Genomic DNA, 57341 nt, shown 5'->3' on the forward strand with positions numbered 1-57341 from the left:
CCATTGATCGCCGCGATCACTACCGGGCGCGCGTTCTGCAAGGTTTCGAACGCCGCGCCGAAGCGCGCCGCCGCAGTGCGCGCGACTTCGCGATTGCCGTCGGCGAAGGTGTTCAGATCGGCACCCGCACTGAAAAACCTGGGGCCGTCGCCGGTGATCACGATGGCTCGCACGCGCGCCTCGACGTTCAATCGCTCGACCGTCTGCTGCAATTGCAGCAAGCCCTCGGGCGTAAACGCGTTGGCGGGCGGCCGCTTCAGCGTCAGCAGCGCGACGGCGCCGTCGTGCGCGTAGTCGAGTTCGATCATGACGCGTCCCCGTCCTTGCTGTCGTTGCGATACAACTTGATCACGGCGGAAAAGTCGAGACGTCCCGCGCCTTTCGTGCTCATCGTTTGATAAAGCTGCTGCGCAAGCGCGCCGAGATACACCGGCTGACGCGCGCTTCGGGCGGCGTCGGTGGCGAGGCCCAGATCCTTGAGCATCAGATCGGTGCCGAAACCGCCCGTATAACCGCGCGTGGACGGCGCGGTCTCGATCACACCCGGCATCGGGTTATACGTGTCTGAACTCCAGCAGCGCCCCGTCGACGTATTGATGATGCCGCCCAGCACCTTCGCGTCGATACCGAGCGCTTCGCCGAGCGACATCGCCTCGGCCACGCCCGCCATCGTGATGCCGAGCACCAGGTTGTTGCAGATCTTCGCGACCTGGCCGGTGCCGGTGTCGCCGCAATGCACGATGTTCTTGCCCATGGCCGACAGCACCGGCTTGACCTGCTCATACGCGCTCGCGCTGCCGCCCACCATGAAGGTCAGCGTGCCGGCCGCCGCGCCGCCGGTGCCACCCGACACGGGCGCATCGACGAACCCATTGCCGTGCCGCGCCGCGAGTTCGGCGAAGGCCTTCACGCTGACCGGATCGATCGTGCTCGAATCGATGATCGTCACGCCTTTGGCGATGCCTGCGAACACGCCGTCGGCCGCGGTGAGCACGCTGCGCACATGCGCGGCGGCCGGCAGCATCGTGATCACGCATTCCATGTCGGTCACCGCCGCTTGCGGCGACGCGGCGGCTTTCGCGCCGGCGTCGACCAGCGCCTGCACCGCCTGCGCGTTGAGGTCGAACACATTGACCGCGTGGCCGGCTTTGAGCAGGTTGTGCGCCATCGGCGCGCCCATGTTGCCGAGTCCGATGAAAGCTATTTTCATAATGTCGTCTCCGTGTGTTCGCGTGATCGCTGATTAAACCAGGCGCTCAGCGCAGGCTGATGGTCGTGTTGACGCCGTCGTTGACGGTGTCGTCGTCGAACCAGCGGGCCGTGACGGTCTTGGTCTGCGTGTAGAACTGCACGACCTGTTTGCCGTACGGGCCGAGATCGCCGAGCTTCGAGCCGCGCGAACCGGTAAAGCTGAAGAACGGCACCGGCACCGGAATCGGAATGTTGATGCCGACCTGGCCGATATCGATCTCGCTCTGGAACTTGCGCGCCGCCGCGCCGCTCTGCGTGAACAGGCCGACGCCGTTGCCGAACGGGTTGCGATTGACGAGCGCGATTGCGTCGTCGAGCGTGGCGGCATTCAGAATCACCAGCACCGGTCCGAAGATTTCCTGCGTGTAAATCTGCATCTCGGTTGTGACGTCGGTGAACACCGTCGGGCCGATGAAATTGCCCTGCTCGTAGCCCGGCACCTTCACGTCGCGGCCGTCGAGGGCGAGCGTGGCGCCTTCTTTCACGCCCGCTTCGATCAGGCCGAGAACGCGTTGCTTCGCCGCGCGCGAGACCACCGGGCCGACATCCGTATTCGGCTCGCTGCCCGCGTTGACCTTGAGCGTTTTCGCCTTCGCGACGATCTCCGGCACCCACTGCTGCGCCGCGCCCACCAGCACCACAACCGAGGTCGCCATGCAACGCTGCCCGGCCGCGCCGAAGCCGGCGCCGGCCAGCGCGTTCAGGGTCTGCTCGCGATTCGCGTCGGGCAGCACCACGGCGTGGTTCTTCGCGCCCATCATCGATTGCACGCGTTTGCCGTGTTCGCTGCCCAGGCGATACACGTGCGTGCCGACCGCCGTCGAGCCGACGAACGACACCGCTTTGATCAGCTCATGCGTGCACAGCGCGTCGACTACGTCTTTGCCGCCGTGCACGACGTTCAGCACGCCCTTCGGAATGCCGGCCTGGAGCGCGAGTTCGACCAGTTGCATGGTCGACATCGGGTCCTGTTCGGAGGGCTTCAGCACGAAGGTGTTGCCGCAGACGATCGCCATCGGAAACATCCACAGCGGGATCATGGCGGGGAAATTGAACGGCGTGATACCGGCGCACACGCCGATCGGCTGACGCAGCGTGTACGTATCCACGCCGCCCGCCACGTTTTCCGCAAATTCGCCCTGCTGCAAGGTGCCGATCGAACACGCATGCTCGACCACTTCCAGACCGCGGAAAATATCGCCTTCGGCATCCGGAATCGTCTTGCCCTGTTCGGCACTCAAGGTCTTCGCGATGCGCGGCATGTTCTCGCGGATCAGCGCCTGGTACTTCAGCATGATGCGCATGCGGGCGCCGATCGGCGTGTCCTTCCACGTTTTGAACGCGGCGTGCGCGGAGCTGATCGCCTCGTTCACTTCCGCGGCGGTGGCGAACGGCACGCGCGCCAGCACTTCCTGCGTGGCCGGGTTGACGATATCGCGCCATTCGGTGGTCTTCGATTCGACGAACTCGCCGTTGATCAGCAACTTGACGGTGGCCACTTCGTGCGCCGCCTGGTTCGAAGCAATTGCGTTCATGCTGAAACTCCTGTGCAGTGGCCGCGCGGCGGCCGGGCAGTAACTGGGAATGAAAAGAATCAACGCAGGTCCGGGAAATCCTCTTCCCAGTACTCGTCCGGCAAGCGCGCGGGTTCGGCTTCGCGCTCCATTTCGCGGCGCCGCAACTCGACGCGGCGAATCTTGCCGGAGATGGTTTTCGGCAGCTCGCTGAATTGCAGACGGCGAATCCGCTTGTACGGCGCGAGCTTTTCGCGCGAAAACGCAAACACGGCACGCGCGAGTTCCGGGCCGGCTTCGTAACCTTGACGCACGGTGACGAATGCTTTGGGCACGGACAGACGCAGTGCGTCGGCGCTTGGCACTACCGCCGCCTCGCCGATCGCTTCGTGTTCGATCAGCACGCTTTCGAGTTCGAACGGGCTCAGACGATAGTCAGACGATTTGAAGACGTCGTCGGCACGGCCCACATACACGTAGTAGCCGTCGTCGCGGCGCAATGCGACATCCGACGTGCGGTAGAAACCGTTGCGCATGGCCTGCGCGGTGGCGTCGGCGTTATTGGCGTAGCCGGTCATCAGGCCGAGCGGACGCGCGCCGTTGAGCGGCAACGCGATTTCGCCTTCCGTGACGGGTTGATCGTCGGCATCGACCAGTTCGATCCTGTAGCCGGGCAACGGACGTCCCATCGATCCCGCCACCACCGGTTGTCCCGGCGAGTTGCCGATCTGGCAGGTCGTTTCGGTCTGGCCGAAACCGTCGCGGATCGTGATGCCCCACGCGTGCTTCACGCGCTCGATGATCTCCGGATTCAATGGCTCGCCCGCGCCGACGATCTCGCGCAGCTTGACCGGATAGTCGGTCAGAGGCTCCTGCACCAGCATGCGCCAGACGGTGGGCGGCGCGCACAACGTGGTGACGTTGAAACGCACCAGCACGTTCAGCGTGTCTTTCGGCACGAAGCGCGGGAAGTTGAACACGAACACGCAGGCCTGCGCATTCCACGGCGCGAAGAAGCAGCTCCACGCGTGCTTGGCCCAACCCGGCGAGCTGATGTTCCAGTGGATGTCGTTCGGTTGCAGGCCGATCCAGTACATGGTTGACAGATGCCCGACCGGATAGCTTTGATGCGTATGTTCGACCAGCTTCGGCTTCGACGTCGTGCCCGACGTGAAGTACAGCAGCAGCGGATCGGTGGCGAGCGTGACGCCCTGCGGGGTGAAGTGCGGCGACGCTTCGTAGGCCGCGGCAAGATCGAGCCAGCCGTCGCGCGGTGCGCCGGCCGAGATGCGCGTAAGCGGCACGTCGAGCGTGTCGAATTTGCTCAACTCCGCGCTGTCGACCACCACGAATTTCGCGCCGCCGATCTGCACGCGATCGCGCACGTCGTCGGCTGACAACTGCGTGGTGGCGGGCAGCACGATCGCGCCGAGCTTCATCGCGGCGAGCATCACGTCCCATAGTTCGACGCGGTTCGGCAGCATCAGCAGCAAGCGGTCGCCGCGGCCCACACCGACACTGCGCAGGTAGTTCGCCATGCGCGACGAGCGCTCCGACATCTGCGCGTACGACAGGCGCAGACCGTCGCTGGTGGGGTCGTCGACGATCCACAGCGCCGGGTTGTGATTGTCGCGCGCGATCACGTCGAAGTAGTCCAGCGCCCAGTTGAACTCGCCCAACGCCGGCCACGTGAATTCGCGGTACGCCCGGTCGTAGTCGGTTCGGTGGCGCAGTAGGAAGTCGCGCGCGTCGAAGAAACCTTTCGCTGCCGTCATCGTCGTCTCCTGTGTCGATCCGGGTTGGCGGTGGGCGCCGACTCGGGTCGCATTGGTGGCGCGCTATGCGCTCCATTTTTTTGGCTTTGCTGCGTTGCTGCTTTGGTTCTTTGCCGCTTTACACCCACGCGCCGACTTCCTCGCGCGTCGGCTCCGCGGTCAAACTATTTTGCGCTCAAACGCGGTCTGCCTCGCGTTTAAACATTGCGCGCGATCACCATACGCTGCACTTCGCTGGTTCCTTCGTAAATCTGCGTGATGCGGGCATCGCGATAGTGACGCTCCACGGCATAGTCTTCCAGATAGCCGTAGCCGCCGTGAATCTGGATCGCCTTCGAACAGATCTGCTCGGCCGCTTCCGACGCGAACAGTTTCGCCTGCGACGCCTCCGACAAACACGGCAACCCTTCCGTGCGCAAGCGCGCCGCGTGATGCACCAGCAAGCGCGCGGCGTTCAATTGCGTGGTCATGTCGGCGAGCATGGAGGCGATGGCCTGATGATCCTTGATCGCCTTGCCGAACTGCATGCGTTCGCTCGCATAGAGGCGCGCGGCGTCGAACGCGGCCCGCGCAATGCCAACCGCCTGCGCGGCGATACCGATCCGCCCGCCTTCCAGATTCGACAGCGCGATGCGCAAGCCCTCGCCCGGTGCGCCGAGCAGGTTCTCTTCCGGCACCGCGCAATCGTCGAGCGAGATCGGGCAGGTGTCGGACGCGCGAATGCCGAGCTTGTGCTCCGGCTTGCCGACGTTGAAGCCCGGCGTATCGGTCGGCACGATGAAGGCCGACAACCCACGCTTGCCGAGCTCGGGATCGGTGACGGCGAACACGATCGCGATATCGGCGCGCGAGCCGTTGGTCACGAACTGCTTGCTGCCGTTGAGGATCCACTTGCCGTCCTGCAGCACGGCGCGGGTGCGCAGATTGTTCGCCTCGGAACCCGCCTGCGGCTCGGTCAGACAGAACGCGCCGATCGCGCGGCCGGTCGCGAGGTCTTGCAGATAGCGGTCTTTCTGCGCCTGGGTGCCGAAGTTGAGAATCGGCCCGCAGCCGACCGAGTTATGCACGCTCATCAGCGTGGCGCACGACGCGCAGCCGGCCGCGATCTCTTCGATCGCGAGCGCGTAGGCCACGTAGTCGGTGTACGAGCCGCCCCATTCCGCCGGCACGATCATGCCGAGCAAGCCGAGTTCGCCCATCTGCGTGACGACCTCCGCGGGCAATTGCGCTTCGCGGTCCCATTGCGCCGCGTGCGGTGCGAGTTGTTCGGTGGCGAAGTCACGCGCGGCGTCGCGGATCATTCGTTGGTCTTCGGTGTAGAAGCTGTCCATGGCGCTCGATCCTGTCTGGTCCGTCTGATCACGGTGAAGGCCCTGTCTCCCGGGCGCCCGCGATCTCATAAAAGACAAGTGTAGGCAAGCCGCTGGACAGGTTCGATGCTCAGCCCGATCATTCTGGCTGAGCGCATTTGCCATACTGATACTATGCAAGCCCGATTCGAGCCGCAAGTTCAAGGGCTTGGCGAATCGTCACAAGGAAAATGTTGAGCGCTTTTGCCAGCTTGAGCAGAGTCAGATGAAAAACGACAAGGGCACGATTTCCGTCAGCATGGTCGGGGAAACCCTGGCGCTGGCGCGCGCGAGCGGCTTCGACGCGCTGCCGCTGGCCGAAGCGACCGGCATCGCGGCGGCGCTGCTGGCTTCGCCGAAGAGCCGCGTGTCGGCGGCGCAATACGGCGCGCTGTGGGCCGGCATCGCGCGCGCACTGGACGACGAGTTTTTCGGCCAGGATTCGCATCGCATGAAAAGCGGCAGCTTTATCGCGATGACGCAGACCGCGTTGACCGCGCGCAACGGCGCGCAGGCGCTCGCGCGGGCGGTCGGCTTCATGCGGCTGGTGCTGGACGATCTCGGCGCGCGCGTCGAAACCGATGCGCAGCGCGTGAGGCTGCGTTTCGTCGAGCGCGAGGGCGCGCCGCCGCCGGCCATGTTTGCCTATGCGACGTGGTTCATCCTCGTTTATGGACTGCTGTGCTGGCTGGTCGGGCGGCGTATTCCGTTGTTCGAGGCGCGTTTTCGCTGCGCCGAACCGCCCGCCGCGCGCGAATACCGGCTGATTTTCTGCGACGAGATGCGCTTCGACCAGGCCGAGTCATATGTCGATTTATCGCCGGCGTTTCTCGAACTGCCCATCATTCAGACGACGAAATCGGTCAAGCCGTTTCTACGCGACGCGCCCGGCAGTTTTATCGTCAAGTATCGCAATCCTGGCTCGCTCGCGGCGCGCGTGCGCAAGATGCTGCGCGCGCTGCCGATGTCCGGCTGGCCCGCCGCCGACCGGATGGCCGGGCGGCTGAATGTGGCCGAGGCGACCATGCGGCGGCATCTGAAGCAGGAAGGCTATACGTATCAGTCGATCAAGGACGACCTGCGGCGCGACATCGCGATCGGCGAGTTGCAGGACACCGACCGCACGATTGCGGATATTGCCGCGTCGGTGGGCTTTGCCGAGCCGAGTGCGTTTCATCGCGCGTTTCGGAAGTGGACGGGGATGCGGCCGACTGACTATCGGCCGGTGGGAGGTGGGGTGGGTGCTGGTGCGGCTACGGCTGGTGCGGCTGGTGCGGCTAGTACCGCGAGTACGGGTAGTACGGCGGTAAAGGCGGTGAAGACGCCAGGCAAGGCGCGCGGCGATTTCACGCGGCGCGCGGAATCGGACTAAGCTGTAAGAAGCAGGCCTGCCTTACCAGAGGGTTCGGCCCGCGCCGCTCGCATCCTGTCGACGCGGCGCGGCAGCCGTCAGCGATGAGCACGTATCCGCGTCTCCCGTTCCGGCAGTCTGGCTCGCGCATGCCGCTTATCCGTGGCGGTGCCGTGAGCCGGTTGATGCGCGGCATGACCGCGCTCGGCGTGCTTTTGGCCATTGGATTCGCATCGTGCGAAGCGGTGGCGCCGTTACGGGCCGAAGCGGCGGTAGCGCCCGGCAGCGTGGTGGTGATTCCGGTGGATGGCGCGATCGGTCCGGCCAGCGCCGACTTTATCGTGCGCAGCCTGCAACGCGCCGCCGAGCAGCGCGCGCAACTCGCCGTGCTGCAACTCGATACGCCCGGCGGCCTCGATACGTCGATGCGGCAGATCATCAAGGCGATTCTCGCGTCGCCGGTGCCGGTGGCCACGTTCATTGCGCCGAGCGGCGCGCGGGCCGCGAGTGCCGGGACGTATATCGTCTATGCCAGCCATATCGCGGCGATGGCGCCGGGGACCAACCTCGGCGCGGCGACGCCGATTCAGATGGGCATGGGCGGTGCGGAGCCGCCCGCGGGTGGTGGAATGCCGGGGTTGCCCGGTGCCGGTGCCGGTGCCGGTTCAACGAGTGCCAGTGGCACATCAGGCGCGTCCGCCGCTGCCAAGGCTAGCGCCAACACCCTCCCCCTCGACACCCAATCGACCGAACTCCGCAAGCAGGTTCACGACGCCGCCGCCTACATCCGCGGCCTCGCGCAAATGCGCGGGCGCAACGCCGACTGGGCCGAGCGCGCGGTACGCGAAGCCGTCAGCCTGTCGGCCGCGGAAGCCCTCGCGCAACACGTGGTCGATCTGAACGCGCGCGACCTCCCCGACCTGCTGCGCCAACTCGACGGCCGCAAGGTCACCACCCGCAGCGGCGACGTCACGCTCGACACCGCCCACGCCCCGATCGTCACACTCGAAGCCGACTGGCGCAGCCGCTTCCTCGCCGTCATCACCGATCCCAATGTGGCGCTGGTCCTGCTGATGATCGGCATGTACGGCCTGTTCTTCGAATTCGCCAACCCGGGTTTCGTGCTGCCGGGCGTGGTCGGCGCGATCAGTCTGCTGATCGGCCTGTTCGCGATGCAGATGCTGCCGGTCAATTACGTCGGCCTCGGTCTGATCTTTCTCGGCATCGCGTTCCTGATCGGCGAGGCGTTCCTGCCGACCTTCGGCTCGCTCGGTTTCGGCGGCGTGGTCGCGTTCGTGATCGGCGCGTTGATGCTGATCGATACCGACGTGCCCGGCTACGGCATTCCCCTGCCGATGATCGCCGCCGTCGTCGTGTTCAGCGTGCTGTTCGTGCTCGGGGTATCGCGGCTCGCGTTGCGCGCGCGGCGGCGGCCGGTGGTGACGGGAGCGGAAGCATTGATCGGCAGCGTCGGCGTGGTGCTCGACGGGGGTTTGCTGCCTGAAAACCTAGCTGAAAACCCGGCTGAATACGCTGCTGGAAGCGCTGCGGGAAACGCAGTTGGCAACGCAACCCCAGGCCCCACGAGGAACGCGGTCAGCGCCGCCAACCGCGCCGCCACCCTCCCCGAAACAACCCCCGCCGACGCCCCGCTCGCCGGCTGGGCGCAAGTGCATGGCGAGCGCTGGCGGGTGTCCAGCGCGGCCCCGGTTGCGGCGGGCCACACCGTGCGGGTCATCGCGCGGCGCGGCCTGACGCTCACCGTGGTGCCGACGGAAGGGCGACAACAAGGAGAACGCTCATGATCGGTTTCACATTCGGCTTCACCAGCATTCTGATTCTGCTGGTGGCCGCGCTGATTGCTTCATCGATACGGATTTTTCGCGAGTACGAACGCGGCGTCGTGTTCATGCTCGGGCGCTTCTGGAAGGTCAAGGGGCCGGGCCTCGTGCTGATCATTCCGATCGTGCAGCAGGCGGTGCGCATGGATCTGCGCACGATCGTCTTCGACGTGCCGCCGCAGGACGTGATTACGCGCGACAACGTCTCGGTGAAGGTCAACGCGGTGGTCTATTTCCGCGTCGTCGATCCGGAGAAGGCGGTGATTCAGGTGGCGCGTTACTTCGAGGCGACCAGCCAGTTATCGCAAACCACGCTGCGCGCGGTGCTCGGCAAACATGAACTCGACGAACTGCTCGCCGATCGCGAGCAGCTCAACGCCGACATCCAGAAAGTGCTCGACGCACAAACCGACGCGTGGGGTATCAAGGTGTCGATCGTCGAAATCAAGCACGTGGACATCAATGAAACGATGATTCGCGCGATCGCCCGTCAGGCCGAAGCCGAGCGCGAGCGGCGCGCCAAGGTGATTCACGCGGAAGGCGAATTGCAGGCCTCGCAGCATCTGCTGGAAGCGGCGCAAACGCTGGCGCAGCAACCGCAGGCCATGCAACTGCGCTATCTGCAAACCCTCACCACGATTGCCGCCGACAAGAATTCGACGATTGTGTTTCCGCTGCCGATCGATCTGTTGAGCGCGGTGCTGGATCGCTTCAGCAAACCGTCGGCTTCCTAGTTGGCTTTAACAGCGGCTTCATCAGCGACCGTGTCGTGAGATCCCGATTGAGCCGCGAAGTGAAACGGTGCATTGCCTTCAATCGCCTTACTCGACATAGAGGCCAAAACTAGAATACGGGGATTGTTTTTAACCGCTCCCTGGGAGCTCGTCATGAAAATTGCATCTCTGGTTGGACTCGGCGCGTTGTTGACCGCCGTGAGTATGAGCAGCGCGTTCGCGCAGACTTCGGTTCGCGCCAATGACCCGTCAGCGCCGAAAACGCGTGCCGAGGTCCGGGCCGATCTCGCCGATTGGCGCGCCGCCGGATACGACCCGCTCGACTGGATCGACTATCCGGACAACGCGCAGCGCGCGGGGCGCATCGTCGCGGCACGGCGCGCGCAAGCGGCCGGCGGGACGATGACGCAGTAAGCGGCTTCCGCCGTTACGCGGCATGCCGGGCCGCCCGCGACTGCAACGGTCGTGGGCGCTGTGGGTTAGGCGTGTCTTTCCTGTCCGCTTGGTCCGCTTGCCTGCGTCTACGCTCCACGCTCGCGTTTTCCGCACTTCCCCACAACATCGTAAATCCGCTTGCCGCGCCGCCTCGCTCGCTGGCAAGGTATCATCTCGCCCCTTCGACACACCCCGCAGTGGGAATCCGCACGATGCCAATCTGGGTTGACGCCGACGCCTGTCCGGTCGTGATCAAGGAAATGCTGTACCGCGCCGCGCGCCGCACCGGCATGACGCTGACGCTGGTCGCCAATTCGTTTCTACGCGTACCGCCCTCGCCGCTGATCCGCGCGATCCAGGTGCCGGCCGGTTTCGACGCCGCCGACAATCTGATCGCCGAGCGCGTCGTCGCGGGCGATCTCGTGATTACCGCCGACATTCCGCTTGCCGCCGCCGTGCTGGCCAGACACGCGCAGGCGCTCGACCCGCGCGGCGAGTGGTACACGCCCGGCACGATCGAAGAACGGCTGCGCATGCGGTCAATGCTGGACCAGTTGCGCGGCAGCGGCGTCGACACCGGCGGCCCGGCCGCCTTCAGCCCGCGCGACAGCAAGAGCTTCGCGAGCGAACTGGATCGCTGGCTGGCGCGGCAACCCAAACCCGCCGCGCCAATTGATGCGCCGACGCCACAGTCGCCCGACGAATCGTCCACCGCCTAAGCGTTTGCGCATGACTTCAAGCCCCGACACGCCGTGCCGCCGTCAATCGTGATTACAATCCGGCCGTAGCGCCGCCGTGCTGCTCGGCAGTTGCGGCGCCGACGCAAGAGCCACACAAACAAAGCGACGCCGAGCGCCGCATCGCCCGATTTTCAGCCTCACCGCCTCAACCACAAGAAACGCTTTCTGAACGACGAGAGACCCGCCTCATGGACGCCATAAACCGCTACTTCGGCTTCGACGCCGCCGGCACCAACCTGCGCACCGAAGTGCTCGCAGGACTGACCACCTTCCTGACGATGGCTTACATCATCTTCGTCAACCCGGCGATTCTCGGCGACGCCGGCATGCCGAAAGACGCGGTGTTCGTCGCGACCTGCATCGTGGCCGCGCTGGCCTCGCTGATCATGGGTCTGTACGCGAATTACCCGATCGCGCTCGCGCCCGGCATGGGCCTGAACGCGTACTTCGCGTACACGGTCGTCAAGGGCATGGGCTTCACGTGGCAGGCCGCGCTCGGCGCGGTGTTCATCTCCGGCTGCCTGTTCATGATCGTCACGCTGTTTCGGGTGCGCGAGGTGATCGTCAACGGCATTCCGCACTCCATCCGCATCGCGATCACCGGCGGCATCGGCCTCTTTCTCGCGATCATTTCGCTGAAGACGGCCGGCGTGGTGGTCGGCAATCCGGCCACGCTCGTCACGCTCGGCGATCTGCACAGCCCGCACGTGATTCTCGCGGTGGTCGGCTTCTTCGCGATCGTCACACTCGACTATCTGCGCGTGCGCGGCGCGATTCTGATCGGCATTGTCGGCGTGACCGTGTTGAGCTTTTTCTTCGGCGGCAACCAGTTTCACGGCATCGTCTCCGCGCCGCCGTCGATCACGCCGACGCTGTTCCAGCTCGACATTCGCGGCGCGCTGTCCACCGGCGTGCTGAACGTGATCCTCGTATTCTTCCTCGTCGAACTGTTCGACGCGACCGGCACGCTGATGGGCGTGGCCAATCGCGCGGGGCTGCTGGTGGAAGGCAAGATGCATCGACTGAACCGCGCGCTGCTCGCCGATAGCACGGCGATTCTGGCGGGCTCGATGCTGGGCACGTCGTCGACCACCGCGTATATCGAAAGCGCGTCGGGCGTGCAGGCGGGTGGACGCACCGGCGTCACCGCGATCACCGTCGCCGTGCTGTTTCTCGCGGCGCTGTTCTTCGCGCCGCTGGCGGGCGTGGTGCCCGGCTATGCGACGGCGCCGGCGCTGCTCTACGTGTCGTGTCTGATGCTGCGCGAAATGCTCGACCTGCCGTGGGACGACGCCACCGAAGTCGTGCCGGCCGCGCTGACCGCGCTGCTGATGCCGTTCACCTATTCGATCGCCAACGGCGTCGCGTTCGGCTTCATTTCGTATGCGGGATTGAAACTGCTGACGGGCCAGGCGCGCAAGGTGAAGCTGGTAGTGTGGATCATCGCCGCGATCTTCCTGTTCCGCTACTTCTATCTCGGCAGCGAATAATGGCGACGCCTGATCTGAATATCTGAAAAGTCGGCTGCCGCGCGATGCGGCAACGACATGAGTCGATGCGGCGCAAAGCCGCACGCTCAGACAAGCTCAAGCACGATTGGACTCGTTCAGGCTCGATTACTTGGGACGCCGGTTGGCGCGGTTGCTTCACCCTCCACGCTTCCGGCAGTCAGACCATTGGCGCCTCAGTTGCGCCAGTTCGCTTCGTAGAAGCGCACATAGCCGCTTCGCAACACCAGGCACTGCGCGCGCGTTTCCGACAGCAAACGCCGCGTGGCCGCTTCGATCCGGGTGCGATGCGCGTCGAATGCGCCGACCATGTCTTCCAGCCGCGGCGATGCCGCGCCGTAGTGGTCTTCCAGCGCTTCCGCAGTGATCATGCATTCCACCCTTTGCCCGTCGACCATCGCCGGGAACGCCAAAGTGAGTTCGCGACCTGAATATTCAGGAGTTTCGTTCGGGAATAGGATCTGCATGGGAGTTCACCTGGAAGGTTGGGCGCCGCGCATGATGCCGCCGGGTTATGCGCACGCCGGTTACGTCCGATCGCGCCTGCCGTTGCCTCCTCCTTGTTCGATTGCCGGCGACGCGGGCTCGTCACCCCATGACGACGGCCGCGCAATTCGCGCCCCGCGGAGGTGATTTGATTCACTCTAGACGAGTTCTGGCGCGGCGCAAGTTTTCCTTTTCGTTTGCTTGATTTTGGTGCCTGTTGCGGTTTTTTAGGGCGCGCGGTGGGCGCGAACCCGGTTCTTTCCGGTGCCGCGCACGATGCGCTTCGTCCTGTAATATCGCTGTTGGGCCGCAAACGCATATGTTGCGATGCGGCATCGAGCGACGGGCAACGCACCCGTCGCGTCCGATCACCGGAGACACGCATTGACCCAACGCCCAGCCTCGCCGGCCAGCATCGGTCGGCCTGATGTCATCGCGCAAGCTCACGCCCGTTCGGTCGAGATCGGCCTGCGTGCGTCGGAAACGCCGGATTTTCATCCGCTGCGTCAGCCGGTGTTGCGCGAGCTCGTCGAGCGCAATCAATCGCTTTACACGCATGCGTTGCCGGTCATGGAAACGCTGCACGCGCAGATCGTCGACACGCAAAGCATGGTGCTGCTCACCGATAGCCACGGCGTGATCCTGCATAGTCTCGGCGACAGCGACTTCGTCGAGAAAGCCAATCGCGTCGCGTTGTGTCCGGGCGTGTCGTGGGCCGAAGCGGATCGCGGCACCAATGCGATCGGCACCGCGCTGGTCGACGGACAACCCACCGTCGTGCATGGCGGCGAACATTTTCTGCATGCCAACCGGATTCTCACCTGTTCGTGCGCGCCGATCGCCGATCCGTTCGGACGCACCATCGGTGCGCTCGACGTGAGCGGCGACACGCGCGGCTTTCATAAGCACACGCTCGCGCTCGTCAGAATGTCGGCGCAGATGATCGAAAATCATCTGTTCTCCAACCAGTTCGCCGATGCGATCCGGGTTCACTTTCACGCGCGCGCGGAATTCATCGGCACGCTGTTCGAAGGGCTCGCGGCCTTCGCGCCGGACGGTCGGTTTCTGTCGGCGAATCGCAGCGCGCTGTTTCAATTCGGGCAGCCGCTCACCGATCTGCAACGGCAACCGATCGATGCGTTGTTCGGAATCGCGTTCGCGAAGCTGTTGCAGCAGATCACGCGCGCGCCTGGCGAGAGCATTGAACTGACATTGCCGAGCGGCGTGCGCGTGGTGGCGCGCGGCGAGTACGCGACGCCGCGTTATGTCGCGCCGGCAGAGAGTCGGGCGGGTTCGTCGCGCGAGTTTGGATCCGGGTCGGCGCAGGCGACCTTCACGGCGGCACAGCAGCGAGGCGAGCCCGTCCCGCTCGCGACCCTGGAAACGCTCGACACCGGCGATGCGCACATGGCCACGGTGCTGCGGCGTGTGGCCAAACTGCGTGGCCGCGATATTCCCCTTCTCGTGCTCGGTAAGACCGGCACCGGCAAGGAATGGCTCGCGCGTGCGATCCATCACGATTCGCCGCGACGGAGCGCGCCGTTCGTCGCGTTGAATTGCGCGTCGCTGCCGGACACGCTGATCGAAGCCGAACTCTTCGGCTACGAAGACGGTGCGTTTACCGGCGCGAAAAAGCGCGGCAGCATCGGCAAGATCGTGCAGGCCGACGGCGGCACGCTGTTCCTCGACGAAATCGGCGATATGCCGCTTGCGCAGCAGGTGCGGCTGATGCGGGTGCTGCAAGAACGCACCGTCGTGCCGCTCGGCGGCACGCGCGCGATTCCGGTCGATCTGCGCGTTATCTGCGCAACGCACCGCAATCTGCGTGAAATGATCGAAGCGGGCACCTTCCGCGAAGACCTGTATTACCGGATCAACGGGCTCGTCGTCACGTTGCCGGCGCTACGCGAGCGCAGCGATCTGGCGGCGCTCGTCACGCGCATCCTGGCGTTGCAGCCGGATGGCGAGCGTCTGCCGCGCCGTGTGTCGGCCGCGGTGCTCGAGCGTTTCGCGCAGTGTCGCTGGCCAGGCAATTTGCGGCAGATGGCCAACGTGCTGCGCACCGCGAGCATCATGGCCGAAGGCGCGGAGCAGATCGAGCTCGATGATTTGCCGGAAGACTTTTTGCAGGATTGCGTCGATTTGGTGGGCGGTGAGGTGGTGAGGCCGTTGGCGGCGGTGGTGGCACGCTGCGATGATGGCGACGCTCGCGGCGCGCGTGTTGCGACGCAATCGCCCGCGCGAATGGAGGAGTGGCAGGCCACGTTGATCACGCAGACGCTCGCTCGGCTCGGCGGTAATGTGTCGGCGGCGGCACGCGAACTGGGACTGGCGCGTAATACCGTGTACAGGTATTTGCGGCGCACCGGGACGACGCATTGAGGTGGGGCATTGAGGTGGCTTGTTAACACAGTCAACAGAACCAGCACCGTGTAAAGTGTGACGCAATCCGTCACAGACGCACACGATGTCCGATTCCACCCGCCCGCCGCTGGTTCGCGTCGAACCGCTCGGCCAGAGCTTCGACGCACCCGATTCTCTGACCATTCTCGAAGCCGCCGGGTTCGCGAATCTGCGTTTACCGCGCTCGTGCCGCAATGGCACGTGCCGCACGTGTATGTGCCGGATGACGGCGGGACGCGTGCGCTACACGATCGAATGGCCGGGGCTGAGCCGCGAAGAAAAGACCGAAGGCTATATCCTGCCGTGCGTGGCGATCGCGGAAACCGATGTGGTGCTGGACGTCCCCGATGCGCTCGGGCTGGCGCCACTGAAATGAACGCAGCGCCATCGGCATCTTGAGCACCGATGCGCGCTAACCTGGCTTAGCGCGAGTTGCCCATTGCCCGGGCGATTTTTTTATCCGTGGTGTACTGGCTCAGCGCATACACCGACCAGATCGCGGCCGGAATCCAGCCGATCACTGTGAGTTGCAGCAACAGACAGATGATCCCCGCGAACGGACGGCCGATCGTGAAGAACTGGAACCACGGCAAAACGATGGCAAGCAAGAGACGCATTCGAAATTCCTGTCTGGGTAATGATGATGGCGGCAAGCGTGTTTCGAGTGCGAGCGCAATGACGATGGCTATGGCGATAACAACCGCTACCGCCTTACCACCAAACTGAACGCAAACACAAACACCAACACGAACGTCTAGCTGATCGGCGCGAAGCGCGCCACCTTTACGCCGTCGACCTCGATCAGCTCGAAAAAAACCGAAGCCGGACGCGTCCAGATCGTACCATTGGCCGCTTTGTACACAATCATCGTGACCGTGGGATCGGACTCCAGCATGGCCTCGCAAACCAGTTCATACAGACCGCCTTTGTAGTGCCGGTAACGCACCATTCGAATGCTCCTTCGTTGAATTGAAAACCGCAGCACGTGGGGCCGGTGACGCTCGACGCATCCCCTTCGGAAACATCGTTCCGAGCTCAGCCGCCCTCTTTCATCTGCTTCAGAATCTTGTAGACGGTGGCGCGCCCCATCGTCAGCACGGCCGCCACGTAGTTCGCCGAACTGCGGCCGCGAAATGCGCCTTGCGCATGCAGCGCTTCGACGATTTCACGCTTGTGCTCGCGCGTGAGCGCGTTAACGCCGATCTGCCGCTCGCGCAGCCACGTGTGCAGATACGTATTGATGCGGTCCTGCCAGTCGTCGCGGAACAGGTCCTCCGAGGGCGCGTCCGACAGCGTGCCGCCCTTGATGAACAGATCGAGCGTCGAGCGCACGTCTTCGAACACCGCGATGTTGAAGTTGATGCACAACATGCCGGCCGGCTTGCGCTCGTCGTCGAACAGGATGTTGCTCACGCAGCGCATGCGCCGGCCGTCCCAGTTCAGTTTCTCGTACGGTCCGATGGTCTGGCCGCGCGCCGCATAGTGGACTTCGTCGAGCACCGACGGCCCGCCGACCTCGAGCTTCGACAGATTGTTCACGAGGTAGACGATGGTCTGATCGCGCAGGTCGTGTATCACCACTTCGGCACACGGATAAAACAGCGCCGCTATGCCGTCGGCGATGGGAGCGTAGCGCTCCAGCAGCAGGTCTTTCACAGGAGACACGGTTGTCTTGCGCATTGGAAAATCGCAGTGTTCGAAGGATGCCGCGTGCCCGCCATGCCGGATGGCCTCGCGCGGCAACTCGACATTGTAGCCACCCGGCCCGGCCGCCGCGACCGCCGCACCGATCACGCCCTCAAAAACCGGCAGCGCGCGCAACGTCGCCATCGCACGCGGTGAATTTTGTTCGCTTGGCGAGTGTTTTTTTTTCGTGCGATAAAAGACCATCTATTCCACGGAGCAACAGATGGCCACGCTCGAAGCGTTTCGCGCCGTGCTCGATGACGAAGGCACGCCGGAAATCATCCGCAATCACATCATCGATTCGCTGCAGTACACGCTGCGCAATCACGGACAGATCTTTACGTCGAAGGAAGTCGAATGGCTGGCGGGCTGGGATGACGCGCGCATTCCGCTGGCGGCGTCGCGCGAGTTGCAGAAGCGCGTTGCCGAGACCGCCCGCTGAGGCGGTACGCCGCTCGCCGCGGCCGACATTGGCGCGCTGAACGACGCACTGAAGGTCGCGCCGGCCGCGTGACGGCACGCGACGGCTGTGCGGGCACCCCGCCCGTGTCGGTCGCGATTCGCTCAAAGCCCCGCCAGCCGGGCGGCAGACTCGCGCGTGGAACTTTTCGCTATCCAATCAGCCCCATTTAGTGCATCATATTGGAATAGCTGCATTCCGAATTCGCATTGTCGGGAGCAAAAAGCGGCAGCAACACGTAACACCCAGGCAACACCGGGCAGTCTCAAACCCGCATCTCCGCACCACCCTCGACTGTTCGACCGCCGCCTGTCGGCGATCCCGTCACTCCGGCAATGCGCTGCATGCATGCGCCGTCGCGAGTAGTGCAGCTGAGTGGTTCAGCTTTTACGCGCCCGATGTCCGCGCGACATCAGCGTGTTTCTTCTCCATCGAATCCGCGATTTTGCGCGGCCGCGCTCAAGCCCTTGCCATCGGGCCTGTGCCAACCTTTTTCCATGGCGGCGCGCCCCAGGGTGCTGCGCTGCCCGGCCTGTCGTGCCGCGCGTAACACGCGTGACACGCTGGCCACGTAATACAGGACACGTGCTTCATGAATTCAGTTGTCAAGACGTACAAGGGTTATGAAATTCACCCGCTCGTCTATCCGCGCCGTCCGGCGGACGGTCAAACGAGCCGCAATCCGGACGCGGGCTACGACGCGTCGGTGCGCATCTGCCGCGTGGGCGCCAATCCGGCGGCCGACGGCCGGGTGTTCCGTCTGCAGTATCTGTTTCCGTTCGACGGTACGGGCAAGGCGCGCATCGCGTGCATGGCTCACGCCGAACAACTGATCGACGGCCGTGTAGACGGCCAGTCCGTCGCCGATCTTTGAGCGGTACTATCAGCGCATAGGCTGATGCCGCACGACAGTGGGCCTGAAAGCCAACTGTCAACCGTAATCCCTGCTGTTCACCCGGTCTTGCCGGGACCAGCAACCCGCTATCCCATCGACCAGGAGTTATGCATGGCGAAAGAAGAACTGCTTGAACTTGACGGTATCGTCGACGAAGTACTTCCGGACAGCCGTTACCGCGTGACGCTCGACAACGGCGTCGTGGTTGGCGCTTACGCGTCCGGACGCATGCGCAAGAACCACATCCGTATTCTCGCGGGTGACCGCGTTACGCTGGAACTGTCGGTCTACGACCTGACCAAAGGCCGGATCAATTTCCGTCACAAAGACGAGCGCGCCAGCGGTGGTGGCGGAGCCCGCAACAATTCGCAATTCCGTCGCCGTTAAGACGGACCGCACGCTGAGCGCGTTCCACACGGCGCCGGTGTGATTTATTGCAGTCAGTTGTACGCGAAGCCTTTCGCGCGCCTTCTCCGGCTTGACTCGTTGAATCGAGCCTGAGCGGCGCGCTGCGGCGGCGTTCGTTCACCAGCCTGACCTCGACCTGCCGCTTGCGGCGGCAACGGCGTTTCACACCCTTTCACACCCTCGCGGCCCTGAACGGCGCCAGGCGATTCTGTCTCCGTCTCTATCTTTACCCTCCGAATACCGCACCGAGATCCTCGTCGGCGGCGCTTTGGCGCACCTGCGCGATCACGCGCTCTTCCAACTCCGCCAGATGCTCGCGCATCGCCGCCAACGCGGCTCGCAGGTCGCCTTTGTCGAGCGCCTTGATGATTTGCAGGTGTTCATCCGCGGAACAGGTCGAGCCTTTCGACGGGTCGAACAAGGCCTTGTAGAGCTCGGTCTTCGCGACGAGTTGTCCGACCAGCCCCAACAATTCCGTGCCGCCCGCCAATTCCGTCAATAACACGTGAAACTGGCCCGCGAGACGCACCGACTCGTCGATCGCGCCGCCGCGCGCCGCTTTCTCCTCGCTGCGCACATGCGCGCGCAGACGTCGCTTGTGCGCAGCGCTCAATGCCCCGCATAGCGCCGCGACGATGCCCGCCTCGACGATCTGCCGCGCGCGATAGACCTGGCGAATGTCCTCTTCCGACGGCGACGGCACGAACGCGCCGCGATTCGCCTCCAGCACCAGCTTGCCCTCGAAACCCAGCCGCGCCAGCACCTTGCGCAACGCGCCCCGCGTGCAACCGAACGCGACGGCGAGATCCCGCTCGACCAGTTGCGCGCCCGGCCGCAAGCGGCCTTGCAGCAACGCCGTGGTGATCGACGCGTAGACGCGTTGTTCGACGCTGACAGGATCGTCCTCGGGCACGCTGGGGATGACCGTTGCGGTGTCGGCGGACGGTGAACGACGGGAACGTGTGGCCATGGTTTCGGTGATGGGTGACTGAGCGATAACAAAGCGATGACTAAGCGCGCCGCCGCGCGCTGAAAACCGCGTGCCGGCGCCGGGCATTCTAGCGGCGACGCCAAGCCGGCGCCATCCGCTTACGTCGTGAGCTATACCGGGCATTGCAAAAATGGTTAACCATTCCAGGTTATTATGGTTGACCAAAAATTCGCTTGTGTGGTTTTTTCATCGCACGTCAGTGTCCTTGCCGTCGCTGGCCGCGCCACGTTTTGAACCGGCGCTCGCTCGCGCGATGGCGCCGCTTTTCCGTCTCCAGGTCTATCGTGAATTCGCCCTCCAGCGCCAGCCCGACCCCTCGCCATGCGAACGACGCATCCCAAACGCTTACCTGGCAGGACGCGTTGTGGCTCGGCGCGATCGTCGTTATTGGCGTGAATCTGCGGCCTTTGCTGACGTCGATCAGTCCGCTGATGACCACGATTCGCGCGGCCACCGGTCTGAGCTTTTACGGCGCGTCGTTGCTGACCAGCTTGCCGGTGGTGGCGATGGGCATCGGCGCGTTCGGCGCTAGCGCGTTGACCCGCGTGCTCGGCGAAACGCGCGGCGTCGCGCTGGGCTTGCTGGCGATCGCGCTCGCGTGTGGCGCGCGCTGGGTAACGGCCAGCGGCGCGGCGTTGTTGCTGACGGCCGCGCTCGCCGGGGTCGGCGTCGCCGCCGTGCAGGCGTTGCTGCCGGCCGTGATGAAGCAGCGCTTTCACGCGCGTGTGCCGCTCGCCATGGGCGTGTTCTCGGCGTCGATCATGGGCGGCGGCGGGCTTGGCGCACGCTTGAGTCCGTGGGTGAGCAATGCACTGGGGTCGTGGCATGCGGGTCTCGCGGTGTGGGCGTTGCCGGCGGTGGTTGCGCTGGCCTGCTGGCTGGGATTGAATCGGTGGCGCTCGGGCGTGTCTTCGGGCGTGGGCGTGGGCTCGGGCTCGGGCGTGGGCTCGGGCGCGGCCTCAGCCGTGCCTTCGAACTCCCCCTCAACCGCGCCTTCGCCGCACGGACATTCAAGCGGTTCCTCAACCCGGCATTCGAACCGATCTTCGACGCAGCCCGCGCCAACTCATCCCTACGCCTCCACGACGCAATCCCCACTCTGGCGCAAACGCCGCGCATGGACGCTGGGCTTGTTCTTCGGCATCGTCAACGGCGGTTACACCAGCCTCGTCGCGTGGCTGCCGGCGTTCTATCAACAGCGTGGCGTCAGCGTCACGGATAGCGGTTCGCTGCTTGCCGGCATGACGGTTTTCCAGGCCGCCGCGGCCTTGTTGTTGCCGCTTGCCGCCGCGTCGTTCCGGGATCGGCGGCCGTGGCTGGTGCTCGGCCTGTCCGCCCAACTCGTCGGACTGCTCGGACTGATCGCGTGCCCCGACACGGCCGCTTGGCTGTGGGTCGGCGTCGCCGGTGCGGGGCTCGGCGGCACGTTCTCGCTGACGCTCGTCACCGCGATGGATCATTCCGCCGACCATCGCGTCGCCGGCAAGCTGGTCGCCTTCACGCAAGGAGTCGGCTTCGTGGTGGCCGCGATCGCGCCGATGCTCGCCGGCATGGTGCGCAGTTGGACCGGCAGCTTCGGGGCCGCGTGGGTGATGCTCGCCGCGTGCGTCGTCGCGATGATCGGGCTAAGTCTGCTGTTTTCGCCACGGAGCTATGACCGGTGGAATTGACGAGGCAGGTCGGTCCGTCGTCATTCCGCTAAAACCGCGCACTCGAAACAAGTGGCCGGCAGTTAGCTGACCAACGCCACGCCGGCCGATTCAAAGTCGACTTAAAGCCGACTCAAAGCCGACTCATTTCCGCCCGCCCCCATCCCCCGCCCTCCCGCCGCGCCCACTCCAGACGCGGCTTACGCACGCTCGCCCGGCCCGTCGCGCATGAAGTCCTACGCGCCGGGTAATTCCTCCGACACACAAATAGAAACACCTGATTGCCTAACCTCGTCAGGCTATTTAATCTCCTGTTCGAGCTAATTTTTCAACTGCCCAGAAAAACCGCGATACCTCACCCAGTTCATCGCGGCGAAAAAGGAACTCACAACGGGCGTTAGCAGCATCGATTAGTTAGCCATCCTGACGTAGCCGCATCACGACCACATCAGGCGAGACAGTCATTTTCATTTGTCGTACGAGGTAGAACAAGATGCAAAAAGAGAGACACGAAAGCGGGAGCAAAGCTTCCCGCACAACGATCAAGGCAATGGCCACGCCGCGATCAACCAGCACCGTACGCCGGACGCTAGCCCAAGCCGCCGCGCTATCGCTTTCGCTGACCTTCGCCGCCTGCGGCGGAAGCAACGGCAGCAGCGCAATCGGTTCAGGCGCGAACAGCGAAGCCGCAACACCCGACGCCAAAGCCGACGTCGAAACCTCGGCCGCATTCGCCGCGGCATCGACCACCGTGCCGCTCGCGCTGTCGCTGAAAATGAATACCGACGGACTCGAGGCCGACGCCAGCAACGACCGCTTCATCATCAAATACCGCGACGGCACAACCGAACGCGACTCGACTTCGGCGGTGCAATCGAGACTGCAGAAACTGTCCGGGGCGTTCCCCGCGAAAGCGCACCATTTCCGCCGTACCGGCATCGGCGCCGACGTCGTGACGACCGACCGCAAGCTGACCATGAAAGAGGCGAAGGCGTTCATGCGCGCCATTGCCTCGGACCCGAACGTCGACTATATCGAGGCCGACCGCGAGATGTCCACGACGATGGCGCCGAACGACCCCGACTACAGCAAGCAGTGGAGTTTGAGTTCGACCCAGAAAGCCGGCGGCTATCCGGGCATTCGCGCGGAAAGCGCGTGGGACATCGCGAACGGCGCCGGCGCGGTGATCGCGGTCGTGGATAACGGCACCACCAGCCATACCGACCTGAACGCGAACATCCTGCCCGGTTACGACTTCACGTCGACCAATCGCGGCGGCAACGGGACCAACCCCGGCATCCTCACCGAAACCTGCGCGATCGACTGGCACGGCACGCATGTCGCGGGCATCGCCGCCGCGCTGACCAACAACGGCTACGGCGGCGCCGGCATCGCGCCCGGCGCCAAGGTCGTGCCGGTGCGGGTGATGAATGCCTGCGGCAAGGGCTATACGTCCGACATCGCCGACGGCATCGTCTGGGCAGCCGGCGGCACGGTGTCGGGCGTCCCCGCCAACACGCACCCGGCGAAGGTCATCAACCTGAGCCTGGGCGGCCTCGGCGGCTGCGAATCCACGCTGCAGAATGCGCTCGACTTCGCCGTTTCGCGCGGCGCGACCGTGGTCGCCGCGGCGGGCAACAACTCGACGAGCGCGACGAATTTTTCGCCGGCCAACTGTCGCAATGTGATCAGCGTCGGCGGCAGCAACCGCTGGGGCTCGCGCTGGGTCAACTCGAACTACGGGCCGACGGTGGACATCGCCGCGCCCGGCGACTCGATCTGGTCGACCTATAACAACGGCACCGCAAAGCCCGGCACCGAAGGGTATGCCTATGCGTCCGGCACGTCGATGGCGGCGCCGGCGGTGAGCGGCGTGATCGCGCTGATCCAGTCAGTGGCGCCCGCCCCGCTGACGCCCATCGAAATGCGGACCCTGCTCGCGCAGAACGTGCAGCCGTTTCCCGGCGGCGCACCGGACCAACCGATCGGCGCCGGAATTCTGGATGCGACCGCAGCGGTGACAGCGGCACGGCTCGGAAGAATTCCGGCGGCGGCGAACTTCACCTGCAAGCAGAGCGATAAGTTGATGCATGTCTCGTGCACGGATCTGTCGACCGCGCGCGGCGCGCCGATCCGCTCATGGACATGGAACTTCGGCACGGCGGCGGCCGACACGGTCACCACGAAATCGACCAACCCCGAGCTCGATGTCGAGCAACCCGGCACGTACGAATTCACGCTGACGGTAACGGATGCCAACGGCGGCATCAGCAAAGTGACGCGCCCGTTCGAAGTCGAACCCATGCGGGTCACGGACATTAGTGACGACGGAACCGCGGTGCGATTCCCGATGAACGCCGCCGACAAGCAGTATTTTTCGGTGACGATTCCGCCGGGCGTGAGAAGTTCGGTGGCGCAGGTGGGCGTCAAAAGCCTGACCTTCACGCTGTCGCCCGACACAACCCGCGACGTTGCCACGATGTCGCTGAAAAGCGGTACGGCCTTGATGACCAACCCGAGTTGTACATCCGTCATGTCGGGCGGAAAATCGGCCGTCTGCGCGGTGAATGGCGTGGCGGTTGGCACTTACTACGTGCTGGTGAGCAGCGCGTCGGCGATCGATAACGTGTCGATCAAGGCTGTCTCGTTGTACTACTACCAATAGGCAACCGCGCCACCGCGCCACTGAAGTTGGAACGCGAGCGCCTGCCTGCGGCAATCGCATCGGGAACTCGCGTTCCACGCACATCGATCATCGGAAACACCAGTCGCGTGTCGAAGCAAAGCCTCTCCATTCCGTATCGCGACGAAACCGCCGCGAGTTTCGACACGCTCATCGCGCAGGCAGACGTTCTTTTCTCCGCGCGTCGCATGAATGCGGCGATGAACGCTTACTGCCGCGCACTGCTTCTGCATCCGCACAACGCGCACGCCTTGCATCGCATGGCCCTTGCGTGTGTTCATACCGGCGAAGCGGACCGTGCGCGTTACTTTCTCGCGCAGGCCGTGCGAGCCGCGCCGGAACACGCGGAATTATGGGAACACGCGGGATTGATCGCGGCGATGCAAGACGATCACGCCACAGCCGAAGCGTATTACCGTCGCGCGTTGGCGTTGAGTGCGAATACAGCGAGCCTGCATCGCAACCTCGCCGACAATCTGCGGCTGGCAGGAAAACTCACCGACGCCCTCGCGCATTACGAACGAGCGCTTGAAATCGAGCCGTGCCTGCATCACGCATTGCGCGCGGCAGCGCGCATCTGCGCGGAACTCGGCAAAACGGAAGAAGCCGCCGACTACTGGCTACGCGCATGGACGCTGAACCCGGCACATCTGCAAGACGGCTTCGATCTACTCGCCGCGCTCGTCCGCGACAATCGCAATCGCAACCGCAACCGCAACCGCGAACTCAACGACGTAATCGAACAACTGAGAACCCGCTGCGCGCATCACGCCGAATCGCTCAAATCACTCGCCTTCGTATTGAACAGCCACGACCGTTTCCGCGATGCGCTCAGCGTCGCCCGACAGGGCCTCGCGGTCGATCCGCATCATCCGCTGCTGCATCACAACGCGGCGCGAGCGCTGAGCATGGTCGGCTGTCTCGCGGAGAGCTTGCCGCACGGTCTCGAAGCGGCGCGACTGCTGCCGGACAACGCCCATCTGCAATTTCAACTGGCGGGCGTCCAACTCGGCCTCGGCGATTTCGCGGCGGGCTGGCGGCGTTATAGATGGTTCTACGCGCTGCCGGGCAAAGATAGCGAACGGGTTCACCCAAGCTTTCCCGAGTGGCAAGGTGAGCCCGTTGCAGGACGCCAGTTCCTGCTGGTCGGCGAGCAAGGGCGCGGCGACGAAATACAGTGCCTGCGATTCGCCGCGTGGTTGCATCGACAAGGCGCCACCGTGGATGTACTCGTCAGTCAGCCGATCGTTGCGCTCGCATCGAGCATGACCGGCGTGCGGAGCGTTTTCGCTACGCTGCCGCCCGGTCCCTACGACTACCATTGCCTGATGCTCAGCATGCCGGCGCCGATGAAACTCGACGTCTCGATGCTGCCCATCGCCATGCCCTACCTCATCGCGGATCCGTGCAAGACGCGGGACTGGCACGCTCACCTGGAAGCAATCTCTCCACGCGGCGTGAATGCGAAACGCAGACGCGTCGGCATCGTATGGGCAGGCAGCCCAGCTCACGTACTCGACCGTTTTCGCTCGATACATCTCGACGCGCTGAAGCCACTGTTCGTGCTTCCGGACATCTCGTGGTACTCGCTGCAGAAAGGCGAACAGGAACATGACAGCGAGTCGCTAGCGAGTACGTACGGCGATTTGCACGCACTCGGCCCAGCCATCCACGATTTTGCGGACACGCTCGCGATCCTCCATTCGCTCGACCTGCTGATCACCGTGGATACCTCCGTCGCTCATCTCGCCGGCGCGGCGGCGCTGCCGGTCTGGGTCATGGTGCCCGCCTACGGCGAATGGCGATGGTTGACCGAACGCACCGACAGCCCTTGGTATCCGTCGATGCGCCTGTTCCGCCAACGCGAACCGGGCGAGTGGACGCCGATCATCGACGAAATCGCCGACACGTTGCGCGCATGGCTCGATGCGCCGCTTCGGTGCATACCGCCCGAATGCCCCGTGCGGGTGCAGAAGGCAGGGTCCGAGAAAACGCCAACGCGGTGATTGCGCTGAATGCATCGCGCGTTGCGACAACTGGCATAGCCGTTGCTTTAACCTTGGCCAGTCGTCGATAAATTGATTCCATGCTGCGTGTTCTCCTCGTCACCGATACCGATAAGCCCATAGGCGATCTGCGTGACACCCTCGCCCGGCTCGGCTACGACATGCTGGCCGGCACTGCGACGCCGCAAGCGCTGCATCGCGTGGTGGAAAGCGAGCGGCCCGATGTGATCATCATCGACACGGAATCCCCCTCGCGCGATACGCTCGAACAACTCGCGGTGATGAACGCCACCGCGCCGCGTCCGGTGCTGATGTTCAGCCACGACGCCAACCAGCAGTTGATCCGCGACGCGGTCGGCGCGGGCGTCACCGCGTATCTGGTCGAAGGCCTCGCCACCGAACGGCTCGCGCCGATCCTCGAAGTCGCGCTCGCGCGCTTCGCGCAGGAATCGCAATTGCGCGAGCGCCTCGCGCAAGCCGAAAACGAGCTGGCCGAACGCAAGCTGATCGATCGCGCCAAGCGTGTGCTGATGGATCAGCAGAACCTCACCGAACCCGCCGCCTACGCCAACCTGCGCAAACGCGCGATGAATCAGGGCGTCAAACTCGCCGAGGTCGCACGCGCGATCGTCGCGTCGGCCGATCTGCTCAAATGAAGCGCCGCTCATGAACTCTTCTTCCTCCCTCACCGCGCCGTCTTCGTCGGGTCAACTCGAGAAGACCCATTTGCGGCTCGGTTTCGTGGCGCTCTCCGACGCCGCGCCGTTGATCGCCGCGAAACTGCTCGAATTCGGTCACGCACACGGGCTGACCCTTGAGCTATGCCGCCAGCCTTCGTGGGCCGCCGTGCGCGACAAACTGCTGTCCGGCGATCTCGATGCGGCGCACGCGCTGTATGGCCTCGTCTACGGTGTGCAATTGGGTCTGGGTGGTCCGCAAACGGACATGGCCGTGCTGATGGTGCTCAACCGCAACGGCCAGGCGATCACGCTGTCGAACCGTCTCGCCGCCGCGCTCGCCGAACATGGCACGCTGCCTGAAGCCCTCGCGACGCTCGGTTGCAAGCCCGTGTTCGCGCAAACCTTTCCGACCGGCACGCACGCAATGTGGTTGTACTACTGGCTCGCGTCGCAAGGGGTGGATCCGTTGCGCCATATCGATAGCGTCGCGATTCCGCCGCCGCAAATGGTCGCCGCGTTGGCCGACGACAAACTCGACGGCCTGTGTGTCGGCGAGCCCTGGAACGCGCAGGCCGAAGCCGATGGCGTCGGTAAAACGGTGGCTTATTCGAGCGAGGTATGGCCCGATCATCCGGAGAAGGTGCTGGCCTGTCGGCGCGATTTTGCCGAGGCGCATCCGAATACCGCTCGCGCGCTTGTGCAGACCCTGCTTGAAGCGTGCCGCTGGCTCGACGGTGCGGGGCATCGCGACGAGATCGCACACTGGCTCGCGCGGCCTGACTACATCGGTATCGATGCGGCGCTGATTGCCGCGCGGCTAGGTGGCGACATCGCCGATTCCGCGCCGCGTGGCCTGCCGGTGCGTTTCTTCGATGACGGTGCGGTGAACTACCCGCATGCGTTCGAAGGCGCGTGGTTCCTCACGCAATTCGAGCGATGGGGCATGATCGACGCGCGCGCGGACTACGACGCGATCGCGGCGCGGATCAATCAGACGCAGTTGTATCGCGAGGCGGCCGCGCGTGTGAACGTCGCGGTGCCTGGTGACAACGTGCTGCCGAGCGTGTTGATCGACGGCAAGGTGTGGGGTTGCGACACGCGCTCTGACGCGTATGCGTCGAATTTTCCAATTCGGCGTTGAGTTTGCCGGCGGGTGTTGGTGTTAATTGCACGGAGAAACGCACCACGAAATCACTCACCCTCATTCACCCTCACACAGCGGAAACAACACACTCACCACCAACCCGCCACCCTCCGCATCGGTCAACGCAATCAACGCGCCATGCACGCGCGCGATTTCCCGCACGATCGACAAACCCAGCCCGCTGCCCTCCACCGCCTGCGTCGCTTCGCTGCGATAGAAGCGTTCGAACACCGCCTCGCGTTCGCCGACCGCAACGCCCGGCCCGTTATCGATCACCTGCAACAACGGCTGCCCGCCTTCGGTCGCGACCCGCACGGTAATCACCGCGCCGTCGCCTGAATAGCGGATCGCGTTATCGATCAGATTGCCGACCAGTTCCGCGAGCAGATCGACCTGGCCCATCACGTCGATCCGTATCTCCTGTTCGAAACCCAGATCGATGCCGCGCGAACGCGCCACCGGCGACCAGTCGAGCGTCACGCTACGCGCCACTTTATGTAGCGGCACCGCGGCGTGCTTGACGGTATAGCCGCTGTCTGCGTCGAGCCGCGAGAGCGACAGCAACTGCTGCACGATCCGCACCGCTTGCTGCACCGCGCCGTTCAAACGCCGCAAATGCACGCCTTGCCGATGGTTACCGTTGGCGTTTTCCTCAACGCCGTCAAGATCGCGCAGCGCCAGTTCAGACTCCGCCTGAATCACGGCCAGCGGCGTTTTTAACTGATGCGCGGCGTCGTTGAAAAAGCGCCGGCGCGACGACTGCATCAACTGCGTACGGCCAATGTACTGATTGATCGAATCGACCAGCGGCGTGACCTCACTCGGCAAACCCACCGTATCGAGCGGCACCGGATCGTCTTCGGCACGCGCAGCGACTTTCGCCGACAGACGATTCAGCGGCCGCAAGCCGCGCGCGACACCCAGCCACACAATGCCAAGCGCCAGCACCACCAGCAGACATTCCTGCTGCAACGAGCCGATCAGAATCTCACGCGCCAACGCCTGGCGCGGTTCGATCGTTTCGCCGACCCGCACCAGCACGACCCGCGTCTGCGCGCTCGGCACGTCATGCACGGGCAACCTGAGCATCGCAATGCGCAGCGGCCGGCCGCGAAACTCGTCGTCGTAAAACTGCACGCTGTAGGGCTCGGCCGGTACTTTGCGCGGATTCGGCAGATCGGGATAACCCGTCACCACGCGGCCACCCTCCTCGCGAATCTGGTAATAGATATTGCCGCCGCCGTTCGATTCGAACATTTCCAGCGCGAGATACGGCAGGTCCACTTCGATTTCGCCGTCGCGCAGACGGATACCGTCGCGGATCGAGCGCAGCGAAAATTCGAGCGTGCGGTCGAACGCGTCGTGAGCCGCGTTCATGGCGCGTTGATAGGTGAGCCACGCGTCGAACGCGAGCAATAGAAGCAGCGGCAATAGCAACCAGAGCGCGACCCGCACGCGCAGATTCGGCTGCTTCATGCGCCCCGTGCTTCCAGCAGATAGCCCAATCCGCGCAGCGTCACGATGCCCACCGAACTGTGTTCGAGTTTCTTGCGCAGACGGTGGACGTAAATCTCGATCGCATCCGCATTCACGGATTCGTCGAGCCCGAAAATTTTCTCGGACAGCGTGTCTTTATTAATCGCGCGACCGTTGCGCAGAATCAGCACTTCCAGCACCGAACGCTCGCGCGGCGTGAGCGCCAGCGGCTCGCCGCCGAGCGTGAAACCGCGGTCCACGCTGTCGTACTGCAGCGTGCCGCATTGCGCGCGCTGCGGCTCCTGCCCATGACTGCGACGCAACAGCGCACGAGCGCGCGCTTCGAGTTCGGTCAGCGCGAACGGTTTGGCCAGATAGTCGTCCGCGCCGAGGTCGAGACCGCGCACGCGCTCCTCCACCGACCCATGCGCGGTCAGCATCAATACCGGCACCGCGTTGCGCCGCGCGCGCAGACGCCGCAGCACCTCGAGACCATCCAGTTTGGGCAGACCGATGTCGAGAATCACCAGCGCGTAGTCCTGCGTGCGCAAGACGTGATCGGCGGATTCGCCGTCGTGCATGCAGTCGACGGTGAGTTTTGCGCCGGTCAGCGCGTCGGTCAGCGAACGGGAAAGGATCGGATTGTCTTCGACGAGCAGCACACGCATAACCAGAATCCCAGGGAAATCCATGAGGCGAATTCGACCATTGTGACGCATTTCCCTTCAAAAATGAAAGCATTCAGAAAGCGATCATCTCTTACCATTCGCCTACACAAAACCAACACAAAGTTTTCTGGAGGAAGACGTGCAAAACGCTTTGAAGGCTCTCGCCATTGTTGCCGCATTCGCCGTAAATCCCGCGTGGGCGGCCATTCCTGCCGGTTATCCGGGCGACTATCAGAGCACGATCGACGGCGCGAAGAAGGAAGGCAAACTGATCGTCTACTCGGTCACGGATACCGCTTTGGTACGTCCGCTCATCAAGGATTTTGAAAGCCTGTACGGCATCAAGGTCGAGTACAACGACATGAACAGCACCGAGCTATACAACCGCTATATCAGCGAAAACGCGGCCAGCAGCACCAGCGCCGACGTGCTGTGGAGCTCGGCCATGGACCTGCAGGTCAAGCTCGTCAATGACGGGCTGATAGCCTCGTACGAATCGCCCGAAGCGAAGCACTTGCCGCAATGGGCGCAATACCAGAAGCAGGCGTACGGCACCACGTACGAGCCGTTGGCAATCGTCTACAACAAGCGCCTCGTGCCGGCCGGCGACGTGCCGCAAACGCGCGCCGATCTGATCAAACTGCTGCAAACCAAGGCCGATCAGTTCAAAGGCAAGGTCACGACTTACGACATCGAGAAGTCAGGTGTGGGCTTCAACTATCTGACGCAAGACGCGCGCGTGAACCCGCAGGTCACGTGGGATCTGGTGAAGGCCATGGGCGCCACCGGCCCGAAACTGCAGTCGAGCACCGGCGCGATGATGGAGCGCATCTCGTCGGGTGAAAACCTGATCGGCTACAACATTCTCGGGTCGTACGCGCTGACCAAGGCGAAGAAAGACCCGTCGATCGGCTACGTCTACCCGAAGGACTACACGCTGGTGGTCAGCCGCCTCGTGACGATTTCGAAGAAGGCGCAAAGCCCGAATGCCGCGAAGCTGTGGGTCGATTATCTGCTGTCGCAACGCGGCCAGACGCTGCTGGCGAATCAGGCGAACCTGTTCTCGATTCGCGCGGACGTGGACGGCGAAACGTCCATGGCCGGCCTGACGAAGCAGCTCGGCGATTCGCTCAAGCCGATCCCGATCGGCGCGGGCCTGCTGGTCTATCTCGACCAGTCCAAGCGCCTTGAATTCCTCAAGCAATGGCAACAGTCGATCAAGCGTTAAGCACGCGCATCTGACCAACATGTCCGCGCCGCCACGCGCGGGCGGACACAAAACCTTCCTTCACGACCTGTCGATATGCGGCTTATCTGCCGCAGGGGGACACTCATGCTTTCCACAAGCGCAACCGGACACCGCGACGCCCCGTCGCTCGCGGCCGACGGCGGCTCCATCGGCGCGCTTCCGCGCGGCGGTCTGCAGCCGTTCGCGGGGCTGCTGCGCTGGCTCGTCGTCGCGGTGCTGACTATCGCGGTGGCGCTGCCGCTGGGCTTCATTCTGTTTCAGAGCGTGCTCAACGCACCGTTCTTCGACACCAAACGCACGCTCGGCCTCACCGGCTTCGAATTCATTTTCAGCGATCCCGACTTCTGGTCCGCGCTGAAAAACTCGTTCGTGATCGCCGCCGGCATGCTGTTCATTTCGATTCCGCTCGGCGGCGTTCTCGCGTTCCTGATGGTGCGTACCGATCTGCCCGGCCGCCGCTGGCTCGAACCGCTGCTGCTCACCCCCGTGTTCGTCTCGCCGATGGTGCTCGCATTCGGCTACGTAGTCGCGGCCGGCCCGGTCGGTTTCTACTCGGTGTGGTGGAAAGAACTGTTCGGCACCGCCGAAGCGCCGTGGTCCGTCTACTCGATTCTCGCGATCACGGTGATCGTCGGCTTGACGCATGTGCCGCACGTGTACCTGTATTCGTCGGCGGCGCTGCGCAATCTCGGCTCGGACGTCGAGGAAGCGGCACGCGTCGCCGGCGCGCGGCCGTTTCGCGTCGCGCTCGACGTGAGCCTGCCGATGACATTGCCCGCACTGCTGTTCGCCGGCGTCCTCGTGTTCTTTCTCGGCTTCGAAGTGTTCGGCCTGCCGCTCGTGCTGGGCGACCCCGAAGGGCACCTCGTGCTGGCCACCTATCTGTACAAGCTCACCAACAAACTCGGCGTGCCGTCGTATCACCTGATGGCCGCGGTCGCGGTGTGCATTGTCGCGATCACGTTCCCGCTGGTGCTGCTGCAACGGCGCTTGCTGAAGAGCGCGAATCGCTTCGTCACCGTCAAAGGTAAGGCGGGACGTCAGACCGTGTTGCCGCTCGGCGCGTGGCGCTGGGTCGCATTGGCGATCGTCGCGCTGTGGCTGATGCTGACCGTGTTCGTGCCGCTCTCCGGCATCACGTTGCGCGCGTTCGTCACCAACTGGGGCGAAGGCGTGCATCTCGCCGACGTGCTGACGCTCGCCAACTTCACCGAACTGTTCGAGCAGGACAACCTGGTCCGCGCGATTCTGAACACGCTCGGCATGGGTGTGCTCGGCGGCGCGCTGGCGGTGGGCTTCTATTCGCTGGTCGCGTTCGCGGGGCATCGCCGCAACGATTGGGCGACACGTCTGCTCGATTACCTCGTGCTGCTGCCGCGCGCGGTGCCGGGCTTGCTCGCCGGTCTCGCGTTCCTGTGGATCTTTCTGTTCGTGCCCGGCCTGAAGGAACTGAAGAACTCCATGTGGAGCATCTGGATCGCGTACACGGTCGTGTGGCTCGCGTACGGCATGCGTCTGATTCAAAGCGCGCTGCTCCAGGTCGGCCCCGAACTCGAGGAAGCCGGACGCAGCGTCGGCGCCACGCGTGCGCGCGTCAGCCTCGACGTCACGCTGCCGCTCGTGCGATTCGGTCTGCTCGCGGCGTGGCTGCTGATTTTCATGATTTTCGAGCGCGAATACTCGACCGCCGTCTATCTGCTCTCGCCCGGCACCGAAGTGATCGGCGCGCTGCTGGTGTCGCTGTGGGCGACCGGCGCGGTCGATCAGGTCGCCGCGCTTTCTGTCATCAACATCGCGATGGTCGGCGTCGGACTCGGCGTCGCTCTGCGCTTCGGAGTGAAATTGCATGGATAAGCTCTCGGTCGACAACCTCTTTCTGAGCTATGGCGACAACCCGATTCTGAAGGGCGTGTCGTTCGATCTGAACCCCGGCGAAGTGGTTTGCCTGCTGGGTGCATCGGGCAGCGGCAAGACCACGTTGCTGCGCGCGGTGGCCGGTCTCGAACAGCCGTCGTCGGGACGTATCGAACTCGACGGCAAAACGTTTTTCGACGGCGCGAAGCATGTCGATCTGCCGGTCGAGCAGCGCTCGCTCGGGCTCGTGTTTCAGTCTTACGCGCTGTGGCCGCATCGCACGGTGGCGGATAACGTCGGCTATGGATTGAAGCTGCGGCGCGTGTCCGGCGCGGAGCAGAAAAAGCGCGTGCAGGCCGCACTCGATCAACTCGGCCTCGGCGATCTTGCAGCGCGCTATCCGTATCAACTGTCGGGCGGTCAGCAGCAGCGTGTGGCAATTGCACGCGCGCTTGTCTACAACCCGCCGGTGATTCTGCTCGACGAGCCGCTGTCGAATCTCGACGCCAAGCTGCGCGAAGAAGCGCGCGCGTGGCTGCGCGAACTGATCGTGTCGTTGGGGCTTTCCGCGCTGTGCGTGACGCACGACCAGACCGAAGCAATGGCCATGTCCGATCGCATCCTGCTGTTGCGCAACGGCCGTATCGAGCAGGAAGGCACGCCCGCCGAACTGTATGGCGCGCCCCGCTCGCTCTACACGGCGGAGTTCATGGGCAGCAACAACCGCATCGATGCGCGCGTGGCGTCCGTGGACGGCGAACGCGTGACGCTCACCGGCGACGGCTGGCAATTGCAGGCGCAAGCGCGCGAAGCGCTCACCACGGGACAGAACGCGCAGGCTGTGATTCGCCTCGAACGCGTGCAAGTTGCCGATGGTCCCGGCGCGAATCGCCTCGAAGCCGATCTGATTACGTCGATGTATCTCGGCGACCGTTGGGAATACCTGTTCCATTGCGGCGATCTGCGTCTGCGCGCGTTCGGTTCCGTGCCGCGCGCGGCGGGCCGTCACTGGATCGAATTTCCCGCTAACGATTGCTGGGCGTTCGCCCAGGCGAGTTGACGCGCGCGCGTCGCTCACGAAAAGCAGCAACCGAAGCAAAAAAACCAACCACCGGAGACAGTAGATGAAGTGGAGCATGAAGAAGGCGACCCTCGGCGCGACCTGCGCCGGCCTCGCGGGATTGGCAGGATTTGCCGGGTTCGCGACCAGCGCCCAGGCGCAATCGAGCGTGACGTTGTACGGCATTGTCGATGCGGGTATCGAATACGTGAACCACGCGAGTGCGGACGGCAGCGCGACGCGTCTCGTGTCGGGCGGCAAGAACACCTCGCGCTGGGGCTTGCGCGGCGTCGAGGATCTGGGCAGCGGGCTGAAGGCGATCTTCCAGTTGGAAAGCGGCATCAACATCGCGAACGGCCAGTTCGACGACAGTACCGGCGCGATCTTCGACCGTCGTGCGACCATCGGCCTGAAGAACCGCTTCGGGCAAATCACGGTGGGCCGCAATTTCACGACCACGTACGACTACATGCTGCAGTTCGACCCGATGGGTTACGCGCCGAACTACTCGTGGGCGAGTTCATCGACCGCGACGGGCGGCCGCAAGGACGGTCTGTTTTCGCGTTCGTCCAATGCAGTGCGTTACGACGGCATGTTCTCGGGCGTCAAGATCGGTGCGATGTACGGCTTCGGCAATGTGCCGGGCAGTCTGAAATCGAGCTCGAAGTACGACTTCGGCCTCGGCTACGAAACGGGTCCGTTCGCCGCGGTCGTGACTTTCGACCGGCAGAATGGCGCGTACGACAGCGTCACGCCGATCGACAGCACCAACTACATTCAAGGCATCCACGCCGGTTTGAGCTACGACTTCGGCGCGGTGAAGGCGATGGCGGGTTACCGGAATTACCGGCGTACGTTCCATACCTCCGCGCCGACGCAGCGCAGCGATATGGTTTGGGTCGGCGGGCAGTACGATGTGACGCCGTTCGTCTCGGTGTTCGCGGCGCTCTACCATCAGGACATCAAGGACGCGAGCGACGCCGATCCGACGTTGTTCTCGCTGCGCGCGCAGTACGCGTTGTCGAAGCGCACGGTGCTGTATATGGCGGGGGGTTATGCGATGGCGAAGCATGACAAGGCGGTGAGTCTGTCACGCGATCTGACGGGTGCCGCGGATACGCAGACGGGGGTGACGGCGGGGATTCAGCACCGGTTCTAAGTCAGCGGTCAGCTTACTTAGATCGTCACCAAAGCGTACGAGGCGTGCAGGGAGTTTTATCGCCCGGCACGCCTCGTCCCTTGCTAAAGGTTTTTCCGCTTAGAAATTGAAGTTGTCGATATTGCTCGAATCAAACGTGGTCGGCGGTCCGAGAATGATTTCGCCTTTCGGTCCGATCGTCCGCTTACCGAGCTTGCCGGCGTCGAACGACTCGCCTTCCTTACCCGTGATCGTGCCCGACGCCAGCGCCGCTGCCGCGTAAGCCGCCAGATAGCCCAACTGGTTCGGATCCCACAACTGGAACGCCTTCACCGTGCCGTTCTTCACGAACGCGCGCATCTGGTTCGGTGTGCCCAAGCCCGTCACCGCGACCTTGCCCTTGCTCGACGACGACGAGATATAACGCGCCGCCGCCGCGATACCCACCGTGGTCGGCGCGACGATCGCCTTCAGATTCGGATACGCCTGCAACAAACCCTGCGTCTCGGTGAACGATTTCTGATCGTCGTCGTTGCCGTAGGCGATCTTGACGAGCTTGATCTTCGCGTACTCAGGCTTCTTCAGTTCCTCCTGCATCCACTTGATCCACGTGTTCTGATTGGTTGCGTTCGGCGTGGCCGACAGCACCGCGAACTCGCCCTCGCCGCCCATCAGTTTGGCAACCAGTTGGACCTGACTGCGCCCAATCCCTTCCGCGTTCGCCTGGTTGACGAACAACTGGCGGCCTTCCAGCGCCGTGTCCGAGTCGAAGGTCACGACCTTGATGCCTTGCGACATCGCCTTCTTCAGATACGGCACCACCGCATTCGCGTCGTTGGCGGCGATCACGATCGCGTCCTGCCGTTGCGTGATCAACGTGTTGATGTATTGCACCTGCGACGACGCACCCGCGTCCGACGGCCCCACCACCTTGCCCACGCCGCCGAATTCCTTGATCGCGGCGAGGCCGCCGTTGTCGGCAGTCACTTCGTAGGGGTTGTTGATCTGCTTCGGCACGAAGGCGATTTTCAGGCCGCTTTTCAGATCCGCGGCGGACGCCGCGCAACTGATCGCGAGCAACGCGACGCAAAGCGCGGCCGCGCCGGTGTGACGTAGAGGTTTGAACATGAAGTGTCTCCTGCTTGTTGTTGGACGTGTTGGTGTCCGGGTTATCGGTCGTTGGACTTTCTCTTCGTGCACAGGGATAAAAACGTCATACGGAAGACGCGGACTTCGCGATGAAACGCCGGTCGCGCGCCGCGCGCCAGCGGGCCACCAGATTCGGAATCAGCACCGAAGCCAGCAGCAGCACGCCGGTGACGATGGTCAGCGTTTCGCTGGAGACGTCGTCGAGCGTCAGCGCGTTTTTCAGCACGCCGATAATCAGCAGCGACAACAGCACGCCGATCATCGAACCACGTCCGCCGAAAATGCTCACGCCGCCGAACAGCACCGCGGCAATCACCGACAACTCGAAGCCTTCGCCGTTGTCGCCGCGCGCGCTGGTGAAGCGCAGCGTGTAGACCACGCCCGCCAACGCGCTCATTGCGCCGGACAACACGAACAGCCGCAGCCGGAGTTTCGCCACTTCGATGCCGGAGAACGCAGCGGCGGTCGGATTCGCGCCGATCGCGTACAGACTGCGGCCGAATGCGGTGGATTGCAGCAACACGGTGAACAACACCGCGCCGACGATCACGATCACGAACGGCAACGGAATGAAACTCGCGCCGAGCGTGTCCATGCCGAATGCCGTATAGCCCGCCGGAAAATCCGCCACGGCCTGATCGCCGAGCAGCACATAGGCCAGCCCGCGAAACAGCGCCAGCGTGCCGATCGTGACCGCGAGCGAAGGCAGATTGAGCTTGACGATCACAAGACCATTCAACAAACCGGCCAGCGCGCCGGCAATCACCACGAGCACGATCACGACGGGCATCGGCAAGCCCATATGCCACAGCACGCCCATCAACGCGCTGGAAGCGCCGAGCACGGACGCCACCGACAGATCGATTTCGGCGGCGACGATGATCAGCGTCATCGGCAGCGCCATCAACGCGATCTCGGTCAGATCGGCGAGCACGTTGCTCAGATTCGCGCCGCTCAGGAACACCGGCGACAACGCGCGGCCGAGTATCAGCGACGCAATCAGCACGATCACCAGCAACACTTCCCATTGCAGCGGCGTTTCGCGTTTGCGCGTGAGCAGCGCGGAATCGGGTTTAGCCATGATCGCGTTTCCTCATCATGCGTTTGGCGACGGAGCGGGCCAGCAAGGTATCCGCGGTGATGGCGGCGACGATCAGCGCGCCTTGAATCGCCTGCTCCCAGAACGGCGACACGTGCAGCACGACCAGCGCGATGCTGATCACGCCGAGCACCAGCGCGCCGAGTGTGGCGCCGAGAATCGTGCCGACGCCGCCGGTAATCGCGACGCTACCCACCACGGCGGCGGCGACGACCTGCAGTTCGATGCCCTTCGCGGTACTCGCGTCGACGGTGCCGAAACGGGCCAGCCACAACGCGCCGGCAAAACCGGCAATCGCGCCGGAGAGGAGAAAACCTGCCATCACGCGACGCTCGACGTTCACGCCGGCGAGTCGCGCGGCTTCGGGATTCGAACCGATCGCGTAGTGCTCGCGGCCGCCGCGAAACTGCTTCAGATACACGGCAAGGCCAAGCAGCACCACGAAGGCGATCAGCGCGAGCGTCGGAATGCCGAGCAGCGTGCCGGTCGCGAGCCGCGAATACGCGTCGGGCAAACTGGTCGCGTTGATCTGGCCGCCGTGCACCCACGCGTAATCCGCGCCACGAAAGATGTACAGCGTGGAGAGCGTCGCCACCAGCGACGGCACGCGCCCCACCGCGACCAGCAGCGCGTTGATGCTGCCCGCCACGAGACCGATCGCGAGCCCCGCCACCAACGCGACAAGCACGGGCATATGGGGAAACGCGACATACAGACTGCCGACCGCATACGCGCTGATGCCGACCGTCGAGCCCACCGAGAGATCGATGTGCCGCATCAGGATCACCACCGTCATACCGGCGGTCAGCAAACTGATGATCGACACGTTGAGCAGCACGTCGCGCAGATTCTGCAGATTCAGGAACTGGGGCTTCGCGAGTCCCGTACCGACGATCAACAGAATCAGCACGACGAACAGCGTGGTTTCCCGGCTCTTCGCGATGCCCGCCACAAAACCGCCGGGCGTGCCCGCATTGCGCTTCGACAGCGGCGGCTGAACCGGCGCGGGATGAGTGGAAGAATGGCGCATCATGCTGCGTTCCCCAACGGTGGAATCGGTTGGCCGAGTGCCGCCGCCATGATGCGTTCCTCGTCGGCTTCGGCGCGTGCGATATCCGCGCTGATCCGCCCTTCGTGCATCACCAGTACGCGGTCTGCCATGCCGAGCACTTCCGGCAATTCACTCGAAATCATCAGCACGGCCATGCCGTCGCGCACCAGTTCGGCGAGCGCGCTGTACACCTCCGCTTTAGCGCCGACGTCTATGCCGCGCGTGGGTTCGTCGATGATCAGCACTTTCGGGCCGGTGGCCAGCCATTTACCGAGCACGACCTTCTGCTGATTGCCGCCCGACAGCGTGCCGACCGGCGCATTCGGATCGCCCGCTTTGAGGCGCAGCCGCGTGCCCCATTGATTGGCGAGTTGCGTCTCGCTGCGGGTCGAAATCAGGCCGTGTTTGACGAGCCGCCCGAGTACCGTCATCGACGCATTGCGCGCGATGCTCAACTCCAGCGCCAGCCCCTGCTGCCGACGATCTTCCGGCACCAGCGCAAGCCCCGCTCGCACGGCGGCGGCCGGCCGGCCCGCCGTCAAACGCTCGCCTGCAATCCAGATCTCGCCCGAGTCGAGCGGGTCGATACCGAAGATCGCCCGCGCCACTTCGCTGCGCCCCGCGCCCACCAGACCGGCCAGCGCGACGATCTCGCCCGCGCGCACGTCGAACGAAATGTCCTTGAATACGCCGACGCGCGTGAGCTTGCGCACCGATAGCCGCACGTCGCCCGGTGGCCGCTCGGCCTTCGGATAGAAGGTCTCCAGATCGCGACCGACCATCTTTGCGACGATCGACTCCGTGCTGAGATCGGCGGTCAAACCGTCGAACACTTTGGCGCCGTCGCGCATGATCGTGACGCGCTGTGTCAGCGTGAACACTTCGTCGAGTCGGTGCGTGATGAACAGAATCGCCACGTCGCGCTCGCGCAGCTTGCGTACGATCGCGAAGAGCCGTTCCACTTCGGGCAGCGACAAGGCCGCCGTGGGTTCGTCCATGATCAGCACGTTCGCGTTCAGCGATAACGCCTTGGCGATTTCGATCACCTGCTGGTCCGCGATCGACAAACCGCGCACCAGTTGATCCGCGCGCAGATCGACACCGAGCGACGCGAGCAGGCCGTCCACCTCGCGACGCATCGCGTCGTACTGAATGCGGCCGATGCGGTCGACCGGCTGCCGTCCCATGAAGATGTTCTCCGCGATCGAGAGATCGAAGAACAGCGTCGGTTCCTGATAGATCACCGCGAGCCCGGCGTCGCGTGCTTCGGCGGGTGTCGCGAAGCGGCGCGCCACGCCGTCCACCAGCAACTCGCCGGTATCGGGTTGATGCACGCCGGCGAGAATCTTCACGAGTGTCGATTTGCCCGCGCCGTTTTCGCCGAGCAACGCATGCACCTCCCCCGGCCACAGCGAGAGATCGCCTTCCGAGAGCGCGCGGACCCGGCCGAACGATTTGCTTGCATGCCGCAATTCAAGCCTCGGCACGGCGGATGTGGATTGCTGCACTGCGTGTCTCCTTCCTGTTTCTCACGGCCGACCGTACGGGATGCATTGACTACATTTGACTACATTTGAATGCATTTAAATCCGGTAACAACGTTCTGCATTGCGGCGAAACAACGCCTCTTTTTCCGCGACACTCGCGCCGTCGACAATCGACGCATACGCGTGCCACAAGTCCGCGTAAGAGCCGAACAACCGATCGACCGGGAAGTTCGACGCGAACATCGCCCGCTCCACGCCGAACGTATCGATCGTTTCGAGCACGTAGGGCCGCAGGCTTTCAACGCTCCACTGGTGATCGAACATCGCGAGTCCGCTGATCTTCACGGCGATATTCCTGCAACCGGCAAGCAAACGCATGCCGTCGCGCCACGCGCGATAACCGGCCACGCTGTCGCGGTCCACGAACATGCCCGCATGGTTGACGATAAACAGCGTGTCGCCATGCGCGCGTGCCAGCGCTGCCGCGTCTTCCATCTGTGACGGATACAGTTGCAGGTCGAACGACAGGTCGTAACGGCGCAGCAGCGCAAAGTGTTCACGCCACTGCGGTTCACGCATGTAATGGCGGCCGACGTAATCGAACAGTTTGTTGTCATGCACGTTCAGAATCTGGCGGATGCCGCGCGTATTGGCGAATGCCGCGTGCGCTTCGAGCAGCGCCGGTGCGTTCGGCGCGGACAGATCCACCGCCGCGACGATCGCGTTCGGCATGCCGCGCGATTCAGTGCGGTCCGCGATGGACTGCAACCAGCGCGTCTCTTCGACCGGATCGGCGGGATCGTGATTCGCCTCGACGTGCACCAGTTTCAGCACGTTGATGTCGCCCGCTTCGCCTAACAGATCGTCGAGCAGGTAGTCGTGTTTCAACTCGCGCGCGTCGCCGACGAACGACACGCCCGGGTTCTCCAGCCACGGATAGCGATGCGTTTTCAGATCCCACAAATGGATATGCGAATCGACCACCTGCATGCGAGTTTCTCCGTGCGGTGTTGATCGTGGCGAACCTGCTGAGAGAGGCGCGTTCATCGGATCACGTCAGGCTCAGCGAGTTCAGATGAAAGACCGGTTCGAGCGACAGCTGAAGCGGCGTATGGTCAGGCGCGGTTTGCATGATGTCGGCCATGTAATCCCACCATTTGCGCATCACGTCGAGTCGCGGCAGGTCGTCCATGGTGTGATGCGTGGTGCGCGTCAGGATGGCGAACAGATGGTTCGTGTCCGCGTCGAAGAAAATCCGGTACTCGCGCACGCCGGCGTTGTGCAACGCATCAACCAGCTCGGGCCAGATTTGCGCGTGACGTCGCTCGTATTCTTCGCGCATGCCGGGGTTGAGCACCATCCGGAAAGCGATTGTCTCCATTGCGGCTTGTCTCCCGTCGTATTCGGGCGCTTTTCCGGCGATGCGGCTGAGCGTCTGATGCGACTATAATTCCTGCGTCGATAGCATCTCAATCCGTTGTTGGGATTGGGCGATCCACAAACCGAATCGCACAGGGCCATGAGCCAACACTCCGCTGCCGTCGCACTCGTCAATCGGCTCAAGTTCAAACATCTCGCGCTGCTCGTCGCGCTCGACGACGCCCGCAACCTCCATCAGGCCGCCGAGGCCATCAACGTCGCGCAGCCGAGCGCGAGCCGCATGCTCGGCGATATCGAAGAAGCGTTCGGCTTTCTGCTGTTCGAGCGCAACGCGCGCGGCATGACGCCCACGCCGCTCGGTGTCGTGACGCTCGCTTACGCGCGGCGCGCACTGGCCGAGTTGACCCGCTTCGCCGAAGACCTCGAGGTCAAACGGCGTGGCGGACATGGACAGTTGACCGTCGGCGCGATCATGGGCGCCGCGCCCGATCTGCTCGCCATGTCGGTCGCCGCTTTGAAAACCGAAAGCCCACTGCTGAACGTGCGGATTCTCGGCGAAACCAGCGACCAGGTCGTGCAATTGCTGCATCGCCGCGAAGTCGATCTGGCGCTCGGGCGTCTGACCAATCCTCTCCAGCACAACGATTTCAGCTTCGAACCGCTGGCACGCGAAACCTTGCTGCTGGTGGTGCGCGCGGTGCATCCGCTGGCCGAGCGCTCGCGCATCACGCTGAGCGAACTGATCGACTGGCCGTGGGTCGCGCAACCCGTCACCAGCCCGGCGCGCGTGCTGTTCGAAGAAGAACTCGCGCGGGCGGGACTGGCCACGCCGGTCAACCTGACCGAATGCGCGTCGATCTTCGCGACACTGCAATTGCTCGAGAATTACGACGCGGTGGCCATGTTGCCGGAGTCGGTGGTGCGCGATCATTTGCGCGGCAAGCTGCTGGTCGCGTTGCCGCTCGAAATCGGCAAGAGTCTCGCGGGCTTCGGCATTCTCACGCGCAAGGAAGAACCGCTCGCCGAACCGGCGCTGCGTTTCATCGACCTGCTGCGCGGTTTCTCGCGCAAGCTCGCGCGCGACGATGTCGATAGCGTGCCCGCGCCGCCCTCCGCGACCGCTTCGGTTCCGGTGCATTGACGGCGGCGGCAGCGGTATCGGCATCGGCATCGCGCGTTACTGCAGGTTGACGAACAGGCCGCCGTCCACCAGCAGCGCGGCGCCGGTCACGTAGCGCGCGCGGTCGGAGGCGAGGAACACCACGCAATCGGCCACGTCTTCCGGGCGGCCCAGGCGGCCCAGCGGAATGCGCTTTTCGAAGTAGGCTTTCTTTGCTTCGTCGGCGAGATCTTCTGCGTTCAGGTCGGTGGCGATGGTGCCGGGCATCACCGAATTGCAGCGAATGCCGTACGGTCCCAACGCGACCGCGCATGATTGCATCAGCGAATGCACGCCGGCTTTGGTCGGCGTGTAGTGCGTCTGCATGCCGCCGCCCACCAGCGCGCTGATCGAACTGGTTGCAACGATCGCGCCGCCCGTGCCCTGCGCTTTCATTTGCTGCGCGGCGGCCTGCGTGACGTAGAACGCGCCATTCAGATTGACCGCTACCGTCGACTCCAGAATCTCCGCCGGCATGTCGAGAAACGCGTGAAACGGACAGATGCCGGCATTGCTGGCGAGCACGTCGACCTTGCCGAACGCTTCGACCGTATGACGCACCAGCTCCTGGCCGGTTTCGCGCGCGGCGACGTTGCCCTCGATCGCGATCACGCGCCGCCCCAGCGCCTCGATTTCCTCGACGACCTCCGCGACCGCCGAACGGCGGCCGTACGATGCGTCGTTATCGCCCCAGTAGTTGATCGCCACGTCCGCGCCTTCGGTTGCGCACGCAACCGCTATCGCGCGGCCGATGCCTCGGGAACCGCCGGTGACGATCACGACCTTGTCCTTGAGCAGCACGTCATTCTCCTTTTCGATTTCAGCGCACAGCACGCACTCTGCGTGCGTTCAACGCGGATACGGCCGCACCAGCGCGCATTCCGGATTCAGTCTCACGCCGAAGCCCGGCGTGTCCGGTACTTTCATGCGTCCATTCACGGGCACCGGTTCGTCGAGCAACAGCGGCGTGAACATCGGCACGACTTCGTCGGCTTTGGGCGCCATCATCAGAAACTCGGCGAACGGCGAGTTGTGCCGCGTGACGACGAAGTGATAGCTGTACACCGACGAACCGTGCGGCACCACCATCACATTGTGCGCATCGGCCAGCGCGGAAATCTTGATCAGTTCGGTCATGCCGCCGCACCAGCCGACGTCGGGTTGAATCAGATCGCAGCATTGCATCTCCAGCAACATGCGGAAACCCCAGCGTGTCGCTTCATGCTCGCCGGTCGTCACCATCATGCCGCGCGGCACGTTGCGGCGCAGTTCGGCGTAACCCCAGTAGTCGTCGGGCGGCAGCGCTTCTTCGATCCACTTCAGGCCATACTCGTGCGCCCCGTCCGCGAGCCGCTTGGCGTACGGCACGTCGAGACTCATCCAGCAGTCGTACATCAGCCAGAAGTCGTCGCCGACGCGGCTGCGCATTTCGGCGAGCTTGTCGAGATTCTGCTTGAGACCCGCTTCGCCTTCGGCGGGTCCATGTTGCAACGGCAGCTTGCCGCCGATGAACCCCATCTCCTTCGCGAGGTCCGGACGCGCGCCGGTCGCGTAGAACACGAGTTCGTCGCGCACCGGTCCGCCCAATAGTTGGTACACCGGTTCCTTGCGCACCTTCGCGAGCAGATCCCACAGTGCGAGATCGACGCCTGAAATGGTATTGAGCACCACGCCCTTGCGGCCGTAATACAACGTCGAAAAGTACATCTGATCCCACATCTTCTCGATATCGGTCACGAGTTGCCCTTCGAGAAAACGCGCGAGATGTTTCTCGACGATAAACGCGCCGATCTCGCCCCCCGTGGTCACGGCGAAGCCGACGGTGCCGTCACTGGCTTCGATCTCCACGACCAGTGTGCCGAGTACATTGATCCCGAACGACTGGCGGCTCTGCCGGTACTCCGGATAACGCGCCATCGGCGTGGAAATATGATCGTCGATCCAATGTCCGCCGGGTTGGTCGTGATAGTCCGCTCCGCCGCCGCGAACAGTGAAGGCACGCACGTGCCGGATAGTGGGCATGGCCATGAGAGAGGCTCCGTTATAAGTGCGTCGACGAACCGGCCGACAATGCGCCTAGCGGGCGCGATGCAATAAGGTTTGGAAAGAATCGTTGGCCCCGCTCGCGTCGCGGCGCAACAGCGTGCCGATCAGCAGCGCGGCGAGCAGACTGGAGACGCCTAGCACCACCAGTCCCGCCGACGTCGACGAAAACGCGCGTTCCGCCGCGGTCCGCAAGCTCGGCGCAAAGAAGCCGCCGAGTCCACCGAGCGAATTGATCAACGCGATGCCGCCGGCAGCCGCCGCGCCCGTCAGCGTGCGAGTGGGGAATGTCCAGAACAGCGGTTGCGCCGCGATGAAGCCGCTCGCCGCACAACACAAGGCGATTAACCCAAGCACGGGGCTGTGCGCGAGTCCCGACGCAGCGATGCCGAGCCCGGCGAGCACCAGCAATGCGACGGCCCAACGCCGATGTCCGCCTGTGCGATCCGCGCGGCGCGGCACGTACCAGGTGACAGCCAGCGCGCACAACCACGGCAGCGCGGCGACGAGACCCACGCGCAAACCGACGGTTGTCCCGAGCAAAGCGGCGACCTGTTGCGGCAGATAGAAGATCACGCCGTACACGCTCATTTGAATCAGCAGATAGATCGCCGACAGCAGCAACACGCGACGATCCACTAGCGCAGCGAGAATGCGATGCGGTCCATGCGCCGACGCGGCGCGCGCATCGTCTTCGAGTGCGGCACGCAGACTGGCGCGCTCTTGCGGATCGAGCCATTGCGCGTCGTCGGGACGGTTGTCGAGATACCAGAACGCCCACACGCCCACCGCGGACGCCAACACGCCTTCCACCAGAAAGAGCCATTGCCAGCCGGCGAGACCCCACGCGCCATGCAATTCGAGCAGCGAACCCGACAACGGACTGCCGAAAATAAACGCCAGCGGCGCACCGAAATAAAACACGCCGACCGCCCGCGCTCGCGCGCGTTGCGGAAACCAGTGAGTCAGGTAATAGATCACGCCGGGAAAGAAACCCGCTTCGGCGACGCCGAGCAGAAAGCGCAGCGCGTAGAACGTGGTGGCCGAGTGCGCCAGACACATCGAGGCTGAGACGAGCCCCCACGTGACCATGATCCGGCACATCCACACCCGCGCGCCGAAGCGATGCAAGAGCAGATTGCTCGGCACCTCGAACAGCGCATAGCCGACGAAAAACACGCCCGCGCCAAACGCGAACGCCGCGTTCGACAGACCCGTATCGTGCTGCAATGCCTTCTGCGCAAAACCGATATTGGCGCGGTCGAGAAACGCCAGCACGTACATGAGCAGGAGAAACGGCAACAGCCGGCGCATGACCTTGCTGTTGATCGCCTCCAGCGAACTGTTCGCCTGCGGGTCCATGTCGTCTCCTTCGCGAAGCTCGCCGACGGGCGGCGGCTATGCGCTTTTATCTTGAGTACGGCGGGTCATGCGGCTAGTACGGGTAATGCGTGTATGGCGACCGTCGCCATGTTGCCGCGGCTCAGTAAGTCGCGCGGCCGCCGGACAGATCGAACACGGAGCCTGTGCTGAACGCGCAGTCTTCAGACGACAGCCACAGAATCAGCGAGGCCGCTTCTTCCGGCAACAGGAAACGGTTCATTGGGATCTTCGACAACATGTAGTCGATATGTTGTTGCGACATCGAATCGAAGATTTCGGTTTTGGCCGCGGCGGGCGTGACGGCATTGACGAGAATGTTCTTCGTCGCGAGTTCCTTGCCGAGCGATTTGGTCAGGCCGATGAGCCCCGCCTTGGAGGCGCTGTAGTGCGAGGCGTTGGGATTGCCTTCCTTGCCGGCCACCGAGGCGATATTGACGATGCGTCCATAGCCCTGCTTGAGCATTTGCGGCACAACCGCGCGGCAGGTCAGATACGGGCCGATCAGGTTCACGTCGATTACGCGGCGCCACACGTCGGGCTCCAGTTCCCACGTCGCGCCGTTGCCGCCGGTGATGCCGGCGCAATTGATCAGCACGTCGATCGCGCCGTGCGCGGCGACGGTTTGCGCGACCGCTTCAGCAACGGCGGCTTCCTGCGTGAGTTCGACGCTGACGGTGGTGACTTTGCCGAGTTCGCTCAACTCGCGCTGGCTGCGCGCGAGGCGGTCCGCGTCGATGTCCCAGAGCGCGACGGACGCGCCCGAGTTCAGCGCCCGTTGCGCCACCGCGTAGCCGATACCGCGCGCGCCGCCGGTAATGGCGACCACGCGTCCCTCCAGATCGATCCGATTCATCGCTGTGCTCCTGGGCAGGCCGGGCGGCTTGCCGTTGTGTTTTTGTCTATGTCTATGGGCTGGGTGAGCTTACTGCTCACTGTCCGGCCAATATACGAGCGGGGCGATGCGCTAACAATCCGAGTATTGGAGGGGGTGATAACAAAAGTGGATCGGGGGCTCCGTCGTTCTATGGGGCGCGGAATTCTCTAACCGTTTGCTGCAAGCGAAATCTGGCAGCACGGAAACAACGCCGTCCAACCAGCCTGCGGCCGCCCCACCCATGCCTGACAGGTATGCCACCCCGCTTATAAAGTCTTTTTAAATTTTCCGGGCCAGGCCTAAATTAACCATCAGACGGCAGCGACGCGTCGCTCCACCCCGCAACACGGAGCACCCCCACTCTTCGGCCATGCATTCGATCTATCGCCGGGTTTTGAAATGGGGGCAACGCGGATCGCATTCTGTTACTCACTTCACGGCAAAGGAAACGATCATGGCCCGCTTATTCACCCCGATCACCGTCGGCGCTTACCCCCTCTCGCATCGCGTTGCGCTGGCGCCGATGACGCGCCTGCGCACCATTCAACCCGGCGACATTCCGAGCCCGATGATGGCCGACTTCTACGGCCAGCGCGCTTCCGAAGGCGGACTCGAAATCATCGAAGGCGTCAGCATCTCCGTCACCGCCCGCTCCTATCTCGGCGCGGCGAGCTTCTACCACGACGGCCAGACGGCCGGCTGGAAAGCGATCGCCAATGCCGTTCACGCCAAAGGCGGCCGCGTATTCATGCAACTGATTCACGGCGGACGTCAAAGCCACGTTGAAATGACAGGTGGCGTGGACCCGGTTGCACCGTCGGTGGTTCCGTTCGACGGCGTCGCGTTGACGAAGGATGGCTTCGTGCCCGCGTCCCCGCACCGCGCACTCGCTATCGACGAGATTCCCGGCGTCATCGAGGAATTCCGGGTTGCGGCACAACGCGCGCTCGATGCCGGCTTCGACGGCGTGGAACTGCATGGCGCGAACGGTTATCTGGTCGACCAGTTCATTCAGGACGGCACCAACCAACGCACCGACGCTTACGGCGGTCCGATCGAAAACCGTGTTCGCTTTCTGCGTGAAGCAGTCGAAGCGCTGATCTCGGTGTGGGGTGCGGATCGCGTCGGCGTGCGCATTTCGCCATCGGGCGAATGGGGCGGCATTTCGGACAGCAATCCCGAAGCCACCTTCAGCCATGTCGCCAAAGTGCTCGACGAGTACAAGATCGCTTACCTGCATGTAATCGAACCGCGCATCAAGGGTGACGAGACGCTGCACGAAGGTCATCCGCCGGTCGCGGTGAAGTATCTTCGTCCGCACTTTTCCGGGCCGATCATTGCAGCGGGTGGCTTTGACGGCGATAGCGCCGAATCCATCGTTGCAAGCGGTGACGCGGACCTGGTTGCTTTTGGCCGCCATTTCTCGTCCAACCCGGATTTGCCGTATCGTCTGAAGCACAAGCTGCCGCTCACGCCGTACGTCCGCGCCGCATTCTGGGGCGGCGATGAAACGCACTACTCCGATTTTCCCGCCTATCAGCCTGTCGTAGAAGCCGAAGCGACCGTCTGAGTCGATTCGTGTTTCGTTATCCATCAACGTAGGAGGTTTTCATGTCACGCACTATCAAGTTCGCCCAGGCCGGCGGGCCGGAAGTTCTCGAATTCGTCGACACAGCGACACCCGAACCGGGTCCGAGCGAGATTCGTATCAAGGTGAAAGCGATCGGCATCAATCGCGCGGAAGCGATGTGGCGCATCGACCAGTACATCGAACCGGTGAAGTTTCCGGCGAGTCTCGGTTATGAAGCCGCCGGGATTGTCGATGCGGTCGGCAAGGACGTCAGCGGCTTCGCGGCCGGCGACGAGGTCAACGTGATCCCGTCGTTCTCGATGAATCAGTACGGCACCTATGGCGAAGTGATCGTCGTGCCGGACTATGCTGTCGTCAAACATCCGCCGTCGCTGTCGCATGCCGAGGCAGCCTCGGTGTGGATGATGTTCGTGACGGCGTACGGCGCGCTGATCGAAGATGCGAAGGTGACGAAAGGCGACTTCGTGATCGTGCCGGCGGCGTCGAGCAGTGTTGGACTCGCGGCGATCCAGCTTGCGAATTACGCCGGTGCGACTTCTATTGCGCTGACGCGTGGTGCGGCCAAACGTCAGCAGTTGCTCGACGCGGGCGCCGCTCACGTGGTGGTGACGGACGAAACCGATCTGCTCGACGAAGTGAAGCGAATCACGGACGGCAAGGGTGCACGCGTGGTGTTCGATCCGGTCGGCGGGCCGAACTTTGCGAAACTGATTTCGGCGCTGTCGTTTCAGGGCATTGCGTATATCTACGGTGCGCTTAGCGATGAAGTCACGCCGCTGCCGGTGCTCGAGATGATCGCGAAGATGATCACCGTCAAGGCGCACAACATCTGGTTGACGAGTGGGGATGAGACGCGTCGTAAGGCGGCGGTGGATTATGTTCTCAAAGGGTTGGCGAGTGGCGCGCTCAAGCCGGTGATCGATCGCACGTTCTCGTTCGATGAGATGGTCGAGGTGCACCGGTATCTGGAGACGAATGGTCAGTTTGGGAAGATCGTTGTGACGGTATGAACGGCTGAGTGAGTGTGACTGAGACGTTCGCCGGGGAGTGGCGAACGTCTCACTACCGTCTGCCACCCAGCCTCTTATTCGGGTCCCAAGGGACCTCGGTCGACGGATGGAGCAGTCCCATCAACGCGTTCGCATCGATCGAACCACCGTGCCGCACGCCTTCCAGTTGAGCCCTGGAGACGTGCGTCACCGGCCCGGTCGGTTGCAACGCGTGAATCTCGTGCGCCTGAGTGATCGAGTTCCGTCGCTGCACGCCACCGTTGAAAGCAACCGCGTCCGTATGTTCGACCGAGCCCGTGCCGCCGTTTCCGTGATGCATGGTGAGCTTCCCCGTTGTACGTCTATCGTTGATGTGATTTCAGATCAGCGTGTACTTGTCGTGGCATGTCACGCTGCTTCGGCGGCGAGTTCGACTGGTGCATCGATCGCCTCGCATAAATTCGTAAAGCGCGCGATCGTGTCCTGTAACGACACGTGCGCCGCGGCGCCGGCCACCGCAGTACAAAGATGGAAGAAGCCGACCTCGGGCTCAGTCGCCGGGCGCACCGGCAGACGGTTGAAACCGAGTCGCCGCAACGCGGCGTGCGAGCGCGCATTTTCCGCATACGACGCCGTGAAAATATCCGCGATGCCATCCGCTCGCGCCTGCTCGAATAACAACAGCGCCGCGCGCGTGCCGAAGCCTTGCCCTTGCGCGTGAGCATCGATCCAGAAGTAGAAGTGCGCGGCGTCACCCGCACGGCACAGACTCACGACACCGATGAAACCGTGCCGCGCGTCCATCACCGCGTAACTCATGCGGCCCGCTTCGGTGGCGTCTGCTTCGAGCCACTTCTGCACGTCTTGCGGTTCGTTCAGCGACGGCAGATTTGCCAGCGCGGCGAGATGCGGATCGGTGAAGGCCGCGAGCAGCGCGTCGGCATGTTCGACGCCGAGCGGCTCGATCGACAGTGCGGCGTCGCGTGCGAGGTCGGGGCGATACCACGGTAGCGCGCGTCGCCGAGTCGCGCGTGCTTCGAGTTCAATTTGCCACGCGTGCACGTCCGGGTCGTCGGGATCGAGCATGTGTGCGTGCTCGACGTGCGTGCAGGCCGCTGGAAGCTCGCCGCTCGATGCCAGACAATGCGCGAGATGCAGGTGGACGCAAGCGCGCCAGCGAGCGTGGTGTTGTTCGTTTGCTTCGTGGGTTGCTTGCGTCTCGTTCGCTGCTTGCGCGCCGAACGTTGCCTTCGCATCGTTCACTGTCTGCGCTTCGTTCGCGCCATTCACTTCGCTCCAACGCCGCAATTCACCCGCATCTCCCACGCTCCCCAGGCGCGCGTTCTCATCGACCGCCAACACGCTGCGCCAGATCTCCTTCGTGAGTTGCCAATCGCCTGACGCGGCCGCTGCGCTCGCCAGTTGCGCATCGAACTGCGCGGTCTGCGTGTCGGGCAAATGATGCCGCCACGTTTGCGCGAACGCGTGCCGCCACAACTGCACCGTCTGATTCGACGCACCCGACAGTTGCGCGGCGCGCGCCGGCCAATGCGGCAGCATGGCGGCCAGCACGGCCGGGTCATAAGCGGAGGCGCGCAACAGCGTGGCCAGGGTATCGAGCGGCGCGTGTTCCGCAACCGACTCGGCAACCTGCGCAAGTCGTCGCGCGTCGCACGGCTCGCATCGTTCGATAATGTCTGTCAGCTTCAGCCGTGCCGTCATCGGCGGTTCGCTGCCGGCACGCGACCAGACTGCCTGAACCGCCAGATCGTGCGCGTCGGTCTGGCGCTGCACCACCCATGCGGACGGTTGCCGCCAGGCAAGCGCGTGAAAGTTGACGGGCGCCCTCGTGTCGCCGGGCAGCCACGTGTCGGGCGCGCTCAGCGCACCGTCGCGCAAGTCCGCTTCGCTCGATGCGCCAATGTCGCATGCGAGCAGCAGATAGCGCTCGCCGCTCAATCGTCGCAAGGCATCCGCCAGCGCCATCGCGCCGGTCGGCAGCAGCACGCTGGCACTGACGAGACTTGCGACATAACGTTCGGCGAGCGGCCCCCACAGTGGCGCAAGATCATCCGTCGACGCCGGCTGCCATCGATAGGACAGCGTGTATGCGGCGGCGTCTGCCGAGACGTCGATGTCGGCTTCTACGTAGGCCTCAAGCCATTGTCCGTAATGCGCCGCATACAGGTCGGCAGGCTGCCGCGAAAACCAGCCGGCCGCGACGGCGACAACTGGGTTAACGAGTCGCTCGATCGCGGTTTTCTGGCCATCGGGTCGTAACGCGCCATCGGTGAAGAGTGACCAGCTCGCTGTGTCGAGACGTCCCGTTTCGATCAGTGAAGCGAAGCGGGGATGCGTGCGCAGATGCTGCAGCGTTTCGTGCGCTGGACTCGCTGTCGCAACAGCATCCACCTCACCCGCTTCACGCCCTTCGTCACATCCTTCATCACAGACGAGATAACGCCAATCGACTCCCGCCACATCACTCGAAGACAGACGATCTTCGATCGCCTGCACCAGCAACCACGCCAGCACCCCGCGTCCTGGCGAGACATCGAGCACATAAAGCGACTGGTCCGAATCGAGCGTGCCGAGCGCGGACTCCGTTTCCCAGAAACAGACGATCGCGTCGGCCCACGCATTGGCCCATCGCGGTCCCGCCAGCATATCGGCGAGCGGCCCGGCCACCGGCAGCGTCGCGCAAACGTCGGCGAAACGCAGGCCGGTGTACGCAACTTGCGTGTCGTTACCATCATCGCCGCCGTCAACACCACGCGCCAACTTGTCCTCGACCCGCAGATCCGTGTCCCTCATGCCGCCCTCCTCACCCCGTTATTTTTCCGTGCTGCTGGTCAACTTCAGCCCAGTCGTGGTGGTCGTGAAAATACCTGAGCGGTAGTTGCCGCCTCCGCCCTGCACCTTCTGTGCGGTCTCCATCGACGGCATGCCGAACGTCAGGTTCGCCTGATACAGCCGTTCGCCGCGCGCGGTCGGCGTCATGCTGCTGGTCAACGGCACATCGAGGCCGGTGCTGACACGGCCATTACCGGTGCCGTGCCCGAGCCGCAGATTGCCGAACGAATCGAAGGTGTTCTTCAGGTAGCTCTTGTAGCCGCCGAAGCGCTTGTCCGGTGTGTTCCCCTGAAATGCGGTCAGCACGTTTTTCATCATCGTGTCGCGCTTGACCAGATGCTCATCGCGAGCCGAACCGCCGGCGCCGCCCGGGTTGCCGCTCACCGCTCTGGCAAATGGGCCCTGCGGCGCTTCCTCGCTCTGGATCGCACGGCCGATGCCGGTCATCCGGCCGACCGCCGCCGCCTGCTCCGCGATGCCGTTAAGCATGCCGCCCTGGTCCTTGCCGAACTTCGCGGTGCCGAAACGCGAAACGCCTTGATGGAACTGCAACGTCATCTGGTTCATCAGGTTCTGACCGGTCCCGCTCGCGATCACATGATTGATGCTGGTGGGACCGGGGGCGATGCCTTGGCTGACGTCGTACTCCTGGTGAGTGAGCGGCCGGCCGGCCTCGTTCGCCGCGCGGACATAGTGCTCGCGGTTCGATGAATACTGCGACAAACGCGGCCTGGTTTTATCGCCGTAGTGCGTATCGAGCCCGCTTTGATCGACCGATTCGATGCCGGCGCCTGGGCCGTACTTCACCTGATGCTCGAGCTTCACGCCGCCTTTGTCGTAGAGAAAATTGCTGAGTTCCGGCGACGGCCGGTTGACTGGCGCGGGCAGGCCCATCACGTCGCGGCGACGCTCGGTCGCCGAGGTCTCGCTGAATTTGGCCCAGGTTTTCTGCGGCATGCCGAGCGTCTGCTCGGGCGTCGGCGGCAGCGCCAGTTGCGGCGCGTGCGGTTGCGCGTGGGCCTGCGGCAGATGCATCGGCGACAACGGCGCGCTCGACGGCGCACTGTGCGGCGTCATCTCGACATCCATCGCCGACGACGGGTGCGGTGATTGCAGCAGCGGTTGATGCAACGGCTGCGGCATGGAGAACGGCGATGGCGACGTCATGCTGTGCTGTGGCATCGAGAACGGCGACGGCGGAAACGGCGAATGGGATGTCACGGGGTTCGGCGCAACAGGCGCTGAGTAACGTCGCGCGTTGATCAACTCCTGCCGTCGGTCCGACGAGCGCTGGACCGCCTGCTTGAACCGCTCCGCCCGCCTGTCCGCAGCCGACGGTAACTGCTTGATCGGCATGCGAGACGGCTTCGAACCTTTGCGCGATCCATTCATGATGTATGCGTCTCCGGAAGCTGATGCGTTGAATGCTTGTGCGTGTGTTTCAAAACGTGCCGGTGGAGTGGCTCCGCGTCGATCACGCTCGCCAAGCGGCACGTCACTGTCTATGATTGAGGCCGCTGTTCTAACGAACCTCTTGCCCGCTTATTGCGCTACCAGAATGCTTAAAGTCTTCTTTCTGCTGTTGCTGGTTGCCTTCGGCGCCGTGATGTTCGCCGCCGGCACCCTCGCGCCTTCGAACCTCAAGGCACCGATCGAGCGGCTCGCCGCGCAGGCCGCCGCGCTGCTGCCTGGTGAGTCTTCGAAAGCGGCGGCTACGTCGTCTTCAGCGTCGTCTTCCAACGGCGGCTCGACCGTCGCGGGCGGTGCGGTGATCGCGAAGAGCGCCACGCCCGCGGGCGCCGCCAATCCTGCCAGCCCGGTCGTTGCCGCATCGACGCCGATCGCCAGTCTGCTGGTGCCGGCACCGCCTCCCGCGCATGGCCATTACGCGTTGCAAGCCGCGACTTTCACGTCGAGCGACGCCGCCTCACTGTTCGCCGGTTCGGTCAGCGAGCAGGGCTACAAGGCGACCATCGTGCCGATCACTGATAGCGGCCAGCCGCTGATCGTCGCGGTCGGCGACTACCCGTCGCCGGAAGCCGCCAGCGCCGATCAACTGGTGGTCGGCCGGCAGTTGAAGTCGACTGCGTTGCCGCCGGTTGTCCTGTTGCCGCCGCCAGCGCGTTGAGCGCGGAGAGTCGTCCATCGCCCATTGCGCACCGTGCCCCTCCGTCAGCCTCAGCCCGCACCGCACTCGCATCGCCCGTAGCGCGCCCATAACACACCCAACTCACCGCCCGAGCCGCCCTCTCCACCGATGCGGCCGGTCATGCACCCAGCCCGCTTCGCCGCGCGTCGGCACGAAACACACCTTCAATTGCGCGAATCCTTCGCTGCAGAAGAACACGATGACATTCGCGCTCTGCCGCTGCGGCGTGATAAACCACAGCGCATCGCCGACCGCCAACCCGTAACTGCCGACGCGATTCACCAGCAGATCCGCGCGTCCTCGATCGGTGACCAGCGCCACGCGCAGATCCGCTTCGCCCATCGTCTCGGCCTGGTAGATACGTGCCATCAGCGGCTCCTTGCGGTTCGCGTCGATGCTGTAAGGATCGTCGTCACGATGCCTGCTCCTCGGTTTGCGGCACGCCGAGCCCGAGCAGATCGAAGACGTTCAGTTGCCCGCGTCCCTGAATGAACAGTTCGTCGTAGAGTTGTGCGGTATTGAGCGTGCCCCACTCGACCGCCTTGCGAATCAGATACGGCACCGGACTATGCGGTTCGAGTTCGGCCAGCGCGGCGGCAGCATCGGCCAGTTGCGCGTACGCACGCTTGCGCGCGCTGACCGAATGCGGCAATGCGCTGGCTTCGTCGCGAAGCGTCGGTGCCGCTGCGTGGTCCGGTGCGTGATGAACGGCCGCCTGCGTAACGCTATCGACGTTCGCTGCCGCCGCCGGGTGCGTGCTGGTATCCGCGTATCCGACCGCCGCCGAATGTGCCCCGCCATCGGCGTATGACCTCGCAGCCGAATACGCCCCGCCATTTCCATTCGCAGCAGTCGCAGCCGAATACGCCCCGCCATCCACGTTGACCGGCGCCGCCATCGACACCGCCACGGAAATCGTATCGGTCAACGGTACGACACCCGCTTCGGCATGCGACCCATAGCCATGTCCTTGCGTCGGCGTCGGCGCTGCAGCGACCACACTCGCCCCACTCGCCACACGCGTGGCGACGCCGAACGGCATACCCCGCTGCACCAGTTGCGCGCTGACAAACGCATGAATCTGTTCGAGCACGCCGCGCAGCGCGCCGACGCCCGGCGGGTCGCCGTCGAAGCATTGATCGAGGGTCCCGCCCAGCTTGGCCAGCGCCGCGAGGGCCTGGCTCAGTGCCGCGTGATGACCGATGAACACTTCCGTCGATGTCGCCGCCAGGGCTTTATCGAAGTCGGCGGCATCGACGCCACCCTCGTCGTCGCCGCCACGCGAGCCGCTCTGTGGCGACTGGTGCTGGCGTCGCAGTTGTTCGCAATCGGCCCAGGCATAAAGCCGCTCCGGCTCGCCCATCGGCGACTGCTGCTGCGCTCCGCCCGGCCACTCCGCAGACGCGAACCCCGCACCATTCGCAGCAAGAGCCGCAGAACCCACCACCGTCAACGGCACCAGCCTCACCGGCGCAATCAATTTCTCATTGAGCCAGCGAAACAGATTCGCCCGATGCTCAAAATCGCCATCCGCCGCACCCGGATACAGCACGTCCCAATAGCGCTCGCACAACGCGTCGACAACGGCGACACCCGTCGCGAGTCCCGCGAAACCGTGCTCATGCAGCAACGCTTCGGTGAGCCAGACCGCCAGATGGAGATCCTTGCTGCGATGCGCGAGCGCATCGAGCGAGCCCGACGCGACTTCACCCCAGTTCGCGCGCTTGAGCTGCCGCACCCACGCGCCGAGCGGCAGCGACGCGTCATCGGCTTCGCGCGCGCGACGAATCGCTTGCCACAGCGGCGTGCCGCGCAGCGTCTCGCCCTGCGGCTGCGCGATGCTGACCGGCGCGAGCAGCGTCGCGAAGGTCATGCCGTACGCCGCACTCAAAAAACCGTTCGCATAATCGAGTGGATGCTCCATGTCTAACTCCTTCACGTTCAGTGGCTGCCTGGGGACATTGCCGCGGTGTTGGCGACCGGCGCGGGGCCATCCATGCCCGGCGGCAGCGGCGGGATCGACGGAATGGTCGAAATCTGCGCACTCGCCGCGCCGCCGCGCGACGTCCGCGACGACGCCGGCAGCGCGGGTGAACCGGTCGGGAACGCCGGGAGTTTCAGCGGCGCAACCGCATGACTCACCGGATCGACGCCCTGCAATTGCAGATTGATCAACAACTGCGCGGTGCTGGCCGACGACAGCGGCGGCGTCGCGGCACGCGCCGCGCCCGCACTCGTCGTTGCACTGGTTGCACCCGCTGTACCCGAGGCCCCCGCGCCCGCAGCCGCAGCCGCCACGCTCGCCGCACTCGCGACCGGCACGCTGAAGCGCAACGTGATGCCATCGGCGGCCGCCGCGCCGCGCTCCATTGCGTGTTGCTGGACCAGCCGCATCAGCGCCCACGTGCCGCCCGCGCTGAAGGTCGCCGTGCGGCCTTCCACATCCGGCGAATTCGGCACGGCCGGATTGACGTACGGCGCCCAGCGCGACAGTTCGGCCCACGTCAGATCGAGCGCGAGCGGCTGACCGGCGACCCAGTCGAGTCCGGTCTGCCCGTTCGGATACGCGGCCGACTGGTTCGCCGAACTGAGCATCCAGCCGACCAGTTGATCGGCGCCGCGTTCAACGCTCTGCCGCACGTTGAAGGCGACATTCAGATGCACGCCGAGACTGCCGTCGGCGCGCAGCGTCTGCGCAAA

At 63.9% G+C, this 57341-nt stretch carries 51 protein-coding genes and 1 pseudogene (2 of these 52 running past the window's edge); 24 read left to right on the forward strand and 28 right to left on the reverse strand.

The genetic code is table 11. The features are described 5' to 3' along the window. The 5 genes from HWY05_RS02405 to HWY05_RS02425 all read right to left on the reverse strand — a co-directional run. Positions 1–308, reverse strand: the beginning of a protein-coding gene (locus HWY05_RS02405; protein ID WP_176057272.1) for an enoyl-CoA hydratase. It extends 520 nt beyond the left edge of the window; the window shows 308 of its 828 coding nt (coding positions 1–308); the start codon lies at positions 306–308; its stop codon lies beyond the left edge, outside the window. Continuing rightward, positions 305–1210 (reverse strand): 3-hydroxyisobutyrate dehydrogenase, encoded by a 906-nt coding sequence (gene mmsB / locus HWY05_RS02410; RefSeq protein WP_176057273.1) that lies wholly within the window; start codon positions 1208–1210, stop codon positions 305–307. The genes HWY05_RS02405 and mmsB overlap by 4 nt, the downstream gene beginning before the upstream one ends. A gap of 46 nt (positions 1211–1256) precedes the next feature. Further along, a complete protein-coding gene (locus HWY05_RS02415) occupies positions 1257–2786 on the reverse strand; it encodes a CoA-acylating methylmalonate-semialdehyde dehydrogenase (protein ID WP_035557946.1) in 1530 nt (509 codons plus the stop codon). A gap of 59 nt (positions 2787–2845) precedes the next feature. Then, a complete protein-coding gene (locus tag HWY05_RS02420; RefSeq protein WP_176057274.1) occupies positions 2846–4540 on the reverse strand; it encodes an AMP-binding protein in 1695 nt (564 codons plus the stop codon). 197 nt (positions 4541–4737) lie between these two features. Beyond that, entirely contained in the window at positions 4738–5871 is a 1134-nt protein-coding gene (locus tag HWY05_RS02425) for an acyl-CoA dehydrogenase (RefSeq protein WP_176057275.1), read from the reverse strand. Between the two features lie 244 nt (positions 5872–6115). Between HWY05_RS02425 and HWY05_RS02430 the strand changes: the two are divergent. From HWY05_RS02430 to HWY05_RS02455, 6 genes and pseudogenes are all read left to right on the forward strand, one after another. Then, positions 6116–7114, forward strand: a pseudogene (locus HWY05_RS02430) (AraC family transcriptional regulator); the annotation flags it as partial. A gap of 230 nt (positions 7115–7344) precedes the next feature. After that, positions 7345–9045 carry a nodulation protein NfeD gene (locus HWY05_RS02435; protein WP_176057276.1) on the forward strand — a complete coding sequence of 567 codons (1701 nt, stop codon included), beginning with the start codon at positions 7345–7347 and terminating at the stop codon, positions 9043–9045. Beyond that, entirely contained in the window at positions 9042–9815 is a 774-nt protein-coding gene (locus HWY05_RS02440; RefSeq protein ID WP_035557958.1) for a slipin family protein, read from the forward strand. The genes HWY05_RS02435 and HWY05_RS02440 overlap by 4 nt, the downstream gene beginning before the upstream one ends. A 153-nt stretch (positions 9816–9968) precedes the next feature. Next, positions 9969–10229, forward strand: coding sequence for a DUF4148 domain-containing protein (locus tag HWY05_RS02445; RefSeq protein ID WP_035557961.1), 261 nt, complete (start codon positions 9969–9971; stop codon positions 10227–10229). 233 nt (positions 10230–10462) lie between these two features. Then, on the forward strand, positions 10463–10969 hold the full coding sequence (locus HWY05_RS02450; RefSeq protein ID WP_035557966.1) for a YaiI/YqxD family protein: 507 nt from the start codon (positions 10463–10465) through the stop codon (positions 10967–10969). Between the two features lie 209 nt (positions 10970–11178). After that, positions 11179–12480 carry an NCS2 family permease gene (locus tag HWY05_RS02455; protein ID WP_176057277.1) on the forward strand — a complete coding sequence of 434 codons (1302 nt, stop codon included), beginning with the start codon at positions 11179–11181 and terminating at the stop codon, positions 12478–12480. 194 nt (positions 12481–12674) lie between these two features. Here the strand turns inward: HWY05_RS02455 and HWY05_RS02460 are convergent, their stop codons facing one another. Further along, positions 12675–12965, reverse strand: coding sequence for a DUF1488 domain-containing protein (locus HWY05_RS02460; protein ID WP_134964767.1), 291 nt, complete (start codon positions 12963–12965; stop codon positions 12675–12677). A 403-nt stretch (positions 12966–13368) separates the two neighbouring features. Here HWY05_RS02460 and HWY05_RS02465 point away from each other — a divergent pair, with 403 nt between their 5' ends. Both HWY05_RS02465 and HWY05_RS02470 read left to right on the forward strand, forming a co-directional pair. Then, positions 13369–15366, forward strand: coding sequence for a sigma-54-dependent Fis family transcriptional regulator (locus tag HWY05_RS02465; protein WP_176057278.1), 1998 nt, complete (start codon positions 13369–13371; stop codon positions 15364–15366). Positions 15367–15451: 85 nt separating this feature from the next. Beyond that, positions 15452–15763, forward strand: coding sequence for a 2Fe-2S iron-sulfur cluster-binding protein (locus tag HWY05_RS02470; protein ID WP_176057279.1), 312 nt, complete (start codon positions 15452–15454; stop codon positions 15761–15763). Between the two features lie 46 nt (positions 15764–15809). Here HWY05_RS02470 and HWY05_RS02475 read toward each other — a convergent pair whose 3' ends face one another. The 3 genes from HWY05_RS02475 to HWY05_RS02485 all read right to left on the reverse strand — a co-directional run bounded on the left by HWY05_RS02475 (position 15810) and on the right by HWY05_RS02485 (position 17067). Next, positions 15810–16004: a YqaE/Pmp3 family membrane protein gene (locus HWY05_RS02475; protein ID WP_035557981.1), complete on the reverse strand. Its 195-nt coding sequence runs from the start codon at positions 16002–16004 to the stop codon at positions 15810–15812. A 137-nt stretch (positions 16005–16141) separates the two neighbouring features. Beyond that, positions 16142–16336, reverse strand: a complete 195-nt coding sequence (locus tag HWY05_RS02480; protein WP_176057280.1) for a DUF1653 domain-containing protein — start codon at positions 16334–16336, stop codon at positions 16142–16144. Between the two features lie 86 nt (positions 16337–16422). Then, on the reverse strand, positions 16423–17067 hold the full coding sequence (locus HWY05_RS02485; protein WP_035563390.1) for a PAS domain-containing protein: 645 nt from the start codon (positions 17065–17067) through the stop codon (positions 16423–16425). Positions 17068–17296: 229 nt separating this feature from the next. Between HWY05_RS02485 and HWY05_RS02490 the strand changes: the two genes are divergently transcribed. The 3 genes from HWY05_RS02490 (at position 17297) to infA (ending at position 18815) form a co-directional block, all read left to right on the forward strand. Beyond that, positions 17297–17515, forward strand: a complete 219-nt coding sequence (locus tag HWY05_RS02490; RefSeq protein WP_035557984.1) for a hypothetical protein — start codon at positions 17297–17299, stop codon at positions 17513–17515. Positions 17516–18125: 610 nt separating this feature from the next. Further along, a complete protein-coding gene (locus HWY05_RS02495; protein ID WP_035557986.1) occupies positions 18126–18407 on the forward strand; it encodes a hypothetical protein in 282 nt (93 codons plus the stop codon). Positions 18408–18539: 132 nt separating this feature from the next. Then, a complete protein-coding gene (gene infA / locus HWY05_RS02500; protein ID WP_035557988.1) occupies positions 18540–18815 on the forward strand; it encodes a translation initiation factor IF-1 in 276 nt (91 codons plus the stop codon). 247 nt (positions 18816–19062) lie between these two features. Here the strand turns inward: infA and HWY05_RS02505 are convergent, their stop codons facing one another. Then, complete coding sequence (locus HWY05_RS02505; protein ID WP_176057281.1) at positions 19063–19806, reverse strand: GntR family transcriptional regulator; 744 nt, start codon at positions 19804–19806, stop codon at positions 19063–19065. Between the two features lie 305 nt (positions 19807–20111). Between HWY05_RS02505 and HWY05_RS02510 the strand changes: the two genes are divergently transcribed. The 5 genes from HWY05_RS02510 (at position 20112) to HWY05_RS02530 (ending at position 27986) form a co-directional block, all read left to right on the forward strand. Next, a complete protein-coding gene (locus tag HWY05_RS02510) occupies positions 20112–21497 on the forward strand; it encodes an MFS transporter (RefSeq protein ID WP_176057282.1) in 1386 nt (461 codons plus the stop codon). 529 nt (positions 21498–22026) lie between these two features. Beyond that, positions 22027–24141, forward strand: a complete 2115-nt coding sequence (locus HWY05_RS02515; RefSeq protein WP_208459071.1) for a S8 family serine peptidase — start codon at positions 22027–22029, stop codon at positions 24139–24141. Between the two features lie 107 nt (positions 24142–24248). Beyond that, the gene (locus HWY05_RS02520; protein WP_244146467.1) at positions 24249–26165 is read left to right on the forward strand and encodes a tetratricopeptide repeat protein; all 1917 of its coding nucleotides are present in this window, start codon (positions 24249–24251) and stop codon (positions 26163–26165) included. Between the two features lie 80 nt (positions 26166–26245). Then, positions 26246–26821, forward strand: a complete 576-nt coding sequence (locus HWY05_RS02525; protein ID WP_035557993.1) for an ANTAR domain-containing protein — start codon at positions 26246–26248, stop codon at positions 26819–26821. A gap of 10 nt (positions 26822–26831) precedes the next feature. Beyond that, complete coding sequence (locus tag HWY05_RS02530) at positions 26832–27986, forward strand: CmpA/NrtA family ABC transporter substrate-binding protein (RefSeq protein WP_176057283.1); 1155 nt, start codon at positions 26832–26834, stop codon at positions 27984–27986. A gap of 60 nt (positions 27987–28046) precedes the next feature. On the opposite strand, the gene HWY05_RS02535 is transcribed toward HWY05_RS02530, so the two are convergent. Next, positions 28047–29465 (reverse strand): sensor histidine kinase, encoded by a 1419-nt coding sequence (locus HWY05_RS02535; protein WP_176057284.1) that lies wholly within the window; start codon positions 29463–29465, stop codon positions 28047–28049. Then, positions 29462–30157 carry a response regulator gene (locus tag HWY05_RS02540; RefSeq protein ID WP_081936221.1) on the reverse strand — a complete coding sequence of 232 codons (696 nt, stop codon included), beginning with the start codon at positions 30155–30157 and terminating at the stop codon, positions 29462–29464. Before HWY05_RS02540 ends, HWY05_RS02535 begins: the two co-directional genes overlap by 4 nt. Before the next feature lie 115 nt (positions 30158–30272). On the opposite strand from HWY05_RS02540, the gene HWY05_RS02545 reads away from it, so the two are divergent. From HWY05_RS02545 to HWY05_RS02560, 4 genes are all read left to right on the forward strand, one after another. Further along, a complete protein-coding gene (locus HWY05_RS02545; protein ID WP_176057285.1) occupies positions 30273–31361 on the forward strand; it encodes an ABC transporter substrate-binding protein in 1089 nt (362 codons plus the stop codon). A 105-nt stretch (positions 31362–31466) separates the two neighbouring features. Then, positions 31467–33236 carry an iron ABC transporter permease gene (locus tag HWY05_RS02550; protein ID WP_176057286.1) on the forward strand — a complete coding sequence of 590 codons (1770 nt, stop codon included), beginning with the start codon at positions 31467–31469 and terminating at the stop codon, positions 33234–33236. After that, positions 33229–34296 carry an ABC transporter ATP-binding protein gene (locus HWY05_RS02555; protein ID WP_035558007.1) on the forward strand — a complete coding sequence of 356 codons (1068 nt, stop codon included), beginning with the start codon at positions 33229–33231 and terminating at the stop codon, positions 34294–34296. Before HWY05_RS02550 ends, HWY05_RS02555 begins: the two co-directional genes overlap by 8 nt. A gap of 76 nt (positions 34297–34372) precedes the next feature. Next, positions 34373–35455, forward strand: a complete 1083-nt coding sequence (locus HWY05_RS02560) for a porin (protein ID WP_176057287.1) — start codon at positions 34373–34375, stop codon at positions 35453–35455. Between the two features lie 99 nt (positions 35456–35554). On the opposite strand, the gene rhaS is transcribed toward HWY05_RS02560, so the two are convergent. From rhaS to rhaM, 6 genes are all read right to left on the reverse strand, one after another. Further along, entirely contained in the window at positions 35555–36562 is a 1008-nt protein-coding gene (gene rhaS / locus HWY05_RS02565) for a rhamnose ABC transporter substrate-binding protein (protein WP_176057288.1), read from the reverse strand. Positions 36563–36647: 85 nt separating this feature from the next. Next, positions 36648–37664, reverse strand: coding sequence for an ABC transporter permease (locus tag HWY05_RS02570; RefSeq protein ID WP_176057289.1), 1017 nt, complete (start codon positions 37662–37664; stop codon positions 36648–36650). Next, positions 37657–38715 carry an ABC transporter permease gene (locus tag HWY05_RS02575; protein WP_035558016.1) on the reverse strand — a complete coding sequence of 353 codons (1059 nt, stop codon included), beginning with the start codon at positions 38713–38715 and terminating at the stop codon, positions 37657–37659. Before HWY05_RS02575 ends, HWY05_RS02570 begins: the two co-directional genes overlap by 8 nt. After that, a complete protein-coding gene (locus HWY05_RS02580; protein ID WP_035558018.1) occupies positions 38712–40241 on the reverse strand; it encodes a sugar ABC transporter ATP-binding protein in 1530 nt (509 codons plus the stop codon). The genes HWY05_RS02575 and HWY05_RS02580 overlap by 4 nt, the downstream gene beginning before the upstream one ends. Positions 40242–40316: 75 nt before the next feature. Further along, entirely contained in the window at positions 40317–41210 is an 894-nt protein-coding gene (locus HWY05_RS02585; protein ID WP_176057290.1) for an amidohydrolase family protein, read from the reverse strand. 61 nt (positions 41211–41271) lie between these two features. Further along, positions 41272–41601, reverse strand: coding sequence for an L-rhamnose mutarotase (gene rhaM, locus HWY05_RS02590; RefSeq protein WP_176057291.1), 330 nt, complete (start codon positions 41599–41601; stop codon positions 41272–41274). 138 nt (positions 41602–41739) lie between these two features. Here rhaM and HWY05_RS02595 point away from each other — a divergent pair, with 138 nt between their 5' ends. After that, positions 41740–42741 (forward strand): LysR family transcriptional regulator, encoded by a 1002-nt coding sequence (locus tag HWY05_RS02595; RefSeq protein WP_035558023.1) that lies wholly within the window; start codon positions 41740–41742, stop codon positions 42739–42741. Positions 42742–42777: 36 nt separating this feature from the next. On the opposite strand, the gene HWY05_RS02600 is transcribed toward HWY05_RS02595, so the two are convergent. The 4 genes from HWY05_RS02600 to HWY05_RS02615 all read right to left on the reverse strand — a co-directional run bounded on the left by HWY05_RS02600 (position 42778) and on the right by HWY05_RS02615 (position 47038). Next, entirely contained in the window at positions 42778–43560 is a 783-nt protein-coding gene (locus tag HWY05_RS02600) for an SDR family NAD(P)-dependent oxidoreductase (RefSeq protein ID WP_035563404.1), read from the reverse strand. Positions 43561–43608: 48 nt separating this feature from the next. Continuing rightward, positions 43609–44787: an L-rhamnonate dehydratase gene (gene rhmD / locus HWY05_RS02605; RefSeq protein ID WP_035558025.1), complete on the reverse strand. Its 1179-nt coding sequence runs from the start codon at positions 44785–44787 to the stop codon at positions 43609–43611. A 48-nt stretch (positions 44788–44835) separates the two neighbouring features. Continuing rightward, positions 44836–46164: an MFS transporter gene (locus tag HWY05_RS02610; RefSeq protein ID WP_176057292.1), complete on the reverse strand. Its 1329-nt coding sequence runs from the start codon at positions 46162–46164 to the stop codon at positions 44836–44838. Positions 46165–46285: 121 nt separating this feature from the next. Beyond that, on the reverse strand, positions 46286–47038 hold the full coding sequence (locus tag HWY05_RS02615) for an SDR family NAD(P)-dependent oxidoreductase (RefSeq protein ID WP_176057293.1): 753 nt from the start codon (positions 47036–47038) through the stop codon (positions 46286–46288). A gap of 475 nt (positions 47039–47513) precedes the next feature. Here HWY05_RS02615 and HWY05_RS02620 point away from each other — a divergent pair, with 475 nt between their 5' ends. Together HWY05_RS02620 and HWY05_RS02625 are read left to right on the forward strand one after the other, a co-directional pair. Further along, positions 47514–48629 (forward strand): alkene reductase, encoded by a 1116-nt coding sequence (locus tag HWY05_RS02620; RefSeq protein ID WP_176057294.1) that lies wholly within the window; start codon positions 47514–47516, stop codon positions 48627–48629. Between the two features lie 41 nt (positions 48630–48670). Next, on the forward strand, positions 48671–49660 hold the full coding sequence (locus HWY05_RS02625) for a zinc-dependent alcohol dehydrogenase family protein (RefSeq protein WP_176057295.1): 990 nt from the start codon (positions 48671–48673) through the stop codon (positions 49658–49660). 52 nt (positions 49661–49712) lie between these two features. On the opposite strand, the gene HWY05_RS02630 is transcribed toward HWY05_RS02625, so the two are convergent. The 3 genes from HWY05_RS02630 to HWY05_RS02640 all read right to left on the reverse strand — a co-directional run bounded on the left by HWY05_RS02630 (position 49713) and on the right by HWY05_RS02640 (position 53713). After that, entirely contained in the window at positions 49713–49979 is a 267-nt protein-coding gene (locus tag HWY05_RS02630; RefSeq protein ID WP_176057296.1) for a hypothetical protein, read from the reverse strand. A gap of 68 nt (positions 49980–50047) precedes the next feature. Continuing rightward, a complete protein-coding gene (locus tag HWY05_RS02635; protein WP_176057297.1) occupies positions 50048–52453 on the reverse strand; it encodes a GNAT family N-acetyltransferase in 2406 nt (801 codons plus the stop codon). An 18-nt stretch (positions 52454–52471) separates the two neighbouring features. Further along, entirely contained in the window at positions 52472–53713 is a 1242-nt protein-coding gene (locus HWY05_RS02640) for a hypothetical protein (RefSeq protein WP_176057298.1), read from the reverse strand. A 337-nt stretch (positions 53714–54050) separates the two neighbouring features. Between HWY05_RS02640 and HWY05_RS02645 the strand changes: the two genes are divergently transcribed. Beyond that, complete coding sequence (locus HWY05_RS02645; protein WP_035558054.1) at positions 54051–54620, forward strand: SPOR domain-containing protein; 570 nt, start codon at positions 54051–54053, stop codon at positions 54618–54620. A gap of 102 nt (positions 54621–54722) precedes the next feature. Here HWY05_RS02645 and HWY05_RS02650 read toward each other — a convergent pair whose 3' ends face one another. The 3 genes in view from HWY05_RS02650 to HWY05_RS02660 are tightly spaced (at most 43 nt apart) and all read right to left on the reverse strand, a layout consistent with a single transcriptional unit that may run on beyond the window. Beyond that, positions 54723–55010, reverse strand: a complete 288-nt coding sequence (locus tag HWY05_RS02650; RefSeq protein WP_176057299.1) for a DUF6150 family protein — start codon at positions 55008–55010, stop codon at positions 54723–54725. A 43-nt stretch (positions 55011–55053) separates the two neighbouring features. Next, the gene (gene tssA, locus HWY05_RS02655) at positions 55054–56565 is read right to left on the reverse strand and encodes a type VI secretion system protein TssA (RefSeq protein WP_176057300.1); all 1512 of its coding nucleotides are present in this window, start codon (positions 56563–56565) and stop codon (positions 55054–55056) included. Positions 56566–56582: 17 nt separating this feature from the next. Then, positions 56583–57341, reverse strand: partial view of a type VI secretion system protein gene (locus tag HWY05_RS02660; protein ID WP_176057301.1) — the final stretch only. The gene runs 3651 nt beyond the window's last position; 759 of the gene's 4410 nt are visible here — the last part of the coding sequence; its start codon lies off the right edge, out of view; its stop codon occupies positions 56583–56585.

Source organism: Paraburkholderia sp. BCC1876, from assembly GCF_902833695.1.
In the GTDB taxonomy this organism is placed as follows: Bacteria; Pseudomonadota; Gammaproteobacteria; order Burkholderiales; family Burkholderiaceae; genus Paraburkholderia.

Bases quoted from the DNA above. Each gene is read 5' to 3' on its own strand.
- HWY05_RS02560 (WP_176057287.1), top strand. From the start codon at position 34,373: ATGAAGAAGGCGACCCTCGGCGCGACCTGCGCCGGCCTCGCGGGATTG.
- HWY05_RS02515 (WP_208459071.1), top strand. From the start codon at position 22,027: ATGGCCACGCCGCGATCAACCAGCACCGTACGCCGGACGCTAGCCCAA.
- HWY05_RS02505 (WP_176057281.1), bottom strand. From the start codon at position 19,806: ATGGCCACACGTTCCCGTCGTTCACCGTCCGCCGACACCGCAACGGTC.
- HWY05_RS02470 (WP_176057279.1), top strand. From the start codon at position 15,452: ATGTCCGATTCCACCCGCCCGCCGCTGGTTCGCGTCGAACCGCTCGGC.
- HWY05_RS02575 (WP_035558016.1), bottom strand. From the start codon at position 38,715: ATGATGCGCCATTCTTCCACTCATCCCGCGCCGGTTCAGCCGCCGCTG.
- HWY05_RS02540 (WP_081936221.1), bottom strand. From the start codon at position 30,157: ATGGATTTCCCTGGGATTCTGGTTATGCGTGTGCTGCTCGTCGAAGAC.
- HWY05_RS02625 (WP_176057295.1), top strand. From the start codon at position 48,671: ATGTCACGCACTATCAAGTTCGCCCAGGCCGGCGGGCCGGAAGTTCTC.
- HWY05_RS02595 (WP_035558023.1), top strand. From the start codon at position 41,740: ATGAGCCAACACTCCGCTGCCGTCGCACTCGTCAATCGGCTCAAGTTC.
- HWY05_RS02650 (WP_176057299.1), bottom strand. From the start codon at position 55,010: ATGGCACGTATCTACCAGGCCGAGACGATGGGCGAAGCGGATCTGCGC.
- rhmD (WP_035558025.1), bottom strand. From the start codon at position 44,787: ATGGCCATGCCCACTATCCGGCACGTGCGTGCCTTCACTGTTCGCGGC.
- HWY05_RS02585 (WP_176057290.1), bottom strand. From the start codon at position 41,210: ATGCAGGTGGTCGATTCGCATATCCATTTGTGGGATCTGAAAACGCAT.
- HWY05_RS02635 (WP_176057297.1), bottom strand. From the start codon at position 52,453: ATGAGGGACACGGATCTGCGGGTCGAGGACAAGTTGGCGCGTGGTGTT.
- HWY05_RS02425 (WP_176057275.1), bottom strand. From the start codon at position 5,871: ATGGACAGCTTCTACACCGAAGACCAACGAATGATCCGCGACGCCGCG.
- infA (WP_035557988.1), top strand. From the start codon at position 18,540: ATGGCGAAAGAAGAACTGCTTGAACTTGACGGTATCGTCGACGAAGTA.
- HWY05_RS02610 (WP_176057292.1), bottom strand. From the start codon at position 46,164: ATGGACCCGCAGGCGAACAGTTCGCTGGAGGCGATCAACAGCAAGGTC.
- mmsB (WP_176057273.1), bottom strand. From the start codon at position 1,210: ATGAAAATAGCTTTCATCGGACTCGGCAACATGGGCGCGCCGATGGCG.
- HWY05_RS02620 (WP_176057294.1), top strand. From the start codon at position 47,514: ATGGCCCGCTTATTCACCCCGATCACCGTCGGCGCTTACCCCCTCTCG.
- HWY05_RS02535 (WP_176057284.1), bottom strand. From the start codon at position 29,465: ATGAAGCAGCCGAATCTGCGCGTGCGGGTCGCGCTCTGGTTGCTATTG.
- HWY05_RS02415 (WP_035557946.1), bottom strand. From the start codon at position 2,786: ATGAACGCAATTGCTTCGAACCAGGCGGCGCACGAAGTGGCCACCGTC.
- HWY05_RS02490 (WP_035557984.1), top strand. From the start codon at position 17,297: ATGGCCACGCTCGAAGCGTTTCGCGCCGTGCTCGATGACGAAGGCACG.
- rhaM (WP_176057291.1), bottom strand. From the start codon at position 41,601: ATGGAGACAATCGCTTTCCGGATGGTGCTCAACCCCGGCATGCGCGAA.
- HWY05_RS02475 (WP_035557981.1), bottom strand. From the start codon at position 16,004: ATGCGTCTCTTGCTTGCCATCGTTTTGCCGTGGTTCCAGTTCTTCACG.
- HWY05_RS02630 (WP_176057296.1), bottom strand. From the start codon at position 49,979: ATGCATCACGGAAACGGCGGCACGGGCTCGGTCGAACATACGGACGCG.
- HWY05_RS02485 (WP_035563390.1), bottom strand. From the start codon at position 17,067: ATGCGCAAGACAACCGTGTCTCCTGTGAAAGACCTGCTGCTGGAGCGC.
- HWY05_RS02530 (WP_176057283.1), top strand. From the start codon at position 26,832: ATGAACTCTTCTTCCTCCCTCACCGCGCCGTCTTCGTCGGGTCAACTC.
- HWY05_RS02440 (WP_035557958.1), top strand. From the start codon at position 9,042: ATGATCGGTTTCACATTCGGCTTCACCAGCATTCTGATTCTGCTGGTG.
- HWY05_RS02460 (WP_134964767.1), bottom strand. From the start codon at position 12,965: ATGCAGATCCTATTCCCGAACGAAACTCCTGAATATTCAGGTCGCGAA.
- HWY05_RS02495 (WP_035557986.1), top strand. From the start codon at position 18,126: ATGAATTCAGTTGTCAAGACGTACAAGGGTTATGAAATTCACCCGCTC.
- HWY05_RS02420 (WP_176057274.1), bottom strand. From the start codon at position 4,540: ATGACGGCAGCGAAAGGTTTCTTCGACGCGCGCGACTTCCTACTGCGC.
- HWY05_RS02525 (WP_035557993.1), top strand. From the start codon at position 26,246: ATGCTGCGTGTTCTCCTCGTCACCGATACCGATAAGCCCATAGGCGAT.
- HWY05_RS02450 (WP_035557966.1), top strand. From the start codon at position 10,463: ATGCCAATCTGGGTTGACGCCGACGCCTGTCCGGTCGTGATCAAGGAA.
- rhaS (WP_176057288.1), bottom strand. From the start codon at position 36,562: ATGTTCAAACCTCTACGTCACACCGGCGCGGCCGCGCTTTGCGTCGCG.
- HWY05_RS02615 (WP_176057293.1), bottom strand. From the start codon at position 47,038: ATGAATCGGATCGATCTGGAGGGACGCGTGGTCGCCATTACCGGCGGC.
- HWY05_RS02445 (WP_035557961.1), top strand. From the start codon at position 9,969: ATGAAAATTGCATCTCTGGTTGGACTCGGCGCGTTGTTGACCGCCGTG.
- HWY05_RS02550 (WP_176057286.1), top strand. From the start codon at position 31,467: ATGCTTTCCACAAGCGCAACCGGACACCGCGACGCCCCGTCGCTCGCG.
- HWY05_RS02645 (WP_035558054.1), top strand. From the start codon at position 54,051: ATGCTTAAAGTCTTCTTTCTGCTGTTGCTGGTTGCCTTCGGCGCCGTG.
- HWY05_RS02455 (WP_176057277.1), top strand. From the start codon at position 11,179: ATGGACGCCATAAACCGCTACTTCGGCTTCGACGCCGCCGGCACCAAC.
- HWY05_RS02480 (WP_176057280.1), bottom strand. From the start codon at position 16,336: ATGGTGCGTTACCGGCACTACAAAGGCGGTCTGTATGAACTGGTTTGC.
- HWY05_RS02555 (WP_035558007.1), top strand. From the start codon at position 33,229: ATGGATAAGCTCTCGGTCGACAACCTCTTTCTGAGCTATGGCGACAAC.
- HWY05_RS02570 (WP_176057289.1), bottom strand. From the start codon at position 37,664: ATGGCTAAACCCGATTCCGCGCTGCTCACGCGCAAACGCGAAACGCCG.
- HWY05_RS02435 (WP_176057276.1), top strand. From the start codon at position 7,345: ATGAGCACGTATCCGCGTCTCCCGTTCCGGCAGTCTGGCTCGCGCATG.
- tssA (WP_176057300.1), bottom strand. From the start codon at position 56,565: ATGGAGCATCCACTCGATTATGCGAACGGTTTTTTGAGTGCGGCGTAC.